Annotated in this window: 48 protein-coding genes (2 of these 48 running past the window's edge); 42 read left to right on the forward strand and 6 right to left on the reverse strand. The window is 68.1% G+C overall.

The window, feature by feature from the left end; translation table 11 throughout:
- The 15 genes from trpB to H582_RS26315 all read left to right on the forward strand — a co-directional run.
- Positions 1–756 carry the 3' portion of a tryptophan synthase subunit beta gene (gene trpB / locus H582_RS0106445; RefSeq protein WP_028597883.1) on the forward strand. 438 nt of this gene lie to the left of the window's left edge, so 756 of the gene's 1,194 nt are visible here — the last part of the coding sequence; its start codon lies off the left edge, out of view; it ends in the stop codon at positions 754–756.
- Positions 753–1,562: a tryptophan synthase subunit alpha gene (trpA, locus tag H582_RS0106450; RefSeq protein WP_028597884.1), complete on the forward strand. Its 810-nt coding sequence runs from the start codon at positions 753–755 to the stop codon at positions 1,560–1,562. The genes trpB and trpA overlap by 4 nt, the downstream gene beginning before the upstream one ends.
- A complete protein-coding gene (locus H582_RS0106455) occupies positions 1,555–2,595 on the forward strand; it encodes a Gfo/Idh/MocA family oxidoreductase (RefSeq protein WP_043111005.1) in 1,041 nt (346 codons plus the stop codon). The genes trpA and H582_RS0106455 overlap by 8 nt, the downstream gene beginning before the upstream one ends.
- A 42-nt stretch (positions 2,596–2,637) precedes the next feature.
- Positions 2,638–3,771, forward strand: coding sequence for a DegT/DnrJ/EryC1/StrS family aminotransferase (locus H582_RS26280; RefSeq protein ID WP_043111006.1), 1,134 nt, complete (start codon positions 2,638–2,640; stop codon positions 3,769–3,771).
- Positions 3,768–4,895, forward strand: a complete 1,128-nt coding sequence (locus tag H582_RS0106465; RefSeq protein WP_028597886.1) for a DegT/DnrJ/EryC1/StrS family aminotransferase — start codon at positions 3,768–3,770, stop codon at positions 4,893–4,895. The genes H582_RS26280 and H582_RS0106465 overlap by 4 nt, the downstream gene beginning before the upstream one ends.
- Entirely contained in the window at positions 4,888–5,781 is an 894-nt protein-coding gene (locus H582_RS32555) for a sugar phosphate isomerase/epimerase family protein (protein WP_043111007.1), read from the forward strand. The genes H582_RS0106465 and H582_RS32555 overlap by 8 nt, the downstream gene beginning before the upstream one ends.
- A complete protein-coding gene (locus tag H582_RS0106475; protein ID WP_028597887.1) occupies positions 5,778–7,106 on the forward strand; it encodes a M20/M25/M40 family metallo-hydrolase in 1,329 nt (442 codons plus the stop codon). The genes H582_RS32555 and H582_RS0106475 overlap by 4 nt, the downstream gene beginning before the upstream one ends.
- Positions 7,103–8,215, forward strand: coding sequence for an Ldh family oxidoreductase (locus H582_RS26290; protein WP_043111008.1), 1,113 nt, complete (start codon positions 7,103–7,105; stop codon positions 8,213–8,215). The genes H582_RS0106475 and H582_RS26290 overlap by 4 nt, the downstream gene beginning before the upstream one ends.
- 79 nt (positions 8,216–8,294) lie before the next feature.
- Positions 8,295–9,212 (forward strand): Gfo/Idh/MocA family protein, encoded by a 918-nt coding sequence (locus H582_RS0106485; RefSeq protein ID WP_028597888.1) that lies wholly within the window; start codon positions 8,295–8,297, stop codon positions 9,210–9,212.
- Positions 9,209–9,619: a DUF6917 domain-containing protein gene (locus H582_RS0106490; protein WP_028597889.1), complete on the forward strand. Its 411-nt coding sequence runs from the start codon at positions 9,209–9,211 to the stop codon at positions 9,617–9,619. Before H582_RS0106485 ends, H582_RS0106490 begins: the two co-directional genes overlap by 4 nt.
- A 16-nt stretch (positions 9,620–9,635) precedes the next feature.
- Positions 9,636–10,982 carry a nucleotide sugar dehydrogenase gene (locus H582_RS26295; RefSeq protein WP_052333019.1) on the forward strand — a complete coding sequence of 449 codons (1,347 nt, stop codon included), beginning with the start codon at positions 9,636–9,638 and terminating at the stop codon, positions 10,980–10,982.
- Positions 10,983–11,015: 33 nt separating this feature from the next.
- Complete coding sequence (locus H582_RS26300; RefSeq protein WP_052333020.1) at positions 11,016–11,687, forward strand: B3/B4 domain-containing protein; 672 nt, start codon at positions 11,016–11,018, stop codon at positions 11,685–11,687.
- Entirely contained in the window at positions 11,684–13,024 is a 1,341-nt protein-coding gene (locus H582_RS29855) for an MFS transporter (RefSeq protein ID WP_052333021.1), read from the forward strand. Before H582_RS26300 ends, H582_RS29855 begins: the two co-directional genes overlap by 4 nt.
- Before the next feature lie 68 nt (positions 13,025–13,092).
- Positions 13,093–14,352 carry an ATP-grasp domain-containing protein gene (locus tag H582_RS26310; RefSeq protein ID WP_052333022.1) on the forward strand — a complete coding sequence of 420 codons (1,260 nt, stop codon included), beginning with the start codon at positions 13,093–13,095 and terminating at the stop codon, positions 14,350–14,352.
- Positions 14,353–14,357: 5 nt separating this feature from the next.
- Positions 14,358–15,890 (forward strand): ATP-grasp domain-containing protein, encoded by a 1,533-nt coding sequence (locus H582_RS26315; RefSeq protein WP_052333023.1) that lies wholly within the window; start codon positions 14,358–14,360, stop codon positions 15,888–15,890.
- A 251-nt stretch (positions 15,891–16,141) separates the two neighbouring features.
- On the opposite strand, the gene H582_RS0106520 is transcribed toward H582_RS26315, so the two are convergent.
- Positions 16,142–16,486 (reverse strand): c-type cytochrome, encoded by a 345-nt coding sequence (locus H582_RS0106520; RefSeq protein ID WP_043111009.1) that lies wholly within the window; start codon positions 16,484–16,486, stop codon positions 16,142–16,144.
- Positions 16,487–16,601: 115 nt separating this feature from the next.
- Here H582_RS0106520 and H582_RS29860 point away from each other — a divergent pair, with 115 nt between their 5' ends.
- The 7 genes from H582_RS29860 (at position 16,602) to H582_RS0106555 (ending at position 25,041) form a co-directional block, all read left to right on the forward strand.
- On the forward strand, positions 16,602–17,570 hold the full coding sequence (locus H582_RS29860; protein ID WP_052333025.1) for a helix-turn-helix transcriptional regulator: 969 nt from the start codon (positions 16,602–16,604) through the stop codon (positions 17,568–17,570).
- Between the two features lie 12 nt (positions 17,571–17,582).
- Complete coding sequence (gene mutY / locus H582_RS0106530; protein ID WP_028597891.1) at positions 17,583–18,941, forward strand: A/G-specific adenine glycosylase; 1,359 nt, start codon at positions 17,583–17,585, stop codon at positions 18,939–18,941.
- Positions 18,938–19,582: a bifunctional 4-hydroxy-2-oxoglutarate aldolase/2-dehydro-3-deoxy-phosphogluconate aldolase gene (locus H582_RS0106535; protein WP_028597892.1), complete on the forward strand. Its 645-nt coding sequence runs from the start codon at positions 18,938–18,940 to the stop codon at positions 19,580–19,582. The genes mutY and H582_RS0106535 overlap by 4 nt, the downstream gene beginning before the upstream one ends.
- Positions 19,583–19,639: 57 nt before the next feature.
- Positions 19,640–20,209 carry a glycerol-3-phosphate responsive antiterminator gene (locus H582_RS0106540; RefSeq protein WP_028597893.1) on the forward strand — a complete coding sequence of 190 codons (570 nt, stop codon included), beginning with the start codon at positions 19,640–19,642 and terminating at the stop codon, positions 20,207–20,209.
- A gap of 15 nt (positions 20,210–20,224) precedes the next feature.
- On the forward strand, positions 20,225–21,721 hold the full coding sequence (gene glpK / locus H582_RS0106545; protein WP_028597894.1) for a glycerol kinase GlpK: 1,497 nt from the start codon (positions 20,225–20,227) through the stop codon (positions 21,719–21,721).
- A gap of 194 nt (positions 21,722–21,915) precedes the next feature.
- Positions 21,916–23,736, forward strand: a complete 1,821-nt coding sequence (locus tag H582_RS0106550) for a glycerol-3-phosphate dehydrogenase/oxidase (protein ID WP_084136748.1) — start codon at positions 21,916–21,918, stop codon at positions 23,734–23,736.
- A gap of 138 nt (positions 23,737–23,874) precedes the next feature.
- Positions 23,875–25,041, forward strand: a complete 1,167-nt coding sequence (locus H582_RS0106555; RefSeq protein WP_028597896.1) for a Gfo/Idh/MocA family protein — start codon at positions 23,875–23,877, stop codon at positions 25,039–25,041.
- Between the two features lie 208 nt (positions 25,042–25,249).
- On the opposite strand, the gene H582_RS0106560 is transcribed toward H582_RS0106555, so the two are convergent.
- Entirely contained in the window at positions 25,250–26,119 is an 870-nt protein-coding gene (locus H582_RS0106560; RefSeq protein WP_052333026.1) for an AraC family transcriptional regulator, read from the reverse strand.
- 93 nt (positions 26,120–26,212) lie between these two features.
- Complete coding sequence (locus H582_RS0106565) at positions 26,213–27,199, reverse strand: glycoside hydrolase family 5 protein (RefSeq protein ID WP_028597898.1); 987 nt, start codon at positions 27,197–27,199, stop codon at positions 26,213–26,215.
- 476 nt (positions 27,200–27,675) lie between these two features.
- Between H582_RS0106565 and H582_RS0106570 the strand changes: the two genes are divergently transcribed.
- The 7 genes from H582_RS0106570 (at position 27,676) to H582_RS0106600 (ending at position 37,707) form a co-directional block, all read left to right on the forward strand.
- The gene (locus H582_RS0106570; RefSeq protein WP_028597899.1) at positions 27,676–29,418 is read left to right on the forward strand and encodes a cache domain-containing sensor histidine kinase; all 1,743 of its coding nucleotides are present in this window, start codon (positions 27,676–27,678) and stop codon (positions 29,416–29,418) included.
- Positions 29,415–30,206 carry a response regulator transcription factor gene (locus tag H582_RS0106575; protein ID WP_028597900.1) on the forward strand — a complete coding sequence of 264 codons (792 nt, stop codon included), beginning with the start codon at positions 29,415–29,417 and terminating at the stop codon, positions 30,204–30,206. Before H582_RS0106570 ends, H582_RS0106575 begins: the two co-directional genes overlap by 4 nt.
- 109 nt (positions 30,207–30,315) lie before the next feature.
- On the forward strand, positions 30,316–31,662 hold the full coding sequence (locus H582_RS0106580) for an extracellular solute-binding protein (RefSeq protein WP_028597901.1): 1,347 nt from the start codon (positions 30,316–30,318) through the stop codon (positions 31,660–31,662).
- A gap of 110 nt (positions 31,663–31,772) precedes the next feature.
- The gene (locus tag H582_RS0106585) at positions 31,773–32,651 is read left to right on the forward strand and encodes a carbohydrate ABC transporter permease (RefSeq protein ID WP_028597902.1); all 879 of its coding nucleotides are present in this window, start codon (positions 31,773–31,775) and stop codon (positions 32,649–32,651) included.
- A 19-nt stretch (positions 32,652–32,670) separates the two neighbouring features.
- Positions 32,671–33,552, forward strand: a complete 882-nt coding sequence (locus H582_RS0106590) for a carbohydrate ABC transporter permease (protein ID WP_028597903.1) — start codon at positions 32,671–32,673, stop codon at positions 33,550–33,552.
- 67 nt (positions 33,553–33,619) lie between these two features.
- A complete protein-coding gene (locus H582_RS0106595) occupies positions 33,620–34,600 on the forward strand; it encodes a glycoside hydrolase family 43 protein (protein WP_028597904.1) in 981 nt (326 codons plus the stop codon).
- 194 nt (positions 34,601–34,794) lie between these two features.
- Entirely contained in the window at positions 34,795–37,707 is a 2,913-nt protein-coding gene (locus H582_RS0106600) for a glycoside hydrolase family 2 protein (RefSeq protein ID WP_028597905.1), read from the forward strand.
- Positions 37,708–38,330: 623 nt separating this feature from the next.
- On the opposite strand, the gene H582_RS0106610 is transcribed toward H582_RS0106600, so the two are convergent.
- The gene (locus H582_RS0106610) at positions 38,331–39,212 is read right to left on the reverse strand and encodes a WYL domain-containing protein (RefSeq protein ID WP_028597906.1); all 882 of its coding nucleotides are present in this window, start codon (positions 39,210–39,212) and stop codon (positions 38,331–38,333) included.
- Complete coding sequence (locus H582_RS0106615; RefSeq protein ID WP_028597907.1) at positions 39,178–40,506, reverse strand: helix-turn-helix transcriptional regulator; 1,329 nt, start codon at positions 40,504–40,506, stop codon at positions 39,178–39,180. The genes H582_RS0106610 and H582_RS0106615 overlap by 35 nt, the downstream gene beginning before the upstream one ends.
- Before the next feature lie 887 nt (positions 40,507–41,393).
- Between H582_RS0106615 and H582_RS0106625 the strand changes: the two genes are divergently transcribed.
- From H582_RS0106625 to H582_RS29870, 11 genes are all read left to right on the forward strand, one after another.
- On the forward strand, positions 41,394–42,503 hold the full coding sequence (locus H582_RS0106625) for a slipin family protein (RefSeq protein ID WP_028597909.1): 1,110 nt from the start codon (positions 41,394–41,396) through the stop codon (positions 42,501–42,503).
- Positions 42,504–42,714: 211 nt separating this feature from the next.
- Entirely contained in the window at positions 42,715–43,764 is a 1,050-nt protein-coding gene (locus tag H582_RS0106630) for a glycerophosphoryl diester phosphodiesterase membrane domain-containing protein (RefSeq protein ID WP_127464617.1), read from the forward strand.
- Positions 43,761–44,369 carry a DUF4129 domain-containing protein gene (locus H582_RS0106635; RefSeq protein WP_028597911.1) on the forward strand — a complete coding sequence of 203 codons (609 nt, stop codon included), beginning with the start codon at positions 43,761–43,763 and terminating at the stop codon, positions 44,367–44,369. Before H582_RS0106630 ends, H582_RS0106635 begins: the two co-directional genes overlap by 4 nt.
- Complete coding sequence (locus H582_RS29865; RefSeq protein WP_028597912.1) at positions 44,366–45,622, forward strand: DUF4350 domain-containing protein; 1,257 nt, start codon at positions 44,366–44,368, stop codon at positions 45,620–45,622. The genes H582_RS0106635 and H582_RS29865 overlap by 4 nt, the downstream gene beginning before the upstream one ends.
- On the forward strand, positions 45,619–46,539 hold the full coding sequence (locus tag H582_RS0106645; RefSeq protein ID WP_028597913.1) for an AAA family ATPase: 921 nt from the start codon (positions 45,619–45,621) through the stop codon (positions 46,537–46,539). The genes H582_RS29865 and H582_RS0106645 overlap by 4 nt, the downstream gene beginning before the upstream one ends.
- The gene (locus H582_RS0106650; protein ID WP_028597914.1) at positions 46,490–47,860 is read left to right on the forward strand and encodes a DUF58 domain-containing protein; all 1,371 of its coding nucleotides are present in this window, start codon (positions 46,490–46,492) and stop codon (positions 47,858–47,860) included. Before H582_RS0106645 ends, H582_RS0106650 begins: the two co-directional genes overlap by 50 nt.
- A 28-nt stretch (positions 47,861–47,888) precedes the next feature.
- Positions 47,889–48,926, forward strand: a complete 1,038-nt coding sequence (locus H582_RS26330) for a stage II sporulation protein M (protein ID WP_084136750.1) — start codon at positions 47,889–47,891, stop codon at positions 48,924–48,926.
- Positions 48,923–49,747, forward strand: coding sequence for an RDD family protein (locus H582_RS26335; RefSeq protein ID WP_052333028.1), 825 nt, complete (start codon positions 48,923–48,925; stop codon positions 49,745–49,747). Before H582_RS26330 ends, H582_RS26335 begins: the two co-directional genes overlap by 4 nt.
- A gap of 1,082 nt (positions 49,748–50,829) precedes the next feature.
- The gene (locus H582_RS0106665) at positions 50,830–51,414 is read left to right on the forward strand and encodes a TetR/AcrR family transcriptional regulator (RefSeq protein ID WP_127464574.1); all 585 of its coding nucleotides are present in this window, start codon (positions 50,830–50,832) and stop codon (positions 51,412–51,414) included.
- A 58-nt stretch (positions 51,415–51,472) separates the two neighbouring features.
- Entirely contained in the window at positions 51,473–52,966 is a 1,494-nt protein-coding gene (locus H582_RS0106670) for an MFS transporter (RefSeq protein WP_084136751.1), read from the forward strand.
- Positions 52,967–53,027: 61 nt separating this feature from the next.
- Complete coding sequence (locus tag H582_RS29870; protein ID WP_052333029.1) at positions 53,028–54,083, forward strand: transglutaminase domain-containing protein; 1,056 nt, start codon at positions 53,028–53,030, stop codon at positions 54,081–54,083.
- A gap of 170 nt (positions 54,084–54,253) precedes the next feature.
- On the opposite strand, the gene H582_RS0106680 is transcribed toward H582_RS29870, so the two are convergent.
- Positions 54,254–55,417 carry a virulence factor gene (locus H582_RS0106680; protein ID WP_028597917.1) on the reverse strand — a complete coding sequence of 388 codons (1,164 nt, stop codon included), beginning with the start codon at positions 55,415–55,417 and terminating at the stop codon, positions 54,254–54,256.
- Between the two features lie 256 nt (positions 55,418–55,673).
- Here H582_RS0106680 and H582_RS0106685 point away from each other — a divergent pair, with 256 nt between their 5' ends.
- Together H582_RS0106685 and H582_RS0106690 are read left to right on the forward strand one after the other, a co-directional pair.
- Complete coding sequence (locus H582_RS0106685) at positions 55,674–56,789, forward strand: MBL fold metallo-hydrolase (protein ID WP_028597918.1); 1,116 nt, start codon at positions 55,674–55,676, stop codon at positions 56,787–56,789.
- Positions 56,790–57,028: 239 nt separating this feature from the next.
- Positions 57,029–57,671 carry the 5' portion of a Gfo/Idh/MocA family protein gene (locus H582_RS0106690; RefSeq protein WP_028597919.1) on the forward strand. The gene runs 425 nt beyond the window's last position, so only the first 643 of its 1,068 coding nucleotides appear in the window; it begins with the start codon at positions 57,029–57,031; the stop codon falls past the right edge of the window.

The following is a 57,671-nucleotide window of genomic DNA, read 5'->3' on the forward strand; positions in this document are numbered from 1 at the left end:
AAGCTGCTCGGAGCCGACCTGAGGCTCGTCACGCTCGGACAGCAGACGCTCAAGGACGCGATCAGCGAAGCGATCCGCGACTGGATCGCGAACGTCGACACGACGCATTACCTGCTCGGCTCGGCGGTCGGACCGCAGCCGTTTCCCGAGATCGTGCGCGACTTCCAGTCCGTCATCGGCCGCGAAGCCCGCGAGCAGCTGCTGCAGGCGGAGGGCCGGCTGCCGGACGCGGTCGTCGCCTGCGTCGGCGGCGGCAGCAACGCGATCGGCATCTTCAGCGGCTTCCTGAGCGACCCCGCGGTGCGCCTGATCGGCGTGCAGGCGGCCGGCGAGGGGCTGGAGTCGGGCAAGCACGCGGCTCCGCTCGTGCAGGGCACGCTCGGCATCATCCAGGGCAGCCTGACCTACATGCTGCAGGACGAGCACGGCGGCATCCGCGAGACGCACAGCATCGCGCCGGGCCTCGATTATCCGGGCGCTGGCCCGCAGCACAGCTACCTCAAGGACAGCGGCCGCGTGGAGTACACGTCGGCGACCGACCGCGAGGCGCTGGAGGCGTTCCGCTGCCTGTGCCGGACGGAGGGCATCCTGCCGGCGCTGGAGTCGGCCCATGCGGTGGCGCACGCGCTGAAGCTGGCGCCGTCGATGGAGCCGGGACAGATCGTGCTGGTCAACCTGTCGGGGCGCGGAGACAAGGATCTGAGCCAGGCCATCGAGGCGCTGGACAAGCTGGAGCTGGAAGGAGCGAGGGCATGAGCCGGATCGAAACGATGTTCAGCAGGCTGAAGGAGCGCGGCGAGAAGGCGCTCATCCCTTATCTGCCATGCGGCTACCCCGAGCCGGGAAGCACGCCGGGACTGATCCGCGCGATCGCGGATGCGGGCGCGGACATGATCGAGCTCGGCGTGCCTTATGCCGATCCGCTCGCCGACGGCCCGGCCATCCAGGAGGCGAGCCTGCAGGCCGTGCTTGGCGGCACCCGGCTGCGCGATTGCCTGGAGACGGTCGCCGGAATGCGGCGCGAGGGGCTGGAGCTGCCGGTCGCGCTGATGGGCTATGCGAATTCCTTTCTCGCCTACGGCCTGGAGAAGCTGGCCCATGACGCGGCGCTGGCCGGCGTGGACGGCTTCATCATCCCCGATCTTCCGTCGACGATGGCCGCGCCTTGGGTCGACGTGTTCCGTCCGCAAGGGCTGGACCTGATCTTCTTCATCGCGCCGACGACGACGCCGGAGCGGGCGCAGGCGGTGGTCGAGCAGGGCAGCGGCTTCCTCTACTGCATCTCGGTCGCCGGGGTGACCGGCGAGCGGGAGCGGATGCCGGAGGAGCTGGAGCGCTTCCTGGACGAGGTCCGCCGCCGGACGGAGCTGCCGCTCGCGGTCGGCTTCGGCATCTCCCATGCCGGCCATGTGGAGGAGGTCAGCCGCTACGCCGATGGGGCGATCGTCGGCAGCGCGCTCGTCAACCTGATCCGCCGCACGCCGGCGGATCAGGTCGAGGCCGAGGTCGGCCGATTCATCGGCGAGCTCAAGCAGGCGACCGGCAAGGCCCAGCATGTCTGAGCCGCTGCGGTCGCTGCTCGTCGGCTTCGGCCGCGCGGGCCGCGAGCTGCATCTGCCCTGCCTGCGCAAGGCGGCGGCGCTGCCGTCGCTGCGGGGGCGCCTGCAAGGCCCGGTCGGCGTGCTCGATCCGGGGCTGACGGGGGAGGAGGCGGCTCCGCCGGACGCGGCGCTGCTGGCGGGCTGGCCGGAGGCGGCGCGCGACTACCCGCCGGAGCGGACGGTCGTGCATGTGTGCACGCCGCCGGGCCAGCATGCCGAGGCGGCGGAGCAGGCGGCGCGGCACGGCTACCGTCGGCTGATCGTCGAAAAGCCGCTGGCCGGCACGCTGGAGGAGGCGGATGCGATCCTGTCGCTGCAGCGGCGCTGCGGCCTGGATCTGCTCGTCGTGGCGAACTGGCTGTCCAGCGCGCTCTACAAGACGATCCGCCAGCGGATGGACAGCGGCCGCCTCGGAAGGCTGCGGAGCATCGACGCCTGCCAGAACAAGGCCCGCCTGTCCCGCAGCCTGCGGCAGCCGGGCCACGACAGCGCGTTCGACGTCGAGCTGCCGCATCTGGCCGCGCTGGCGCTCGCGCTCGGCGGCGAGGCGGCGCAGGTGACAGGCGCGGCGGCCGAGGACATGGTCGTCGGCGAGCGGCGGCTGCCGCTGCTCGGACGGGCCGAGCTGACGCTGCAGCATGCCGCAGGCGCCGTTTCCCGCATCCGCTCGGATCTCATGAGCCCGGTGCGGGAGCGCAGGCTCGAGCTGGAATTCGACGACGCGGCCGTGACCGGCTACTTCCCGGCCAGCGGCGACGACAGCTATTCCTGGCTCGAGGTGAGGAGCCGGGACGGACGGATCGTCGAGCAGCTATGGCTGGAGGACGATCCGCTGACGGCCGTGCTGGAGGAGTTCTATCTCTATTACGCCGGCATCGGATCGAGTCCGCTCAGCGGCGCCGCTTTCAACCGCGCGGTCATGAAGGTTCTGGAAGACGCCAAGGCGATTCCCGCCCGCGAGCGGCCGGCCCGTCCGGCAGCCGCCGGCGGCTGAGCAACGAAAAAGAGGCCAAGACGCCAGAGAGGGGCATCGATCATGAGCATTGCCTTTTATACGGGAGCGCGCTCCTTCGAGGAAGCGTGGCCCCGGCTGTCGGAGCGGCTGGACCGGGTCATCGACGGGGGCCAGTTCACGAACGGACCGGAGGTCGCGCGGCTCGAGCAGGCGCTGGAGCGCTATACGGGAGCTCGCCACGCGATTGCCGTCGGCAACGCGACCGACGCGCTCATCCTGCTGCTGCAGGCCGCGGGCATCGGTCCCGGCGATGAGGTGATCGTCCCGGGCTACTCCTTCTTCGCGACGGCATCCTGCGTCGCTCACGCCGGCGCGACCCCGGTGTTCTGCGACATCGATCCGGCCACCTACGCGATCGACCCGGCCGGGATCGAGGCCAGGATCACCGAGCGCACGCGGGCGATCATGCCGGTCCATCTGTTCACGCAGATGGCGGACATGCCGGCGATCCTCGACATCGCGCGGCGCCACGGACTGCAGGTGCTGGAGGACAGCGCCGAGGGGATCGGCATGTTCAGCGGCGGCGTGCATGCCGGGCTGCACGGACGCGGCGGCGTGCTGTCGTTCTTCCCGACGAAGACGCTGGGCGCGATCGGCGACGCCGGCATGATCCTGACGGACGACGCGGGACTGGCGGCCCGCGCCCGCCGGCTGCGCAGCCACGGACAGGAGGCCGGGCAGCCGTACATCCACCACGAGATCGGCTGGAACAGCCGCATGGACGACGTGCAGGCGGCGGTCATCGCCGTGCGCCTGGAGTCGCTGGCGGCGAACATCGCCCGCCGCGCCCATCTGGCCGCGCTGTACGACCGCGAGCTGGCGGCCGTGCCGCAGGTGTCGACGCCGGTCATCCAGGCCGGCTCGGAAGCGGCGAACGCCGTCTACTATGTGTATCTGATCGAAGCGGACGACCGCGACGGGCTCGTGGAGCATCTGACGGCGAGGGGCATCGGCACGGAGGTGTATTATCCGCTGCCGCTGCATCTGCAGCCGGCGTTCGCGGAGCTGGGCGGACGCCCGGGGCAGCTCCCGCATGCGGAGCGGGCTGCCGGACGCGCCGTCGGCCTGCCGATGTATCCCGATCTGACCGACGAGGAGGCGAGGCTCGTCTGCCGGGCCGTCCAGGAATTCTACGCGGAGGTGGCTGCACGATGAACGTGCCGTTCTTCAACTACAGCGCGCGGTTCGCGCCGGACAAGGACCTCATCAAGGAGCTGGTGTACCGCTCGGGGACGACCGACCAGTTCATCCTCAAGGAAGACGTGCGGCGGCTGGAGGAGGCGATCTGCGCCTATACCGGCGCGGCCCACGCGGTCGCGGCGGCGAACGGCACGTCGGCGCTCGTGCTGCTGCTGCGGACGATGGGCGCGGGTCCGGGCGTCGACGTGCTGACGCCGGCGTTCTCGTTCATCTCCACGGCGAGCGCGATCCGGCTGCTCGGGGCGAATCCGGTGTTCGTCGACGCCGATCCGCGCACCGGCATGATGGATCCGGCCGATCTCGAGCGGCGCGTCACGCCGCAGAGCCGGATCGTCATCCCGACGCATCTGTTCTCCGTCATGGCCGACATGGAGGCGATCCGCGCCGTCGCCCGAGAACGCGGGCTGCTCGTGCTGGAGGACAGCGCGGTCGCGCTCGGCGCCTCCCAGCGCGGCATTCCGGCCGGACGCCACGGCGACGCGGGGCTGTACTCCTTTTTCCCGGCCAAGCCGCTCGGCGGCATCGGCGACGGCGCGGTCATCGTGACCGACGACGAGGAGCTCGCCCGCGGCTGCCGCATGCTGCGCAACCACGGGCAGGACGGCGTCACCCGCTTCCTCCATCATCGGCTCGGCTACAACAGCCGGATGGACGAGGTGCTGGCCGGCTATCTGCTGCACAAGCTCGGCCGCATCGGGCAGCTGCTGGAGCGCCGCCGCGAGCTTGCGGCCCGCTATCACGAGGCGTTCGCAGGGCTGGACCCGAGGCTTCTCGTGACGGTGGACGATCACGAAAGCCGCATGTACTACACCTATGTCGTGCAGGCCGAGCGGCGCGACGAGCTGCGCGCGGAGCTGGAGCAGGCGGGCGTGGAGACGCAGGTGTACTATCCGGCGGCGCTGCCGCTGCAGCCGGCGTTCGCGGATCTCGGCGCCCGTCCGGGAGACTATCCCGGCGCCGAGCGGTTCGCGAGCCGCTCGCTGGCGCTGCCGCTCTATCCCGAGATGCCGGACGGCGACGTCGATGCCGTCATCCGGTCGGTCGTCTCGTTCCTGGCCCAGGAGCCGCAGCATGCTTGAGCGCGGCGGCATCGCCCTGTCGGGCATCGGCGACGAGGCGTCGTCCTCGCTGGAGGAGCAGGCGCGGGTCCATGCGGAGCTCGGCTGGACGGAGCTGGAGCTGCGCTCGGCGGACGGAGCCGCGTTCGCCGACTGGGACGACGCGCTGACCGGCAAGGCCCGGAGGCTGCTGTCGGGCGCGGGGCTGAAGGCCTCGATCGCCGACTCGCGCATCGGCAACTGGGAGCGGACGATCTCCACTCCGTACGAGCGGGAGCTGGAGGAGCTGGAGCGCTGCGCCGAGCGGCTGCTGCGGCTGGGCGGATGGGGCCTGAGGGTCATGTCCTGGCCGAACGACGGGCTGAGCGAGTCCGACTGGGAAAAAAGCGTGCTGGAGCGGATGGACCGGCTCGCCGAGCAGGCCGGCCGCTGCGGCGTCACGCTGCTGCATGAGAACTGCGCCGGATGGGCCGGCTGCGACCCCGAGCGGGCGCTGCGGCTCGTCGAGACGGTGGGCCGCCCGTCGCTGCGCCTGCTGGTGGATACCGGCAACGGCATCGCCTACCGCTACTCGGCGCCGGACTACCTGCGCCGGGCGCTGCCCTATGTCGAGCATGTGCATGTGAAGGACGGCCGGCTCGAGAACGGCAAGGCGATGTACACGCTGCCCGGACGCGGCGACGCCGGCGTAGCCGAATGCCTCGGCCTGCTGCTGGACGCCGGCTATACGGGACTGCTCGCGATCGAGCCGCATCTGCATGTCGTGCCGCATCTGGGCGAGCGCGGCGGCGGCGCGGGCCAGCTGGAGGCGTACGCGGCGTACGGCCGCGAGCTGGAGCGGCTGCTCGCCGCGGTCCGGGCGGACGCCCGCTCCGAAGCGGCGGCCGCCGGGGAGGAGCCGGCGTGAGCGCGGCGAGGCTGTTCACGGACGAGCATGCCGAGCTGCTGCTGGCGCTGCTGCGGCTCGACACCGTGTCGCCGCTCGAGTCGGACGCTCCCGGACGGCTGCCGGAGGCGCAGCAGGCGTACGCCGCGTTCGCGGCGCGGCGGACCGGAGCGGCGCAGCTGCTGCTCGCTCCGGCTCCGCCCGAGGCGCTGCGGCGGGACGGCGTGCCGCTGAGCGTGCTGCGGCAGGCGGAGCGGATGGGCGAGCAGGCGTTCCTCGCCGCCCAGCCGAACCTGCTGCTGCGCATCGGCCGGGAGCGGCCCCGGGAGGAGACGATCGCGTTCAACTTCCATATGGATACCGTCGCGGACGGCGGGCAGGAGATCGGCTTCGACGGCGTCCGCTTCTACGGCCGGGGCAGCGCCGACATGAAGGGCGCCGGCGTCGCGCTGCTCGCCGGCATCGAGGCGGCGCTGGCGGAGGACCCGGAGCTGGCGGAGCGCTGCTCGGTGCTCGTGCAGAGCGTCTGCGGCGAAGAGGGCGGCGCGATGGGCGTCTGCGGCACGCGGGAGCTGGCCGAGCTCGGGCATGTCGGCGCGCTGAACGTGTTCGCCGAGCCTTCGGGCGGCGTCTGGTTCGACCGTTCGACGACGTCGATGACGGCGCGGGTCGAGATGTTCGGAGAGGACGCGACCGACGACGCTCCGCAAGCGGGGCACAACGCGACGCTGCTGCTCGGGCAGGTCGGCGCGGCGCTGCTGCGCGGCCTGGCGGAGCCGGCGCGCGAGCTCGGCGGCAAGGTGTGCCTGGCCGGCCTCCATACGGGCGGGATGCACAACAAGGTGTACGGCACCGGCACGCTGCTGCTCAACATCGCTTATCCGTCGGCCTTTGCCGGTGAAAAGCTGCGCCTGCTGACGGAGCGGTGCGCGCGCGACGCGCTGCTGCGCTTCGCGGACGAATGGGCGGACGTGCCGGAGGCGCGCCGCACGGCCCGCGACGCGACGCGGCTCTGCCGGCTGAGCTGGGTGAAGAGCGGCCTGCCGGTGCTGGACAACCGCCATCCTGCATGGGAGCGGCTGCTGAGCGGCCTCGGCTGGGAGCGCAATCCGGACGACCGGCCGGAACGCGCCTTCACCTGCGACGCGATGTGGATGATGGCCAAAGGCTGCTACACGGTCGTATACGGACCGGGCAGCCTGGAGGGTAACGGCGCGCATACGGCCCGTGAGAGCATGGAGCTCGCGGAGCTGGAGCGGTACGCCGGACAGATCAAGGAGCTGCTGCTCGCTTTCGCCCGCACGGCGCGCAGAAAGCGGCAGCTGGAGAGGACGGGAAGCGCATGACAAGCGTCAAAATCGTGCCGGCGCAGGAGCTGCGGCGGTTCGCGGAGGAGGTGTTCCGGGCCTGCGGAGCGCCCGAGGCGACGGCCCGGACAGCCGCAGAGGTGCTCTGCTACGCCGACGAGAACGGCTTCGACACGCATGGCGTCGCCAATCTCGAGCGCATCTACGTCGCGCGGCTGCTGGACGGCCGCATCGACCCCCAGGCGGAGTTCGAGCTGACGGCGGAGACGGCCTCGATCGCGGCGCTGGACGCCCGCGGCGGGCTCGGCCTGGCCGCCGGAGCCCGGGCGATGGAGCTCGCGATCGCCAAGGCGGCCGAGACGGGCATCGGCTGCGTCGCGGTGCGGCGCTCGTCGCATTTCGGCAGCGCGGGCTACTACACGCAGCAGGCGGTGCGCCGGGGCATGATCGGCATCGCCATGACGAACCTCGGCTCGCAGGCGATCGCCCGCCCTCCGGGCGGCTCGGCGGCGATGCTCGGCACGAACCCGATCGCCATGGGCGCGCCGGGAGAAGGGCATCCGCCGTTCCAGCTCGACATGAGCACGACGGTCGTCGCCACCGGCAAGATCAAGGCGGCGCTGCGCCGGGGCGAGCCGATCCCGGAGGGCTGGCTGGTCGACGACGAGGGCCGGCCGGTGACCGACCCGGCCGCCTACGAGGAAGGGCGCGGCCATCTGCAGCTGCTCGGCGGCGACCTGGCGACCGGCGGCGCCAAAGGCTTCGGCCTCGCTCTTATGGTCGACATCCTCTGCGGGGCGCTGTCCGGGGCGGAGATGGGGCCGCATGAGCGGCTGCTTTCGCCCGAAGGCCGGGAAGCCGGCGCGGAGGACGCGAATGTCGGACATTTCTTCCTGGCGATCGACCCGGCGCGCTTCCGCCCGGACGGAGGCTTCGAGCGCGAGATGGGCGGCATGCTCGGCGCCTTGCTCGCCTGTCCGCCGGCGCGCGAGGGCGGCCGGGTCGTCTATCCGGGCTTTCTGGAGGCGGCTCGGGCGAGCCGGGAGCAGGTGGAGCTGGACGCTGCGCTCGCGCGGCAGCTGGACGGGCTGGCCGAGCGGCTCGGACTGGTCCCGCCGCGCGAGCCGGCGGCGGCAGAGCGCGGCTGACGGTCGGAGCGCGGCCTGCATGGCCGGCGGACGGCGATTACGAATCTAACGGCTCGGCAGAAGAAGGAGGCGATCGGCAATGGCAAGGAAAGTCGGTTTGATCGGAATGGGCGTCATCTCGAAATTTTATGTGCATGCGATGCGGAATGAGGCCGGACTGCCGCAGCTGGCGGCTGTCTGCGACCTCAACCTCGAGCGCATCGCGGCCTTTCAGGAAGAAGGCCTGCATGCCTATCGGGATTACCGCGAGCTGCTGCGCCAGCAAAATCTCGACGCGGTCATCGTGAACGTCCCGAACGACAAGCATTACGAAATCTGCCGCGAGGCGATGCTGGCGGGCAAGCATGTATGCTGCGAGAAGCCGATGGCGCTGACGCTGCAGGAGGCCGGGGAGCTCGCCGCCTGGTCGCGCAGCACGGGCAAGACGTTGTTCACCGCGTTTCACCGCCGCTACAACGTGCATTTCCAGCAGGCGCTGGAGCGCATCTCCACGCGCGACGAGATCGCCTCGGTCGAGGCGCGCTACCTGGAAAAGATCGAGGAGCATGCCGGGGAGGACCGCTGGTACCTCGATCCGGCGCGCTGCGGCGGCGGCTGCATCGCCGACAACGGCCCGAACGTGTACGACACGCTCGCCTTTTTCCTCGGCCGGCTGGATGTCGTCTCGGCGGATATTTCCTGGACCGGCCAGGCCGACACGGAGGCGCGCGTGGAGCTCGTGTCGGAGACGGGCGTGCCGGTGTCGGTGCATCTGGACTGGGCGTACCCGCACGGCGAGAAGAAGGAAGTGCTCATCCGGCTGAAGGACGGCACGGAGCTGAACGTCGACATGCTGGCGGGCTTCGAGGCGTTCAAGTCGTCGCTGTACCACGAATACGCGGAGATTCTGCGCGACTTCGACGCCAAGATTGAGGCGGGCGGCTGCCACGGCGAGGACGGGCTGGACGCGGTGCGGCTCGTGCGCGACACGTACTTGGCGGAGACGGTCCGCTCGTGAGGCTCGCCGACAAGCGGATCGTGCGCGGCCGCATGGTGAAGCTGCTGCATCACAAGCGCATGGACCGCGGCATGCGGCTGATGGAGGAGCGCGCCCGCTGCATCCGGCAGGGCGACATCCATGAGCTGGTCACGACGACGCAGGCTTCGGCCGCGGCCGGCGACGCGATCGACCGCGTCGGCTTCCTCGGCTTTGCCGAATTCGAGGCCGGCGGCGTCATTCAGCGCGGCGACCGCCTCGTCGCGGGCGGACGGCTGCTCGGCGAGGTGCTCGGCTTCGACGATTGCCATTTTCCGAACCACTACAACATCCTGATCGCGGCCGACGAGCTGCTGGCGTCCGGCGATGTCTTGCTGGAGGTCGAGCAGGCGATACGATTCGAGCCGGGAGAAGAGATCGGCGATTGAAGGAGGAGAACCCCATATGGAGCTGCTTTCGAAGCTGGAGAGCCGGCAGGCGAGGATCGGAGTCGTCGGCATGGGATATGTCGGACTGCCGCTGGCGCTTGAGTTCGCCGGGGCGGGCTTCGCGGTGACGGGCATCGACCTGTCGGAGGACAAGGTCGCCCGCCTGAGGAGGGGAGAGTGCTACATTCCCGACGTTCAGGAAAAAATGACGGCCGCGGCGCTGGCCCGCTTCGAGGCGACGACGGATTTTGCCGCGATCGCCGGCCTCGACGCGGTCTGCATCTGCGTGCCGACGCCGCTGACGCGCAATCAGGAGCCCGATCTGAGCTGCATCGCCTCGGCGGTCGAGCAGCTCGGCGCCTATCTGAAGCCGGGGGCGCTCGTCGTGCTGGAGAGCACGACGTATCCCGGCACGACGGACGAGCTTGTCGCCGCGGCGCTCGCGCCGGACGGGCGGCAGGCGGGACGGGACTTTTTCCTGTGCTACTCGCCCGAGCGGGTCGATCCCGGCAACAAGACCTTCCGCATCCGCAATACGCCCAAGGTGGTCGGCGGCAGCACGCCGCGCTGCCTGGAGCTCGGCGTCAAGCTGTACGAGACGATCGTCGAGCGCGTCGTGCCGGTCAGCTCGACGCGCGCGGCCGAGATGTCCAAGCTGCTGGAGAATACGTTCCGCAGCGTCAACATCGCGTTCATCAACGAAATCGCCCAGCTGTGCGACCGCATCGAGGTCAACGTCTGGGAGGTCATCCAGGCGGCGGCGACCAAGCCGTTCGGCTTCATGCCGTTCTACCCCGGTCCGGGCATCGGCGGCCACTGCATCCCGCTCGATCCGATGTACCTGTCGTGGAAGGCCAAGGGCGAGAATTTCTTCAGCCGGTTCATCGAGCTGTCGCAGGACCTCAACCGCAACATGCCGCGCTACGTCGTGCAGAAGACCGCCGATCTGCTGAACCGCTCGGGCAAGAGCGTCAAGAACTCCCGCATCCTGCTGCTCGGCATGGCCTACAAGCCGGATGTCGGCGACTGGCGCGAATCGCCGAGCCTGGAGATCTACGATCTGCTGCATGAAAAAGGAGCGCGCCTCGCCGTCCATGATCCGCACTGCGCCGGCGTGCGCACGGAGAAGGGGCATCGGCCGGAGCAGGCGGCGGAGCTCGATCCGCATCGTCTCGCCTCCTACGACTGCATCCTGCTGCTGACCGCGCATACGGCGTTCGATCTCGGCGAGATCGTCCGCTCCGGCGTGCCCGTGCTCGATACGCGCAACGCCTTTGCCGGCTACGACGCCGCCTCCATCGTGAGGATCGGCGACGCCATGCCGGGACCGGACGGCAGCGGGCGCGAGCTCGCGATCGTCTGACTTCACGCATCTACCGCAAAGGGGGAGATCCTCATGTTCACAGCCATCCATATCGCGCAAGCGGTCCGGCGCGAGCTGGGCGAGGTCGAGGTGTACGGGCGGGAGCTCGGCCTGGACGAAAGGGCGGCCTCCGCGCCGCCCGACACCGCCGCCTGGTACGAGATTCATGAACGCTGGCGCGGCCGCAGCAAGGCGGAGGTCGCGGACGACCCGCGCATCCGCGCGTACAGCGAATTTTATCGCCGCATCGGGCTCGATCCGAAAAAAACGCCGCCGTCGGTGCAGAACCTGCTGCAGCGGTTCTTCATCAAGGACGAGCTGGCGCGGCTGCCGCTCATCCATCCGGCCGTCGACGCGGTCAACCTCGCCGCCCTCGAGCATCGGATTCCGCTCGGCGCGTTCGACTCCGCCGCCGTCGCCGGCAGCCTGCGGCTCGACTTCACGCAAGGCGACGAGCCGTTCCAAGGGCTCGGCGAGCCGGAGGCGGCCGAGCTTCCCGCCGGCGTGCTCGTGCTGGCCGACGAGGAGAAGGTGCTCTCGCGCTTCTGCTACCGCGACGGCGAGGCGCAAAAGGTGACGGCGCAGACGCGCTCCGTCTGGCTGCTCGGCTGCCAGGTGCCCGGCATCTCGCGCGCCGAAACGGAAGCCGCGCTCGCCGCCGCCGCCGCCCGGCTGGAGCGTGCCGGCGTCCGGACGGCCGGATGAGCGGACGTTTCGGCTCGCCTCTCGCCCGCGCCGGCGGCTTGATCCGGCGCTATGACGCGGCGCTCTGGATCCGCATCTGCGGCAACGCCGTCACGGCGACAACGACGTTTCTGATCCGTCCGTTCCTGGCGCTCTACCTGTACGAGCAGTCGGGCGGCTCGCTGCTGCTCGCGATGCTCGTCATCGGCCTCCAGCCGTTCGCCTCGATGGCGACGAGCTTCCTCGCCGGCGGAGTGAGCGACCGGCTCGGCCGCCGCCCGGTCATGCTCGGCGCGCTGCTGCTGCAGGCGGCGTGCATGGGCGCGTACGCGTTCGCCGAGCAGGTGTGGGCGTTCGCGGCCATCACCGCCGTCATGGGCGTCGGCTCGGCGCTGTTCAACCCGGCGGCCAACGCGATGGTCGCCGATGTCGTTCCGTCGGAGCGGCAGCGGGAGGTGTTCGCGCTGCTGCACACCGCCTCCAACGTCGGCGCCGCCTTCGGCCCGGCGGCCGGCCTCCTGCTGCTGCGCGCCGGGGAGAACGTCGTGTTCGCGGCCGGCGCGCTCCTGCTGCTCGCGTATCTTTTTCTCGTGCTGTCCAAAGTGCCGGAGACGCGGCCGGGCACGTCCAGAAGGCCTGCCGCCGCCAGAGGAGCGGATGCAGAGGAGCCGGGAACTGCCGGCGGCGCTGCCGCCGAAGCGAGCCGGCCGGCCGCGCCGGATGCCGCTGCGCCGGATGCCGCCGCGCGCCGCCGCGCGCTGCTTGGCCTGACGTCGCTGGCGATGCCGATCGGCCTCATCTTCGCGCTCGTCATCTCGATCCTGCCGTTCCACTTCGGCGAGTCGTTCGCCCGTCCCGAGGACGTGCTCGCCTCGCTGATGACGTTCAACGGCATCCTCGTCATCGCGCTGCAGCTATGGATCATCGCCCGCACGAAGCGCCTGTCCGCCTCGCTCGCGGCGGCCGTCTCCTACGGCATGTTCGCCGCCGTGTCGGTCGGCTACGCGTTCTCGACCGTGCTGCTGCTGCTGTTCGTCGTCGAGCTCGTCTTCTCCGTGGCGGAGATGCTGATCGGGCCGCATCTGCAAAACACGGTCGCCGAGCTCGCGCCGGAGCAGGAGCGCGGCTGGTACTTCGCGATTTTCGGCCTGCACATGCATGTCCCGCTGGCGCTCGGCCCCGCGCTGGGCGGCCTGCTCTACGCCGCGACGGACGGAGCCGTGCTGTTCTCGGCGCTCGGCGCGCTGTTCGTCGCCTGCGGCATCCTGCAGTCGCTGCTCATCCGCCGCATCCGGCGCGGCTTTTTCAGCGCCGCCCGGCCTGCCGCCGGACCCGCCGCCCAAGGCGCCTCTGCCTGAAGCGGAGGCGGCTTTCCGTTTGACCGATCGAGCAGAACATCCCCCAAGAGGGCACAAGGAGGACCATTATGACCCCATCCCGGAAAATCGCCGTCATCCATCGCTTCGGCGACGTCGTGCTCGGCGGCTTCGTCGACTACTCCCGCGTCATCGACCACTCCCGCGACCAGGTCGCCTACTTCGTCAACGCGCGGGGGCGCAAGGACATCGCCGCCGTGGAGCCGCTGGCGGCGGAAGTGCATGAGCTGGCCGAGCTGGAAGCCTACGAGCCGCTGCGGGCCGCATTGTCGGACGCGTCCGCGCGCCTGGGCGGCTTCGACCTGCTGATCGCGCTGTCGGAGTTCGATCTGAGCCATGCGGCGCGGCTGCGCTCCGAGCTCGCCATTCCCGGCGTCGGACTGGACCGCATCTCCCTGTATCGGGACAAGATCGTCATGAAGGAGCGGCTGCGGCGGGACGGCATCCGCGTGCCGCGCTTCCTCGACGGAGCGGACGAGGAAGCGGCGCTCGCATTCGCCCGCGAGACCGGGTATCCGCTCATCGTCAAGCCGCGCCGCGGCGCGGCGAGCCAGGGCGTGAGGCGCGCCGAGGACGAGCGGCAGCTGCGCGAGGCGCTGCGCGCCGTGCATGAGGCAGGCATGGCCGGAGACTGCCAGGTGGAGGAGTTCGTCGCCGGCCCGATCTTCCATATCGACGGATTGGTCAAAGACGGCGAGCTGGCGTTCTATGCGCCGTCCCAGTATGTCGGGGGCTGCCTCGGCTTCGCCGAGGGACGGCCGAACGGCTCGTTCATCGTCACCGACCGGCAGGAGCTGCGGGACCGTCTGCAGCGCTTCACGGAGGAGACGCTGCGCTCGCTCGAGCTGACGGACGGCTGCTTCCATCTGGAGGTGATCGACCGGGACGGCCGCGAGGCGGTGTTCCTGGAGATCGGCGCGCGCATGGGCGGGGCGGAGACGCCGTTCCTGACCGTCGATCTGTACGGCGTCAACCTGTGCGAGGAGTGGATCCGCATCGAGCTCGGCACGTTCGAGCCGCTGCAGGCTCCCCGGGAGGGCGTGCACGGCGGGCTGATCCAGTTCCCCGAGCCTCCCGGCACGCCGGCTGAGGTCGTCTCGGTCTCCTCGCTGCTCGGCGTCGTGCCGGAAATCTATGACGAGTGGACGCCGCAGCCGGGCGAGATTCTCGACGGCAAAGGCTCCTACTACCATATCAGCGGCCGCTACCGCTTGCGCGGCGAGAGCGAGGCGGCGGTCGAGAAGGCGATCCTCAGAGCGATGGGGCTGTTCCGCATCGAGGCGCGTCCGCTGGCGCCCGTGGAGGGCTAGGCGGCATGGAGAGGACGAGGAAGAAGCTGCTCGTCGTCGCCGATCTCGGCGGCTCGCCGCCGGATCTGCGGACGCTCGCGGAGCTGGCGGACGTCTACGTGTACGTCCCGCGCCCGAGCGCCGTCACGGCCCGCTACATGGAGGACGTCGGGCGCTATGCGCATGGCGTGCTCAAGGAGCCGACCGCCTGCCCTCCCGGCGGCTACGAGCATCCGGCCAGCGTCACGTTCACCGGAGCGCGCCCGTATACGCTGACGGAGGAGCAGCTGGCGGACCGGATCGCCGAGGCTGCCGCCGGGTTCGGCGCGGACGGCATCCTGTTCGGCGGCGCAGAAAACATCGTGCTGTCCGTGGCCAAGGCGGCGGAGCAGCTCGGCCTCCGCTCCGCCGGCGTGCAGGGCGCCGTGAAGGCGCGCGGCAAGCTGGAGATGCGGCAGGCGTTCCGCGCAGGCGGAGCGCCCGGTCCCGACTTCCGCCCGATCTACGGCGCGGACGACCTGGCCGCGGCGGCGCGCGAGCTCGGCTATCCGCTCGTGCTCAAGCCGACCTACCTCGCCTGCTCGATCGGCGTCACGCTGCTGGACGGCAGCCGCGATCCGGCGGAGGTGTTCCGAGAGGTGCAGGCGAGCCTCGGCAGCTCGGAGGAGGATCGGCTGCTGTACGGCGGCGAGTGCCTGTTCCTGGCCGAGTCGTACATGGCAGGCTGCGCCGAGGACTGGTACGGCGAGCTGGCGCCGCTGTACGGCGACTACGTCTCCGTCGAGGGCATGATGGTGGACGGCGTCTACCATCCGGCGGCGATTACGGACAAGGCGCCGCAGCACGGCGAGTTCACGGAGACGGCGCATCTCGTGCCGTCCGCGCTCGACGCCGAGGCGCAGAGGGTCATCGTGGAGGCGTGCCGGGTCGCCAACGAGGCGCTCGGGCTGCGCACCTGCCCGACCCACACGGAGGTCAAGCTGCTGAAAGGACGCCGCGTCGGCATCATCGAGACGGCCGCCCGCTTCGGCGGCTGGAACATCGTGCCGCAGCTGCGCGACGTGTACGGCATCGACATGACGCGCGCCTGGGCGCTTGCCGTGCTGTACGGCTCGGCGGAAGGCCTGCCGTCGACGGCGCTGCGGGAAGCGGATGCCGCCCGCTGCAACATGCGCCTCTATCTGGAGGACGACGCGCGCACGCAGGTCGGCGGCGCGTACGTCTACGCCGGCTACGAGCGGGAGGGGCTGCTGCCGGACGGCGTCCGGCTCGCGGCGGAGCAGGAGCTGCCCGTCGGCAGCGTCGTGCGGCGCATCCCCGGGCAGAACGCGATGAGCTTCGTCTCGACGCTGCAGCTCGAAGCGGACCGGCCGCAGGAGCTCGCGGCCGCCGTGCGCCGCATCCGCTCCGCCGTGAGGCTGCGGCTGGCTGCTGTCGACGAGGCGGCCGGACTGGCCGCGCCGGAAGAGCCGGCCGACGCAAGGCCGGGGATGGCGGAGGCAGAGGCTGCCGGGCCGGAGCGCGACGGCCAGCCTCTGCAGGAGTCGTTTTCGTTTTAAGCCGCGTCTGCATTTGCATTTTGCGTCATCCATATATCCGCATAGAGTCGTCAGCTGCTCGCAGCTGACTTCCGTGGTCCTGACACTTTGCCGTCGGCATGAAAGCGTCAAGAGCCGGAGCTTGCTGCTCAAACGAGACGAAGCCGGAATGAACCGGCTTCGTCTCGTTTGCTTTTTGGGAAGGGAAGCGATTTCGCGAGTCCTGCCGCTGATAAAGGCGGATCGAGGGAGAGGCGGTTTCGTTCAAGGCCTTACTCGCTCTTGCCGAGGCCGGACAGCCAGCTTGACAGCGCGGCGATCTCTTCGGCCGTCAGCCGCTCGCCGAAGGCAGGCATCCGCGCACCGCCCTGCTCGATCTGACGCAGGATCTCCGGCTCGGACAGACGGGCTCCGACGTCGTGGAGATCGGTTTCCGGCCCCATGCGTCCTTTCAGATCGGTTCCGTGGCATCTGATGCAGCTCTGCTTGTAGAGGGCGACCGCCTGTTCCGGGCCGTCGATGGCGATCGCGCCCGGCTTTGCGGCGCTTCCGCAGCCCGCGAGCAGGACGAGGATCAGCGCGGCCGAGGCGAGGGTGGAGGCTGATTTCATGGACATGTTGTCTCCTTTCATCGTTTAGAATGATTTCAATTTTAGAGTATTTTTCGTATAATACCCGAAACGGGATGTTTGCATGGTCCCATTCCAACCTAACGGACAGGGAGCTGAGCGGATGGATCGGAATGAATCGGTTATCATCAGGCACCGACTGAGGCAGCTGCACGCCACGTTCTCGATGGCTGCGGCCAGCGAGCTGCAGCCGGGAAAGCAAGGGGAGCGGCTGATCCACGAGCAGCATTGCCTCATCCTGCCGATTACGGGACGCTGCGAGATCGTGCTTGACGGCAAAAGCGAGCATGTCGCCGAAGCGGGGGGCTTGTACTATTTTCACGAAGGCGTGCAGACGAGCTGCTTCGTGACGGAGGGAGAGCCGTTCCGCTTTTACTGGATGGCGTTCCACCTCGATGCGGGCAGCACGGAATTCATCCGCCTGATGAAGCTGCCGCTCCGCGCGCGGGTCGACGATCCGGAGCGGGTCAGGACGTTGTTTCGGCAGCTGATCGACAGCCGCATCCGCAGAACGCTGTCCGACGAGCTGAAGGCGCGGGCGGTCGTGATGGAGCTGGTCGCCTTTTTCCTGGAGGAGGGCCTGCGCTCCGGAAAGCTGCTGTCCGAGCATCCCGAGCTGCAGCTGCTGTCGGGGGTGCTGAGCTATATCGACGACCATCTGATGGATGCGCTGACGGTCGAGGAGCTGGCGAAGCTCGCCTATCTTCATCCCAACTACTTTATCACTTATTTCCGCAGCCTGACAGGGCTGACGCCGATTCAATACGTCAACCAGCGGAAGATCGAATACGCGAGGGAGCTGCTCGACAGCGGCGAGCTTCCGGTGCAGGAGGCGGCGCGCGCGATCGGCCTCAACAACCCTTATTTCTCACGCCTGTTCAAGCAGCAGATCGGCCTCTCGCCGAGGCGCTACCGCCAGCTGATGGCCGAGCGCAGAGAGCATATGGCGCTGCAGGAAAAGCTGCATTCGCCGCTGCCGGAAGTCTCGCCCTGGCTGGAGGAATTCGCCTGGCTGGACGAGCCCGAGGCGAAACCGGCGGCCAACGCGCGTCCGATCGTGAGCTTAGCCTAGAAGGAGAACGACATGAACCTGACAACCAAGACGGATACGCCGGAAACGTACTTCAGCCGCGAGCTGCTCGCCTGGTACCGGGCGAGCAAGCGGACGCTGCCCTGGAGGCGCGATCGCGACGCCTACCGGATCTGGGTATCCGAAATCATGCTGCAGCAGACGCGGGTCGATACCGTCATCCCTTATTACGAGCGCTTCATGGCCCGCTTTCCGACGCTGCAGGCGCTGGCGGAGGCGCCGGAAGCCGATGTGCTCAAGCACTGGGAGGGCCTCGGCTATTATTCGCGCGCCCGCAACCTGCAGGCCGGAGCGCGCGAGGTCGCGGAGCGTTACGGCGGACGGGTGCCGGACGACAAGGCGGCCGTGTCGGCGCTCAAAGGGGTCGGCCCGTACACGGCCGGCGCCATCATGAGCATCGCGTTCAATCGCCCGGAGCCGGCCGTCGACGGCAACGTGATGCGCGTCCTTTCGCGCTATTTCAACCGCGACGAGGACATCGCCAAGCCGTCGACCCGTATCGGCATGGAAAAGCTCGCCGCCTCGCTCATCCCGGATGGAGCGGCGGGCGACTTCAATCAGGCGCTCATGGAGCTTGGAGCGCTCGTCTGCACGCCGCGCACGCCGGGCTGCCTGACCTGCCCGGTCATGGCGCTCTGCGCGGGCCGGATCGCCGGGCGCGAGACGGAGCTGCCCGTCAAGGCCAAGGCGAAGCCGCCCAAGCCGCAGCTGCGCGTCGCCGCCGTCATCGAGGGCGTCGGAGAGCATGCCGGCAAGGTGCTCGTCCGGCAGCGGCCGGACAGCGGGCTGCTCGCCAGCCTGTGGGAGCTGCCGCATGTGCTGCTGGACGAGCCTGCGGCCAAGCCGCGCGGCCGCGCGGCGAAGCTGGCCGCCGCGGCGCAGCCGACGGTGGAGCGGCAGGCCGCGGATGCGGCCGAGCTGCTGCGCCGGCTGGAGGAGGAGACCGGGCTGCGCGCGGTCGCCCGCCGCTGGCTCGGGTCGGAGGAGCATACGTTCAGCCATCTGCACTGGATGATGCGCATCTACGCGGCGGAGCTGGACCTCGGCGCGGACTCCGCGCGCGAGGCGGCCGCACGCCTGAGGCTGCCGGCCGCGCGCGGCGGAGCGAGCGGAAGCCGAGTCCATGGCGGCGGCACGGAGGCTGCGCCGGCCCAAGGCGGTCCGGCGGGCGCGGAGCGGGCCGCCGAGGCGGCGGCGCTCTACGGGGCCGCTGCCGCCTCGTCTCCGGCGCTGCCGGAGGGCTACGCCTGGATCGGCAGGGAACGGATGCGGGAGCTCGCGTTCCCGAACCTGTTCGCCAAGATCCTTTACGACTACTGGGACGCGATCGGAGAAGAGGAGGAACAAGCATGAGCTTGCTGTTGGATGCGCTGACCCGGGAGAAGATCGTCGCGATCTTCCGCGGCATCGGACGGGAGGAGGCCGACGGAGCGGCCCGCGCGCTGGCGGCCGGCGGCATCCGCCTGATGGAGGTGACGCTCAATACGGACGGAGCGCTGCCGATTCTCGCGCGATGGCGGGAGCAGCTGGACGGGCAGGCGCATGTCGGAGCGGGGACCGTGCTGGACGAGCGGATGGCGCGCGAGGCGGTCGCGGCCGGCGCCGAGTTCCTCATCTCGCCGAACCTCGACGAGGCGGTCGTCGAGTACGGCGCGAGCCGTGGCGTCTCGGTCTGGCCGGGCGTCATGACGCCGACGGAGATCGTCCGCGCCTGGAAGGCGGGAGCCGAGGCGGTGAAGATCTTCCCGATGGCCTCGCTCGGACATCGCTACCTGCAGGAGCTGAAGGCGCCGCTGAACCATATTCCGATGCTGGCGACCGGCGGCGTCGACCTGGACAACATCGGCGATTATTTGCGGGCGGGGGCTGCTGCCGTCGGACTCGGCAGCAAGCTCGTCCAGCTCGAGCTCGCCCGCCAAGGGCGGTTCGAGGAGATGGAGCGGCGAGCCGCGGCGTTCGTCGCGGCCGTCCGCGCGGCCGAGGCGGGCGGTTGACACGGTTTCCGACAGCCCGCTACAATCGTGCAGAAGGCGAAGGAAGGAGAGGCGGACATGACATTCCCATCCCAGCCCGTGCTGCCGGCCGCACGGAGCATGAAGCAGCTGGAGCGGCTGCTTCGCTCGTCCTATACGCATCTCATCCTGCTCGACAGCCACATCAGCCGGCTGAGGCCCGCCGCTGAGCTCGCCGCCGCGCACGGCAAAAAGCTGTTCATCCATGCGGACCTGATCGAGGGGCTCAAAAACGACGAGGCGGCGGCCGAGTTCCTCTGCCAGACGATCCGACCCGCCGGGCTGCTGTCGACGCGGGCGAGCGTCATCGCCAAGACGAAGCAGAACGGCTTGCTGGCGATCCAGAGGATCTTCCTGCTGGACAGCGGGGCTTTGGAAAAAAGCTATGCGCTGCTGGCCCGCTCGCAGCCGGACTGCATCGAGGTGCTGCCGGGCATCCTGCCCGGCCTCATCGCCGAGGTGCGCGAGCGGACCGGACTGCCGGTGCTGGCCGGAGGGCTCGTCCGCACCGCGGACGAGGTCGAGGCGGCGCTGGCGGCCGGAGCGTCGGCGGTGACGACGTCGCGCGAGCCGCTCTGGAAGCATTTCGAGCCTACATCCAACCCTTAGGAGGCGATCCCCTTCATGAGCGATAGTTACATCCTGTCCATCGACCAGGGCACGACGAGCAGCCGCGCGGTCATCATCGGCCGCGGCGGCGAGTTCGTCGCGTCCGCGCAGGAGGAGGTCCGCCAGCATTATCCACAGCCGGGCTGGGTCGAGCATGACGCCAGCGAGATCTGGGTGTCGGTGCTCGGCGTCATCGCCGCGGCGCTGTCCAAGGCGCAGCTGCGTCCGGATCAGATCGCCGCGATCGGCATCACCAACCAGCGCGAGACGGCGGTCGTCTGGGATCGGAAGACCGGCTATCCGATCCACCGCGCGATCGTCTGGCAGTCGCGCCAGACGGCGGATATTTGCCAGGAGCTGCGCGAGGCGGGGCATGAAGATACGTTCCGCGGCAAGACCGGCCTGCTGCTCGATCCGTACTTTTCCGGCACGAAGATCAAGTGGATCCTCGATCATGTCGAGGGGGCGCGCGAGCGGGCGGAGCGCGGCGAGCTGCTGTTCGGCACGATCGACGCCTGGCTCGTCTGGAAGCTGACCGGCGGCGCGGTGCACGCGACCGATTATACGAACGCCTCGCGCACGCTGCTGTTCAACATCCACGAGCTTCGCTGGGACCCCGAGCTGCTCGGCATCCTCGGCGTGCCGGAGGCGATGCTGCCGGAGGCGCGGCCGTCCTCGGGCAGCTTCGGCGAGACGAACGAGGCGCATTTCTTCGGCTGCCGCATCCCGATCCGCGGCGTCGCCGGCGACCAGCAGGCGGCGCTGTTCGGGCAGGCCTGCTTCGAGCCGGGCATGGCCAAAAACACGTACGGCACCGGCTGCTTCATGCTGATGAATACCGGGACCCGGGCGATCGCCTCGGCGCACGGCCTGCTGACGACGATCGCCTGCAGCGCGGACGGCGGCCCGGCGCAGTACGCGCTCGAGGGCAGCGTGTTCGTCGCCGGCTCCGCCGTGCAGTGGCTGCGCGACGGCATGCGCATGCTCAAGGCCGCGAAGGACAGCGAGCTGTATGCGATGCGCGTCGACTCGACCAAGGGCGTCTACGTCGTGCCGGCGTTCGTCGGGCTCGGCACGCCTTACTGGGACAGCGAGGTGCGCGGAGCGGTGTTCGGACTGACGAGCGGCGCCGAAAAGGAGCATTTCGTCCGGGCGGTGCTGGAGTCGCTCGCCTACCAGACCCGCGACGTGCTCGCCGTCATGGAGGAGGACTCCGGCATGAAGCTGAGCTCGCTGCGCGTCGACGGAGGCGTCGTCAAGAACGGCTTCCTGATGCAGTTCCAGAGCGACATCCTCGGCGTGCCGGTCGAGCGGCCGGAGATCAACGAGACGACGGTGCTCGGAGCGGCCTATCTGGCCGGGCTCTCCGCAGGCTACTGGCAGGATCTCGAGGAGCTCAAGGCGATCTGGAGCATGGAGCGGCGCTTCAAGCCCGCGATGGAGCCGGATCGCCGCGAGGAGCTGTACGGCGGCTGGAAAAAAGCGGTCGCCGCCGCAAGGGCTTTTCATTAGCGCCGTCATCTGGTACGCTTATAGCAACAAGTTGATAAGCTCGGCGCTGAGAACGGGAGAACGCCGCAAGGACCGGACCGCCTGCAGGAATGCAGGCCGGCCGCGGTTCCTTGCGGCGTTTTTTCATGCCTTGGTCCGGGGAGCGGGGCTCTCGGGGGCAAAGCGGCGGCGGGCGGGAAAGCGAGGACGGACAGATGGAGAGAAACGGATCGGAAGGGCAAAGGGGAACGGCAAGGGAGCAAGGAACGGCGGCGGGAGGCCGCGCGCCGGCATTCTCCGCGCTGGAGCGGGAGCGGCTGCTGTCGCGGCTGCAGGACGAGACCTGGGACCTGCTCGTCATCGGCGGCGGCATCACGGGGGCCGGCATCGCGCTCGATGCCGCGTCGCGGGGGCTCAAGACGGCGCTCGTGGAGATGCAGGACTTCGCCGCCGGCACGTCGAGCCGCTCGACGAAGCTCGTGCACGGCGGGCTCCGCTATCTCAAGCAGCTGGAGGTGCGGATGGTCGCCGAGGTCGGGCGCGAGCGGGCGATCGTGTACGAGAACGGCCCGCATGTGACCGTGCCGGAGCGCATGCTGCTGCCGATCTACCGGGGCGGCACGTTCGGCCGCTGGTCGACCTCGCTCGGCCTCGCGCTGTACGACCGGCTCGCCGGCGTCAAGCTGCGGGAGCGGCGGCGTATGCTCGGCGCGGAGGCGACGGCGGAGCTGGAGCCGCTGCTGCGGCGGGACGGACTGCTCGGCGGAGGCAGCTATGTCGAGTACCGCACCGACGACGCACGGCTGACGATCGAGGTCGCCAAAAAGGCGGCGGAGCTCGGCGCCTGCGCCGTCAACTACGTCAAGGCCGAGGGGCTGCTGTACGACGGCGGCGTTGACGGCATCGGCGCTGAAGGCAGCGGAGCGCGGTCTGCCGGCGCCGCTGCGTCCAGAAGCGGCTCGGCATCCGCGGGCTCGGCGGCCCGGGGCCGGCTGAGCGGCATCCGCGCGGTCGACCGGCTCGGCGGCGGCGCCTTCGACGTGCGCGCACGCGTCATCGTGAACGCCGCCGGACCTTGGGTGGACGGCATCCGCGAGCTGGACGGCTCGCGGCAGGGCAAGACGCTGCGGCTGACCAAGGGCGTGCATCTCGTCTTCGACGGCGCGCGCTTCCCGCTGCGCCAGGCGGTCTATTTCGACACGCCGGACGGCCGCATGATGTTCGCGATTCCGCGCGACGGCAAGACGTACGTCGGCACGACCGACACGGACTACGAGGGCGATCCGATCCATCCCCGCATGACGGAGGAGGACCGGCGCTACATCGTCGACGCGGCGGCGGCGATGTTCCCGGAGCTGCGGCTGACGGCGGCCGACGTCGAGTCCAGCTGGGCGGGGCTGCGGCCGCTGATCTTCGAGGAAGGCAAAAATCCGTCCGAGATCTCGCGGCGCGACGAGATCTTCCGCTCCGACTCGGGACTGCTCACGATCGCGGGCGGCAAGCTGACCGGCTACCGCAAGATGGCGGAGACGGTGACGGACCTCGTCGTCCGCGAGCTGGAGCGCGCCGGGCGCGGCCCGTTCGGCCGCAGCCGCACGCGCACGCTGCCCGTCTCCGGCGGCGACGTCGGCGGCTCGGCCGGACTGCCGGCCGCGGTGGAGGCGGCCGCGGCGCGCGGCATGTCGCTCGGCCTCGCCGAGGAGGACGCGCGGCGCATCGCCGCCCGCTACGGCAGCAACGCCGCCGCGGTGCTGGCGGAGCTGCCGGACGAGGCGTCCGCGAGCGCAGCCGGGCTGCCGCGCGCGCTGATGGCCGAGCTGCGCTATGCGCTGCGCAGCGAGATGGCGGCGCGGCCGGCGGACTTCCTCGTCCGCCGCACCGGCCTCTCGCTGTTCGACCGGGCGGCGGCGCTCCGCTGGCGCGAGCCGGTACTGCGCTTCATGGCGCGCGAGCTTGGCTGGACGGACGAGCAGCTGCGCGCCGGCGCGGCCGACCTCGACCGGGAGCTGGAGAACGCGATCGAGCCCGGACGCTGACCGCCGCCGCTCCGAGGCGGCGCTCCGCAACAGAGCGTTATTTTTTCCGCAACCGCAGCCGACTGCCGCATGCTCGGCCCCGCTATGCTTGGGAGGAAAGCGATCAAGCGATTCGAACCATCCCAGGAGGGCTGACCTATGTTGAACGTTGCGATCATCGGCGCCGGCGCGATCTCCGCCGCGCATATCGAAGGCTATCTGCGCTTCCCGGAGCGCTGCCGCATCGTCGCGATCTGCGATCTCTATCCCGAGAAGGCGCAAGCCCGAGCCGACCGGTACGGCCTCGACGCAAAAGTCGTCTCCGACTGGCGCGAGCTGGGCGGCATGCACCTCGATCTCGTCTCCGTCTGCACGCCGCCGTACACGCATGCCGAGACTGCGATCCACTTCCTGCGCGCGGGCAGCGACGTCCTGATCGAGAAGCCGATGGCCGCTTCCCTCGAGGAATGCGACCGGATCGCGGACGCGGCGCGGCAAGCGGGACGCCTCGTTTCCGTCGTCGCGCAGAACCGGTTCCGCGATCCGATGATGAAGCTGAAGTCCGTTCTGGACAGCGGCCTCGCCGGCCGGATCCTGCACGCCCAGGCGGATTCCTATTGGTGGCGGGGGCATAGCTATTACGATCTGTGGTGGCGCGGGACATGGGAAAAGGAAGGCGGCGGGCCGACGCTCAACCATGCCGTCCACCATATCGACGCGCTGCTCTGGATGCGCGGCCGCCCGAGCGAGGTGATGGCGTTCATGGGCAACGTCGCCCATGACAATGCCGAGGTCGAGGATCTGTCGATCGCGATGCTCCGCTATCCCGACGGCACGCTCGGCCAGATCGCCAGCTCGGTCGTCCATCACGGGGAGGAGCAGCAGCTCGTGTTCCAGGGAACGAACGCCCGCGTCTCCGCGCCGTGGAAGGCCGTCGCCTCGACCTCTCGCGCGAATGGCTTTCCCGAGCCGAACCGCGAGCTCGAGGAGAAGCTGTGCCGCCATTACGAAAGCCTGCCGAGCCTCGCCCATGAAGGCCATGCGGGCCAGATCGACGACGTGCTGAGCGCGATCGAGGCCGGCGTGCAGCCGCTTGTCGGGGCGGAGGACGGCCGGGCGGCGCTGGAGCTGATTACGGCCATCTACAAGTCGGCCGCTACCGGCGAGGCCGCGCGGCTGCCGCTGCAGCCGGACGATCCGTTCTATACGCGGGAAGGCGTCTTGCGCCATGCGCCTCGTTTTCACAAGAAGAAAAGCTCCGTCGAGAACTTCGCGGACATCGGCATTACGACCGGCAGTCCGCTCGAGCCGAAGAACGGGCCGTAAGGCTGCCTTGCGCCCGCACAGACCGCAGGCCGCAGCCCCCAGGCCGCAGCCCCCAGGCCACAGCCCCCAGCTCTCAGATCGCCAAGCGCCCCCCTCTTCCCGGCAGGCGAGGACAGCATTCCTCCATGCCGCGCAGCAAGCCCGGCCTCCGCTTCATGCGGGGGCCAGGCTTGTTCGTCTTTTTTTGGGCCGGGCAAGGCGGCTGCGGCTAGCGGGAGGCGCGCAAGCGGTACTGATGCGGCGTCGCGCCCATGCGGGACTTGAACAGCTTGCAGAAATAGGAGGCGTTCGTAAACCCGACCTCCTCCGCGACGAGCGCGACCGGCTTGCCCGTCGACGTGAGCAGCTTGACCGCCTGGTGCATTCGCCTCGTCGTCATGTACTCGGTGATGCTGATGCCGACCGCCTCCTTGAACAGATGGGACAGATGATGGGGAGACAGATGAAGGTCGCGGGCCAGTTCCTCGAGCTGGAACCGCTCGGCATAACGCTGCTCGATCCAGTCGAGGACGCGCTCGGCATGGTGCTGGCTGCGGGAAGGCAGCGGAGCGGCCGGAGCGGCTTCTTGCCGCCAGGCCTCCTTCAGGCCGCGGAACAGCTGCACGAGAAAAAGCGAGATTTCCTCGAGCTGCTCGGCTTCCGTCAGGCGGTCGAGCCTTTGCCGCATGTCGCGGAACAGCTCCGCCAATCCCGCTTCCTCGGCTCCATAGAGGCAAGGCGACGGCAGCCGGCTGTTGGACAACGCGCCATAAAACGCATGCAGGGCGGGCCACGGCTCGAAATAAGCCTCGAACAGCGTCGGCTCGAATATCGCGAGCGAGCGCTCGAACCGTCCGCCGTCTCCGTGCTCCAGCTTCAGATGATGGAGCTGGTAGGGCTGGAACACGCACACCATGCCGGGACGGATCGCGTAGCTGACGTTGCCGACGATCAGCGTTCCCCGTCCCTCGTGGACGAGCAGCACCTCCATGCCCCGATGCGAGTGGAACGTCTCCGTATGCGGATAGCCGGAGCTGACGCGGCGATAGGCGAAGTAAAGCGGCGACTCGTTCAAGCCGGTGCCTTCCTCATAGGGCATGAAGCGTCCTCCCTTCGGGCGGCCGCTGCCGATGCGGCCTTGCTCTCCTCATGATAGCGAGCCGTCCGAAGGGAGGCAAGGGCGGGGCCGGCTTCAGTACACGCTTGCCTTCACGCTCGTCTGCTTGATGCCGTTCGCGTTGTTCAAGCCATACACGACCGTATTGCCCCAGTCGGTCAGGCCGCCGCCTGCGCTATGGGCGAGATCGAGGTAGGCGTAGCTCGAGCCGTTGCCGTGCCAGGACCAGGCCGTCCAGCCGACCTTCTTTTGCTGCGCGTAGCTGAGGATGGTCGGCTCGTCCACGTCGCCGTTCGTATGGTACTGGCCGAATTCGCCGATCGTCAGGCACAGCCCCTTGTTCAGCACGTTGTCGATGTTCGTCTTGATCGTCTGCGCGTTGCCGCCGGCATACTCGTACATATGGATGGAGAACATCGTGTTGCGCTGCGGATCGGCGGCGAGCACGCTTTGGCCGTAATCGCGGATGGAATCCGGATACTGGCCCCAGCCCGCGCTGTCGACCATGAGCGTATGGGTCAGTCCGGCGTTCCGCAGCTTGGGGATGGCCGCTTTGTAGCCGTTGGCCCAGCCGCTGCCGTTCCAGGTGCCGTACCACTCGTTGGCGATGTTGAGGATGACGTACTTCTCCTGCCCGATCAGCGCGTTCTTGATCTCGATCCAGTAATTCACCGCCTTGTCCAGCTCGGCGGCGCTGTCGCTGCCGGTCGCGTCATGCACCTCCAGGACGGCGACCATCTTATGCTGCTTGAGCAGCGATAGGATGGCGCTTACATTTTGGGCGGTGTCCTTGGTGTACTGGCTGCCGTTGGAAAGGACGACGCGCACCGTATTGGCTCCGGTCGCGGCGATCGCCGGGATGGCCGTGTTCAAGTCGTTCTTGAACCACGTATGGGCATAGTTCACGCCGCGCATGACGAACGGCTTGCCGTTCGCGTCGTACAGCGTCGTGCCGCTGACGTAAAATCCGGAGGCGGCATGGGCGGTCCGCTCCAAGCCCGGCATCGCGGCCAGGAGCGTCCAGGCGGTCATCAAGGCGAGCAGCATCTTAAGCGCTTTCATCTTGTTCATCTTCAATTCTCTCCTTTGCTGGGGGGATAGGTAGAGGATACCACGCCCAGAAAAAGATAAAGATGGAATCCGTTTGGATTTCTTGTCTTTGCTTATGGTGTTTGTTTGGCGGCGGTTTGCTTGGCAGACCAAGGCGTCCCCGCTCCAAAAAAAAAGCGGCCCGCGCGAGGCGCGGGCCTAGAGAGAATATATGAATAAGGGGGGTCTGCTTCTACTATAAAGCCGTTAAATGAAGGCTAGCTGAAGGAAAGATTACAAACAGATTACAAGATTGTAAAAAGCTTTCATAGCGAGCCGCCATGCCCGCTGGATGCCGGCAAAAGTCCGTCAGCTGCCGCGGCTTCATGCCGCAGGCGCCGAATGCGGCTCGCCTTTCCGCCCCCCTTGCGTCCCGCGAGCGCCTGCTCCTATAATGAGTCACGGCTTCACCCTCGAGCCCAAGCCACTTCACGAAAGGGAGATCCGCTATGAGAACGCGGCTGCGCAACGCCAATACGCTGCGGAACCAGATTCTCGCCGTCTGCGTGCTCGTCATGGCGCTCGTGCTGCTGTTCGTCGGCTTCTATACGTACAGACGGGTATCGACGGTCATCACAAGCAACGCGGAGCGCCAGCTGCAGCAGACGGCGATTGAGGCGATCGGCCGCTTGGAAACGCTTTACCGCCAGGTGGACATGCTGTCCAGCCAGGTGATGACCGCTTCCGAGGTGCAGCAGCTGCTGCTGCAGGAGTCCCGCGGCCGCCGGTCGACCCTCGGCCAGCGGCAGTCGCTGCTCCAGAGCGTGCGCACGCTGCAGGTATATTCCGACGGCATCGCTTCGTTCGACCTGTTCACCCGGGACTGCCGCAGCCTGTCTCCGCTCGACGAGAGCCGGCTGACCGACCGGCTGCAGCCCGAGCAGATCGGCCTCGCCGATCAGGGCAGAGGGCGGCTGGCGTGGATCGGCGAGGATCCGAGGGACCCGGCGTATTTCCTCGCCGTCCGCAGCGTGCGGCTGATGGATCATGACTTCGAGAGCGCGGGCTATCTGCTCGTGCGCATCGAGCGCAGCACCTTCGACCTCGGCGCGGACGAGACGCAGGAGCGCCGCGAATATATGACGCTGCTGGACGGCGAAGGACGCGTCATCAGGTCCGACTACGGCGGCTCGGCGGAAGCGCTGCCGGACTCGGCTGACCATAAGCTGGACATCGGCGGGGAACCCTATCTGCAGGTCCGCCAGACCTCCCAGCTGACCGGCTGGAAGCTCGTCATCCTGGCGCCGGTGAAAAGCTTGACGGAAGGCATCGGCGCGCTGCGCACCGCGATCGTCGTCGCGGGAGCGGCCGGCTTCCTGATCTGCCTCGTCTGCTCCTTCTTCCTGAGCGCGATGATTACGAGGCCGATCCTGCGGCTCATCAAGACGATGCGCGGAGCGCGCCTCGGAGAGCTGCGCCCGAGCCCGGAGATCCACTCGACGGTCGAGATCAACGAGCTGACCAAGACGTACAACCAGCTCGTCGGCCATATGAACGACCTGATCCAGGTCATCTACGAGAAGGAGCTCATCCGCAGCCGCACCGAGCTGAAGGCGCTCCAGGCGCAGATCGATCCCCATTTCCTGTACAACACGCTCGAAGCGCTGTTCTGGGCGCTGCAGGACAAGGAAGAGGAGGAGCTCGCCAATCTCGTCGTCGCCATGTCGGACCTGTTCCGCTATACGATCGGCAGCGAGCACGGCAGCGAGTGGGTGACGCTGCGCGAGGAGCTCGACCATGCCGAGCGCTACATGCAGCTCATGAAGCTTCGTTTCGGCGACCGCCTCGACTGGAGCCTCTCGGCGCCGCCGGACAGCCTCGAGCTGCGCATGCCGAAGCTGCTGCTGCAGCCGCTCGTCGAGAACGCGATCCTGCACGGCGTCGGCGCGAGGAAAGGACCCGGCTCCGTCGTGCTGCGGGTGGAGCCGGCGGGCGAGTCCGGGCTGTGGACGGTGTCCGTCGAGGACGACGGTCCGGGCATGGACGCGGCGCTCGTCCAGGAGCTGGCCGATTCGCTCGGCTCGGGCGGCTTGCCGGGCGGCAGGGGCAAGGGCAGCGGAATGGCGCTCGCCAACGTGAGCAAGCGGCTGCAGCTATACTACAAGGATCGGCCGACGGGCGGACTGCGCATCGAGAGCAGGCTCGGCGAAGGCACGACGGTCGGATTCGAGATACCGGGAGGGACAGCATGAAGAACCGGCTGGCGGTGCTCATCGTCGACGATGAGCCGAGAACGAGGCTAGGACTGGCCAAGACGCTGGAAGGCTGGGCGGAGGGACGCTTCGACATCCTCTCCGCCGAGAACGGGGACGAGGCGCTGGAGCTGGCCGCGCAGCGGCCGATCCATCTGCTGCTGACCGACATCCGGATGCCGGAGATGAACGGGCTGGAGCTGATCCGCGCCGTCAAGGAGCGGGGCAGCGATCCGGTGACGGTGCTGCTGTCGGGCTATTCCGAGTTCGACTACGCGCAGGAGGGCATCCGGCTCGGGGTCGTCAACTACCTGCTGAAGCCGGTTACGCGCGCGAAGCTGCTGGAGGCGGCCCAGCAGGCGCTGGAGATCGCGCTCGAGCGCCGCCGTCTCGGCGCGATGGAGCGGATCGTCGACCTCGGCCTCGCGGAGGTGAAGGAGGAGGACCGGCTCGTGCCGCAGCCGGTGCAGGACGCGATCCGTTTCATCGAAGAGAACGTGCGGGCGCCGCTGACGCTGCGCGAGGTCGCCGAGCACGTGCATCTGAATCCGAGCTATTTCAGCTCGCTGTTCAAGGAAAAGGCCGGCATGACGTTCAGCCAGTTCGTCGCCCGCAGCAAGCTCCAGGCCGCCAAGAAGCTGCTGTACTCGACCGGCCTGCCGGTCGGAGAGATCGCCGAGCAGGTCGGCTACCAGACGGCCAAATATTTCATCACCCTGTTCAAGGAATACGAGGGCATGACGCCGAGCCAGTACCGCCGCAGCCTTTCCGAAAACGGGGACACCTGAAAATAACGGACTTTTCCCTAATCGCCGTTACCTTATTTCAAGCCGGGTAAACCGCTATCATTGGAAATGTAACCGCTATCCAAGAGCGATGAAGGGGAGGACCACCACCATGGCAAAAAAATCGACCTCCGTGCTGGGCGCGGCCGCGCTGGCGTCCATGCTGGCGCTGACCGCCTGCGGCGGCGGCAACTCGGCCGGCAACGATGCGGGCGGCGAAGCCGCGAACGCGGGAGCGGGCTCGGGCTCGGCCGAAAAGATCACCCTCAAGATGATGCATCTGTGGCCGGCCGGCAGCTCCAAGCAGCAGAACATGATCGTCAACGACATCATTTCCCAATACCAGAGCGACAACCCGAACGTGACGATCAAGCAGGAGATCCTGGAGAACGAGCAGTACAAGAACAAGCTCAAGGTGCTGTCCGCTTCCAACGACCTGCCGGATGTCGGCATGACCTGGGCGGCGGGATTCCTGACTCCTTATGTCAAAGGCGATCTGTTCGCTCCGCTCGACGACGTGCTCGGCGGGGGCCTGAAGGACTCGTTCGTCTCCGGCACGACCGAGGCCTATGCGGTGGACGGCAAGACGTACGCGCTGCCGCTTGAGCTGAACATCACGCCGGTCTACTACAACAAGGCGATCTTCAGCAAGTACGGCCTGGAGGTGCCGCAGACGTACGCCGACTTCCAGAAGGCGGTCGACACGCTGCAGCAGAACGGCGTCGCGCCGATCGCGCTCGGCAACAAGGATCGCTGGACCGGCTCGCTCTGGTACATGTACCTGGCCGACCGGCTCGGGGGGCCGGAGACGCTCAAGAAGGCGATCGACCGCTCCGGCTCGTTCGAGGATCCGAGCCTCGTGCAGGCGGCGGACGAGGTGCGGAAGCTCGTCGACGGCAATGCCTTCAACAAGGGCTTCAACGGCCTGTCCAACGACGAGGGCAAGGCGGAGTTCCTGAGCGGCAAGGCGGCCATGTACCTGATGGGCACGTGGGAGCTGCCGAACTTCACGACGAACGAATCCATTCCGCAGGAGTTCCGCGACCAGGTCGGCTTCTTCAAGTTCCCGACGATCGAAGGCGGCAAGGGCGGCATCGACAGCTGGGTCGGCGGCCCGGGCGTAGGCCTGTTCGTCTCCGAGAACTCCAAGGTCAAGGAAGAGGCGAAGAAGTTCGTCAAGTTCTTCGTCGAGAAGTGGGGCGAGCAGTCGGTCACCAAGGCGGGCGTCATCCCGGCGACCAAGGTCGACACGTCCAAGGTCGACCTGCCGCAGATGTACATCGACATCCTGAACGAGCTCGGCAAGGCCAGCAACATCACGCTGTTCGCCGACGTGCAGATGAGCCCGGCCGTCGCGCAGGTCCATCTGAACATGATCCAGGCGCTGTTCGGCAAGGAAGTGGCGCCGGAGGCATTCGCCAAGCAGCATGAAGAGGCGCTGAAGCAGGACGCCGGCTGATTCCGAGGCTGCGCGGCTCCGAAGGAGGACCTGTCCCGCGAGGCGGGCGCAGGTCCTCTTCGCTTGCCGCCGCATCCGCCACCCGAACGTGCGAAGGAGCGTGAACAAGCATGGATAAAGTGATGTCCAACAAGAAGATGATTGCCCTCTACGTGCTGCCGGCGCTGCTGCTCGTGCTCGTCCTCATCTACGTGCCGATCGTGCTCACGGGCTATTACGGCCTGATGAAATGGGACGGCATCGGCGAGATGACGTTCACCGGCCTGGACCAGTACGCGAAGCTCGTCCGCGACGCGGCGTTCTGGGACAGCGCCGGCCACTCCCTGCTGCTGGCGGCGTTCTCCGCGCTCAGCCTGCTCGGCTACCTGGCGGCGGCGCTCGTGCTAGCCGGCGAGGTCAAGGGCGCGAACCTGCTGCGCAAGCTGTACCTGATCCCGATGCTGCTGAGCTCCGTGGCGATCGCCCAGCTGTGGGCCAAGATCTACCATCCGACGAACGGCATCCTCAACACGCTGCTCGGCGCGGTCGGCCTGCCCGATACGGTGGAGTGGCTGTCGGACACGAGCATCGTGCTGCTGTCGATCTTCATCCCGATCATCTGGCAGTACGCCGGCTTCTACATCCTGATCTACTACGCGGCGCTCAAGAACATCCCGACCTCGCTCGTCGAGGCGGCGCGGATCGACGGCGCGAGCCCGCTGCAGATCGCGCTGCGCGTCAAGCTGCCGCTCATCGCCGGCGTCGCCAAGATGACCGTCGTGCTGGCGGTCGTCGGCTCGCTCAAGTACTTCGACCTGATCTACGTCATGACCGGAGGCGGGCCGAACGGAGCGAGCGAGGTCATGGCTTCCTACATGTACAAGCAGGCGTTCAGCAGCTACGACTTCGGCTACGGCAGCGCGATCGGATTTTTCCTGCTGCTCATCTGCCTCGCCGTCACCTGGCTGATCCGCAAGCTCACCTCGTCCGAAGAGGTCCAATACTCGTAAGCGAAAGGAGCCAACCGACATGTCGCAACGACTCGCCGCGGCTCGCGCAGAAGCCGGCCCTGCCGGGCGCTCTGCCGCCAGCCCGGTCCTGAAGACGCTCCTGTACGCCGCATTGGCCCTCATCGCCGTCGCGCAGGTGTTCCCGCTGCTCTGGCTCGCCGTCTTTTCCCTCAAGGACACGCAGGAGATCTTCACGAAGTCTCCGCTCTCGCTGCCGGCCAGCCCCAAGTGGGAGAACTACGAGAAGGTATGGACCGAGGGCAACATCGGCCAGTACTTCTTCAACAGCGTCTGGTACACCGTCGCCGCCGTCGCCGCGACCGTGCTGCTCGCGAGCCTCGTCACATTCGCGCTGACGCGCATGAAGTGGGGCTGGAAAAAGCCCGTGCTCGGTCTGTTCATGGTCGGCATCATGATTCCGATCCACTCGACGCTCATCCCGCTGTTTCAGATGTTCATGAAGGCGGGCCTGACCGACCATCCGCTCTCGATCATCCTGGCGTACACCGCGTTCAACCTGCCGCTGACGATCATGATCCTGCTCGGCTTCTACGAGACGCTGCCGCGCGAGGTCGAGGAGGCGGCCGTCATGGACGGCTGCTCCGTCAACCGCATCTTCTTCCAGATCGTGCTGCCGATGACGGCATCCGTGCTGGCGACGACGGTCATCATCAACATGATCTACAACTGGAACGAGTTCGTCTTCGTCAACACGTTCATCAGCAGCGACACGCTCAAGACGCTGACCGTCGGCATCCAGAACTTCATCGGCCAGTACTCGGCCGACTGGGGCGCGATCGGCGCCACGCTCATGATCAGCATCCTGCCGATCCTGATCGCCTTCTTCGCGCTCAGCAACCAGATCGTCGAGGGCATGACGGCGGGCTCGGTGAAGGGTTGATCCGCCTGAGCCCGCACCTGAGCCTGCCCCTGCCCCTGCGACTTGCGACTCCAGAAAGGATGGTACGATGACCGCCAAACCGAGCTTCAACCAGCCGCTCGTCACCCATATCTACACCGCCGATCCGTCGGCCCATGTGTTCGAAGGCAAGCTGTACGTCTATCCGTCCCATGACCTCGACCACGAGCGCGTGTCCAACGACAACGGCGACCAGTACGACATGGAGGACTACCATGTGCTGTCGATGGACGCCGCGGACGCGCCTTGCGTCGACCACGGCCAAGCGCTGCATGTGCGCGACGTGCCGTGGGCGTCCCGCCAGATGTGGGCGCCGGACGCCGCCTGCAAGGACGGCAAGTATTATCTGTTCTTCCCGGCGCGGGACGAGGACGGCATCTTCCGCATCGGCGCCGCCGTCGGCGAGCGGCCGGAGGGTCCGTTCCGGGCCGAGCCGAGCTGGATCGACGGCACGTTCAGCATCGACCCGGCGGCGTTCGTCGACGACGACGGCCGCGCCTATTTGATCTTCGGCGGCCTGTGGGGCGGACAGCTGGAAAAATGGCAGGGCGGCTTCTTCGATCCGGACGCCGCAGGGCCTGCCTGGGACGAGCCGGCGCTCGGGCCCCGCGCCGCCGAGCTGGCGGACGACATGCTGTCGCTGAGGAGCGCTCCCGCAGAGCTCTCCATCGTCGACGCGGACGGCCGGCCGATCGCGGCCGGCGACGAGGAGCGCCGCTATTTCGAGGGACCGTGGATGCACAAGCATCAGGGGCGCTACTACCTGTCGTACTCGACCGGCACGACGCACAAGATCGTCTACGCGACGAGCGACCATCCGCTCGGCCCGTTCGTCTACCAGGGGACGATCCTGGAGCCGGTCGTCGGCTGGACGACCCATCACTCGATCGTGGAGTGGGACGGCAAGTGGTATCTGTTCTACCACGACAGCTCGCTCTCCGGCGGCGCCGACAACAAGCGCTGCGTCAAGTTCACGGAGCTGCATCACGAAGAGGACGGATCGATCCGCACCGTCCGGCCTTATGAATGACGGCACTCCTCTAAGGGCTGTCCCGCACGTCGAGCCATCGACGAGCGGGGCGGCCCTTTTCCTTTGCCATCGGATTTTGCGTCGATCCGAATTCGGATTTAACAAAACGAAACAGTTGAATTAATTTGAAGGCGTTGATACGATGGAGGAACAGGTTTGCTTTTGCTTTCGAATAAGGGAAGGTTGGGTGCGACATGGAGATGCGGAAGCTGGATGCGGCATGGGAAGTAAAGGGATTCTGGCCGTGGGTGCCGCTGAAGGGCACGAGCATGGAGATCGGCAATGAGCTGCTCGGCGTGACGGAGTGGATTCCGGCGACGGTGCCGGGCGGCGTGCATGAGGATCTGTACCGGGCGGGGCTCATCCCCGATCCGTATGTCGATACGAACAGCTTGGCAGTCGAATGGGTGGAGAACCGCTGGTGGGTGTATCGCGGCCGCTTCGCGCCGCCGGAGCTTGAGCCGGGCTGCCGGGCCGAGCTCGTGCTGGCCGGACTCGACTACGAGGCGATCGTCTCGCTGAACGGCCGCCGCCTCGGCGAGCATGAAGGCATGTACGAGCCGGCCGTCTACGACGTGACCGATCTGCTCGGCGAGCGCGAGACGGCGGAGCTGCAGATCATCCTCAAGCAGGCGCCGGACGAGATGGGCCAGATCGGCAAGACGAGCGAGACGTTCACGCAGAAGAGCCGCTTCAACTACAAGTGGGACTTCTCGACCCGGCTCGTCAACGTCGGCATCTGGGACACCGTCTCGCTGCGCGTCCGCCGCGCCGTCTCGCTGGACGAGCTGGCGCTGCATGCGGATGTGCGCGAGGACGGTACGGGAGTCGTGTCGGTGGCGGCCCTCGCGCGCGTGGAGAAAGGGACGGACGAGGCCGCGGCGGAGCTGGAGCTGCTCGATCCGGACGGCCGGACGGCCGCCCGCTGGAGCGGTCCGGTCGTGGACGGAGCGGTCCGGGCCGAGCTGGAGGTGCCGGAGCCGCGTCTGTGGCATCCGAACGGATACGGCGAGCAGCCGCTCTACGAGCTGAGGCTGCGCCTGTTCGCGGAAGGCCGGCTGACGGAGGAGACGACTCGGCGGACCGGCATCCGCCGCATCGAGTACCGGCGCAACCCGGGCGGACCGGACGACGCGCTGCCGTACACGTTTGTCGTCAACGGACAGCCGATCTACATTCAAGGCGCGAACCTGACGCCGCTCGACCATCTGTACGGCAACGTCGGAGCGGAGCGCTACGGCTGGCTCGCGCGTCTCGCCCGGCGGGCGAATCTCAACCTGCTGCGGGTGTGGGGCGGCGGCCTTATCGAAAAGGAAGAGCTGTACGACCTGTGCGACCGTCTCGGCATCCTCGTCTGGCAGGAGTTCATCCAGTCCAGCTCCGGCATCGACAACGAGCCGTCCCAAAAGCCGCGCTTCCTCGAGCTGCTCGGCCGCAGCGCCGTGCAGGCGCTCAAGACGCGGCGCAACCATGTGTCGCTGGCGGTGTGGAGCGGCGGCAACGAGCTGATGAGCGCGCCCGACCGGCCTTCGACGTATGAGGACGCCAACCTCGCCTATTTGCGGGCGCTCGTCGCCGAGCATGATCCGCAGCGGCTGTTCCTGCCGACGTCGGCGTCCGGTCCGAGGCAGTACATCACGAGCGAGAAGGGCGTCAGCCACGACGTCCACGGCCACTGGAAGTACATGGGCAATCCGGGCCATTACCCGCTGTACGCCGAGGCGGACCATCTGTTCCACAGTGAGTTCGGCGTCGACGGCGTCAGCAGCGTGAAAAGCCTGCGCAAGTTCCTGTCGGAGCCTCATCGGAAGCCGGTGTCGATGGAGGAGAGCTTCGTCTGGCGCCACCATGGCGAATGGTGGGACACGTTCGGCCGCGATACGGAGCTGTTCGGCGGCTTCGCCGACCTGCAGGCGTTCTCCGACGCGAGCCAGTGGATCCAGGCGGAAGGGCTGCGCTTCATCCTCGAGGCCAACCGGCGCCGCCAGGGCCGGCAGAGCGGCAGCATCATCTGGCAGCTCAACGAGCCGTGGCCGAACGCCAGCTGCACGAATCTCGTCGACTACTACATGGAGCCGAAGATGGCCTACTACTGGACCCGCTCCGCCTTTGAGGGCACGCATGCATCGCTCGACTACCGCTCGCTGGACGCGCCGGCGGGCAGCCGGCTGCAGGCGGCGGTGCATCTGCATCGCAGGCCGGGAGCGGCGGCGGGCGAAGGAGGCTTGCTGGCGGCGGGCCTGGCGGCGGGCGAGGCGCGCGGGTTGGATGCGGGCCTGGCGGGTACGGCGATGATGGAGAGAGGCGCGAGCCAGGCGACGGGCGAAGGAGGCGGGTTGGCATCGGGCCAGTCGAGCCAGTCGAATCCGCAGATGGACGAGAGAGAGGCGAGCCAGGCGGGAAGGGCGAGCGGCGAGGGGCGCGAGCTGGATGCGGGCCAGTCGAACCAGGCGATGGATGAGGGACTCGAGGCGAATGTGACGCCGCTTCTCCGCGTACGCGCCGAAGTGAGGGACTTGCGCGGAGCGCTGCTGCATGAGCAGACGTTCGATGCGCCGGCCGGCGGGGAAACGGGCGCGGGAAGCGGCTCGCTCCGACTCGGAACGCTGGACTGGGTCGTGCAGGACACCTACAACGGCCTGCTGCTCGTCCGTCTCCGCATCGAGGGGATGGATGCGCCTCCTCCCGTCGACTACTTCTTCTCTACGCGGTCGCCGGAGGTATATGCCGCCGCGCTGGAGCCGATGGCCGCCGCGCTGCGGGCCGAGCCGCTGGGCGGTTGGGAGCAGGCGCCGCCCGAAGCGGGCGGACCGGCAGCCAGTCCGCGCCTATGTCATCGCCAACGACGGCACGGAAGCCGCGCTGCATGTGCGGCCGGAGGAGACGACCGACGGCTGGTGGATGGAGGCGAGCGAGGCGTACTTCACGCTGCTGCCGGGAGAGTCGCGCCGGGTGGAGCTCTTCTGCGCGCCTCGCCGCGGCGAGCTGTTCGGCGCCGGAGCGGCGATCCGCGCCTCGGACGCGGGAAGAGTCGGCACGGATGCGGCGATTCGCGGCGCGGATGCGGAGAGTGTCGGCACGGATGCGAGGAGAGTTGGCACGGCTGAGGCGGGACGTGCCGCGGATGTGGAGAGTGTCGGCACGGATGCGGCGACTCGTGCCGGCGACGTGCCGACGGAGCCGACGGTCGTCTTCCGTGCGTTCAACCAGCCGCTGCCGGTGTGAGGGCAGCAATAGATAGGGGCAGATCAAGGCCGAGCGGATCGGCCTTGATCTGCCCCTTCTTTATATGCTGTAGTATCGCGCGAGCCCGCCGAACCTGCCCAACCAAGGCATAGAAGTGCCTTGGTTGCGTTCAAAACCCGCCGAACCTGCCCAACCAAGGCATAGAAGTGCCTTGGTTGCATTCAAAACCCGCCGAACCGGCCCAACCAAGGCATAAAAGTGCCTTGGTTGCGTTCAAACCCGCCGAACCGATTCAACCAAGGCATAAAAGTGCCTTGGATGCGTTCAAAACCCGCCGAACCGGCCCAACCAAGGCATAGAAGTGCCTTGGATGCGTTCAAAACCCGCCGAACCGGCCCAACCAAGGCATAAAAGTGCCTTGGATGCGTTCCAAAACCCGCCGAACCGGCCCAACCAAGGCATAAAAGTGCCTTGGATGCATTCAAAACCCGCCGAACCAGCCCGACCAAGGCATAAAAGTGCCTTGGATGCGTTGGGCTGCCGTCTAAGCCTCCGCGTCAGCCCCAGCCTCCGCCTCGCCCGCCTCAACCTCCGCCTTCGCCTCGGCAACGGCCTCCAGCCGAATCCCGTACCGGGCCAGCGCCTTCACCGCGCTGGCTCTCATCTGCTCCTGCAGAGCAGCGCTAGCAGCGCCATCGGCGACGCGCACCCGCTTGCCGAGGAAGCGCAGCTTCTGCAGCAGGAAGCCGCGCTCGTCCCGCGGATAGCGGAGCGCGATGCGGTAGACGCCCTCGGCGGCGTCGAAGCGCACCTCCTGGCGGAAGCAGGAGAGCGCGTACAGGATGCGCGACAGCTCGCGGTTGTAGCGGGGGAGGAGCTCCAGCTCGACCTCCTCCTGCGAGCGCGCCGTCAGCCGCGCGATCGCCGCGTCCAGCCGATCCGCCTCGCCCGGCGGCAGCGGCCGCTCCTCCACGCCATGCGCGTGGGTGAGCCGCGTGCGCATGAGCGGCCGTCCCTGGCTCCGGTGCCAGAGCAGGTACCACTGCTTGGTCGACATCGCGTAGTCGAGCCGGTACGGGTAGCCCTCGGCATGGCGCAGCTCGCCGCCGCCCTTGGCGCTGTAGGCGAGCCGCATGCCGCTGCGGCCCGCAATGATCGCCGCCAGCTCTGGCAGCAGCGGCGAATACAGCCGCCGCTCCCGGCTGCGCGCCTTCTCGTCCAGATGTCCCAGCGGCAGCGGCGGCTCCTCGGCCAGCAGCTCCGCGAGCTTGGCGCGCGCCGCCGCGCCGAGGAAGCCTTCTGCGGCGGGATGCTCCAGCATGAGCTTCAGCCAGGCGCGCTCGCGCCCGGTCACGGCGACGGCGCCCGCCTCCGCCATGCGGCGGCTCAGCTCATGATTGTGCGCCTTGTCGAACAGCAGCTCCATACGTCTCCGCCAGCTCCTTCCACTCCTCGATCATGTCCTGCCGCAGCTCCTCCGGCTCCAGCACCTCGCAGCTGGAGCCGAAGCTGCGCAGCCACGGGCGGATCTCCCTCGTACCGTTCACCTCGATGTCGTACCGGAACGAATCCGGTCCTTCCTCCGTCGTCTCGCCCCATTGCCCTTGCAGCAGCACCCGTTCGCGGACGAAGTCGTACTCCGCCCCCTCGGGACGGAAAAACCGCACGGAAACGCGCGTCGTCTCGCCCAGATCGACGAGCCAGCTCGTGCGCAGCCGCGCGTCCAGCTGCTCCCGCTTGCGGGCGAACAGCTCGGGATCGGCGGCCCCGCCGATCGCCAGGCCGCTCATTCCTTCCATCCGCCAGGCGCTCAGCCCGTGGGCGCGCGTGAAGCCGAGCGCGTACCAGCGGCCGTACTGGTGGTCGTAGACCGCCTTGAGCGGAAGCATCGCGATCTGCCGCGCCGGGCTGGTTCGCGCATGCAGCGGATTGGTGCCGCGCGCGGCGTAGCGATGCTCCGACTTCGGCGTCAAATACTCGAAGCTCGCCGTCCGCCGCTCCTCGATCGCCGCCAGCAGCGGATGCAGGTACGCCTCGTCGAGGATGCGGCAGTCGTAGCGGTAGGCGAAGCCGACGCCGGCGCTGAGCGCGCCGTCCCGACCGAGCAGGCGGCGCAGGCTGTCCTGCAGCAGGAACCCGTGCACCGACGGCACCCGCGTGTGGGCCATCGCATGCACGAACAGCTCGAGCCGCCGCAGCTCCTCGGGCTCCAGCGCCGTCCACAGCTCGTCGCGCAGCCGGTAGCGCACCGGACGGCCGCCTTCGCGCGCGACGATGCCGGCTTTTTCGAGGTAGGCGAGGTCGGAGCGGATCGTCTTCTCGTCCGGCCACGGCGACGCCTCCGGCCAGCCGCCGCAGCAGGCGTCGAGCAGCTCCGCGGCCGTGCGGCCGCCTTTCCCAAGCTCACCCTGCAGCAGCGCAAGCCTTGCGGTTTCCGATTCTTTGAGCGAGCGGGAGCGGAAAAGGAACAGCAGCAGCGGATCGCCGCCCCGCTCGCGCCTCGCCTGCAGCAGCCGGCCGAGCCCAAGCTCGCCGTCCTCTCCGGGCGAGCCATCCGCGCCAGCGGCCGAAGCGGCCTCGCGCAGCCTTCGCAGCGCCTTGTCGAGCGTATGCACCGAGATGCCGAGCCGCTCCGCCGACTCCTTGCGGCTGAACACGCCGCCCGTCAGCACGAGCAGCCGCAGCAGCTCGATCTCCTTGTCGAAGCTTTCTCTCGCCATCTCCGATTCCTCCTCCCGCTCGTTCCAGCCTCTTTTTGTCGAACCTGCTTTATTCGGGACGGGCCGCCTAATTTCCTGCCTGGGCGGCCGGGCGCCGGATGCCGCTTTTTTCCGCCAAGCGGACGCCTTCGCCATACTTCCGCCCTGTTCCGTCCGTCCGCAGGGGGCTATGATGAAGCGGAAAGGTCAGGCGACAGGCGGGAACTTCGGCCGCAGGCCCTGTTCCGCAGTGCCGGGACGCTGATCCGACAGGCATGCTACGGCCGTCCTTTCTCCTCGTTCATTCACCGGGTTCGAATCCCGGACGCTCCGTCAGGGGCGTTCATGGTCGATGAATTCAAAAAGGCGAAGAGCCTACGAACGCAGTACCCGAGGGACCGGCATCCGACCCCGCCGATCCGCGCCGGCCGCGCCTCCAAGGGCGGCGCCGGAAGCAGGCCATGCAGCGCCATGCGCCGGCGGCGGCAAGAAGGACGATTCCCCCCGCAGCGATCGCCCGCTCGCGACTCTCCTTGCGCCATGGCGCAAGGAGGGAAGCGCGAAGGGACGGCGGCGGGAGATCGTCCGGAGGCCGCCTGCCCGCAGGCGCTCCGCCGACGCTTCCGGGGCGCGGACGAGCGGACGGATGCCTCCCGACCCGGCCATTCCGAGCCGAAGCAGCCTGCCGAGCGGCGCGACGCCGCAGGCGGCTCGCGGCTTACTTAGGGCGTGTTTGCAACCCCGCTCAGGAGCGTCTATCACCGCCTTTTTGCCCCCTGCTTCGTCACGCAGGCTCGACGTACCCCCGGTACGCTTTCGCCTACGTTCCTCGCAGGAATCAAAAATTCGGCCATATTCGGCTTCCTTCGAAGGATGCAAACACGCCCTCATACAAGGAGATGATCGATATGTTCGAAATCGTCACGATCAAGCCGACCGAGCGCGGTTTGCTGTACCGGAGAGGAAGCTATGCAGGACTGCTCCTGCCTGGAACGAAGCGGCTGATCCGGCTGCGCCGCGAGACCGCGGTCGCCTGCCGCGTCGACGAGCCGTTCCTGCCGCCGGACGGTCCGCTGGCCGTCTACCTGCAGGATGCCAGGCTTGCCGCGGAGCTGGACGTCGTGGAGGTCGGCGACGGCGAATACGCCGCTCACCGCATCGACGGACGCTTCGAGCGGCTGCTGCCCCCGGGCCTGCATGCTTTTTGGAAAGCGGGCGGCCGCCACGAGTTCCAGCGCATCGATATGCGCGAGCCGGACGTTTCGGCGGCGCTCGAGCCGGAGCTCGCGGAGCGGATCGGGCCATATGCGCAGACGCTGGAGGTGGAGAGCTGGGAGCGCGGCTTCCTTTTCTACGACCATGAGCTGCAGCGCGAGCTCGGTCCCGGCCGCTACCGGTTCTGGCGCGGTCCGGTCAAGGCGTCGGTCCAGAAGGTCGATCTGCGCCGCCAGCAGCTTGAGCTGCACGGCCAGGAGATGATGACCGCCGACAAGGTGACGCTGCGGCTCAACTTCGTCAGCGCATACCGCGTCAGCGACCCGCGCCGCACGCTCGAGATCCGCTCGCTGTCCGAGCATCTGCACGCCTCGCTGCAGCTGATCCTGCGCGACATCGTCGCCGGCAGGACGCTCGACCGCCTGCTCGCCGCGCGCGACGAGGCGGCGTCCGAGGCGCTGGAGCGGCTGCGGACGGTCGGGGCCGCGAGCGGCGTCGAATTCCTTGGCGCGGGCATCAAGGACGTCATTCTGCCGGGCGAGATGCGCGACATTCTCAATACCGTGCTGCTGGCGGAAAAGAAGGCGCAGGCGAACCTCATCACCCGTCGCGAGGAGACGGCTTCGACGCGCAGCCTGCTGAACACGGCCAAGCTGATGGAGGAGAACGAGACGCTTTACCGGCTCAAGGAGCTGGAGATGCTGGAGCGGCTCGCCGAGCGCATGGACCGCATCACGCTCGACTCCGGCAGCCCGGTGCTGGAGCAGCTCGCCCGGCTTGCCGGCGGCACGGGCCGGCGCTGAAGCCATTCGACGGGCTTGCCGGCGGCACGGGCCGGCGCGCGAAAGCCCCTCTGGCGGGCGGTTCCTTGCGGACCGCCCGAATTTTTAATCTTTTGGGAGCATAAGGAAAAAGGAACCGTCTCGGGCCTGCGATCCGTAGTATAATAATCGTGGTGCGCCTGCAGGCGGGCAGCACTTGGCATGGCTTCATACATAGGGAGGGTGGACATTCATGCAGCAACCGCAACAACTGAGGCCGATGGGGATCGGCCGCATTCTCGACCGCAGCTTCCAGCTGAACCGCACCCACTTCACGACGCTGGCGATCATCATGCTGGCGCTGTACGGCCCGATGGCGATCGTCTCGATGGCGCTCGCCACCGATTCGTCCAACACGACCTCCGGACTCATGGATACCATCCGGAATGGCGGCATCGACGGCTACCTGCAGTCGATCGAATCAGGCGAAGGAGCCGGACTGAGCGGAGGCGCCGTGCTGGCGGTGCTGCTCGGCTTCGTGCTCATGCTGCTGCTCGGACCGGTCTCGGTCGCCGCGATCGTGCATCTCGTGCAGGCGCATCTGCGCGGCGAGGAAATTCCGAGCGCGGGCGAGCTGCTCAAAAAAGGCTTCCGCCGCCTCTGGCCGCTGACCGGCAGCACGCTGCTGTACGGCATCATCATGCTCGGGCTGTATCTGCTCGTTGTCGTCGCGTTCGCTTTCGCGGTTGGAATCTTGTTCGCCGCGGCGCTGTCCGGCACGGACGCGGGGGCAGGGCCGGCCATGCTGCTGCTTGTTCCCGCAGTCATCGGCGTCCTGCTGCTGATCACGTTCTTCGCGGTCCGCTGGGCGTTCTATCTGCCGTTCGTCGCGCTGAACGAGAGCGGCACGGGCGTCGGCGCGAGCTGGCGCCTGACCAAAGGCAGCTTCTGGCGGCTGCTGCTGCTCTACCTCGTGCTCTGGATCCTGCTCGCCATCTTCACCGGCGTGCTGAGCCTCGGCTCGGCCGCGATCTTCGGCGGAGGCGTGCTGAACTCGCTCGTCGACTCGCTCGTCTCGATCCTGATCGGATCGCTGTGGGTGCTGCCGTATGCGATCGCGTTCTTCGACCTGCGCGTGCGCCGCGAGGGCTGGGGACTGGAGACGCTGCTCGACGGAGCGCAGCCGTACGGCGGACAGACGCCGCCTCCTCCTCCGGCGGGCTGGGGCGGCGGATACGGCGCGCCGGACCGTACAGACCGCTCCGATGAGGGCGGCAGCTCCGGGGACGGCCCTCGTCCATGACGGAAAGGGGGCAGCTGGAGGAGATCCTCTCCCGCGAGGAATATACCGCCTACCGCAAGGAGCCGGGCTTTTCCTTGTGGGACTGGATCGTGGAGCAGCTCGGACGGCTGCTCGCCGCGATCTTCCCCGACCTGAAGCCCGGACCGGGCACGATCAGCCTGCTGTCCATCCTGATCGTCGTCGCGCTCGCCGCCTTCCTCGGCTGGATGGGCTGGCTGCTGCTGCGCCGCTTCGGGCCGGCGGGCCGGCTGCGCTCCGGCGTCTGGATGGAGGCGGGCGACGACAGCCGCTCCTGGCGGCATTACGCCCGGCTCGGCGAAGGCTTCGCCGAGCGCGGACAGTGGAGGGACGGCGTGCGCGCCGTCTTTCTCGCTTTCCTGTTCCGGCTGGAGGAGCGCGGAGAGCTGAGGGTCGAGGCGTGGAAGACGAACCGCGAGTACCTGGAGGAGCTGGCTGCGGCCGGCTCTGCGCATGCGCCCGCCCTGCGCGGAGCGATGGTGCTGTTCGAGCGCGTCTGGTACGGCCGGCTGGAAGCGTCGCAGGCTCAGTACGACGAGCTGAAGGCGCTGCTGGCTGAGGCCGAAGGCAAGGAGGTGCCGCAATGAGGATGGGGAGCAAGCGCAGCGTCTGGCTGCTGGCTCTTTTTGCGGCGCTGTTCCTGCTGCTCGGCCTGCTGCTGGGCCGGCCGCAGCTGCGGGACGAGCCGCCGAACCTGAGCTTCTCGTCGGATACGGACGGGCTCAAGGCATGGCGCGAGCTGCTGCAGGAGCGGCATCCGCTCGTCGGCGAGTGGCGGCAGCGCTGGGACGAGCTGCCGGCCGGCTCGGGCCGGCTGCTGATCGCCGCGGAGCCGGCCGGCGTCAGCGGGGTCGAATGGCAGGCGCTGCACGAGTGGCTGAAGACGGGGAATTCCGTGCTGCTGCTCGGCGATCTGCCGGATCAGCCGTTCTGGGAGCTGACGGAAGGCTGGAGCCCAGCGCCGGATGAAGGCGAGCCGTCCGAGGCAACCGGATCCGATGAACAGGCTGAGTCGGACGAAAAGGCAAGCGGCGACCAGAAGGCCGGGACGGACGAAGAGGCTCCCCTCTCCGCCGTGGACGCGTCGGCGCTGCTCGGCCCGGGCGCCTATGAGGCGCAGGCCGAGGCGTCGCCGCGGATCGCCGTTCTGGACGGCGAGGGCGAAGCGCTCGTGACCGACGAGCGCGGCACGCTGGCGGCGCGCCAGAGCGTCGGCTCCGGCTCCGCGACGCTCGCCGTCGAGCCGCGCTGGATGCAGAACGGCACGGCGCTCAGCGGCTCGCATGCCGAGCTGATGGCCGCGCTGCTCGCGGGAAGCTGGACGGAGATCCTGTTCGACGAGCAGCATCACGGCTATACGTCCGCGCCGGGGGCGTTCGCCGTCCTGCCGCGTCCGCTGCTGCTGGCGAGCGCGCTGCTGCTGCTGGCGCTGCTGCTCGCGCTCTGGAGCGCCGGCAAGCGCTTCGGTCCGACGCGCGTGCCGCGGGAGTGGACGGTGCGGCGCGGCGACGAGACGGTGCGGGCGCTGGCCGCCTGGTACGAGCGCTTCGGCCTCATGGACGAGGCGCTGGAGCGGCAGCGGCGGCGGCTGCGGCAGCAGCTGGCGCAGCGCTGGGGGCTGCCTGCGGCGGCGTCGCCGGAGCAGGCGGCCGCGGCCGCCCGCAGCCGCTGGAGCGAGGAGGACGCGCTGCGCCTGCGGCGGGCGCTCGAGGAGCGGCCGCTGCAGGCCGCCGGCCGCAAGGCGGCGCGGCGCGAGTTTACGGCAAGATCCAAGGAAGCAAGCGAGCTGGCGGCGCTGCTGCGAGGCGGCGCCGAGCCGGGAAGGGGACATAGAAGATGAATCACTTGGTCGAATCGCTGGAGCGGCGGATCCATGGTCAGAGCCGCAACGTCCGTCTGCTCGTCACCGCGCTCGTCGCGGGCGGGCATGTGCTGCTGGAGGGAGTGCCGGGACTCGGCAAGACGAGCCTGGCGCGCGAGCTGGCGGCGCTGTCGGGCTGCGGCTGGCGGCGCATCCAGTTCACGCCGGACCTGCTGCCGGGCGACATTACGGGCAGCGTGACCTACAGCATGCAGGAGCAGAGCTTCTCCGTCGTCAAAGGGCCGGTGTTCACGAACGTGCTGCTCGCCGACGAGATCAACCGCTCCGGGCCGAAGACGCAAGCCGCCCTGCTGGAGGCGATGGAGGAGCGGCAGACGACGATCCAGGGCACGACCTACGCGCTGCCGGAGCCGTTCTTCGTCGTCGCGACGCAAAATCCGGTCGAGTACGACGGCACGTATCCGCTGCCGGAGGCGCAGCTCGACCGGTTCCTGTTCAAGCTCGTGCTGGACTATCCGGGCGAGCAGGCGGAGATCGGCATCCTGCGCTCGCATCGGCGGGCCGGCAGCATCCGCGAAGCGGCGCCGGAGCCGGCCGTCTCGCCGGAGGAGCTGCTGGAGCTGCAGCGCCGGGTCGAGGACGTCGTCGTCGAGGACGCCATCTACGGCTACGTCGCCGCGCTCGTGCGCGCCACGCGCGACGCCGACGGCGTGCAGCTCGGCGCGAGTCCGCGCGCGGGCATCGCGCTGCTGCGGGCGGCGTCCGCCTGGGCGCTGCTCGAAGGACGCGACTACATGACGCCGGACGACATCAAGGAAATGGCGCTTCCGGTGCTTCGCCACCGGCTGCTGCTGACGCCGCAGGCGGAACTGGAGGGGATGACCGGTGAAAGCATCATCCGGCAAACGCTGGCATCGGTTCCGGTCCCTCGCTGACCGGCTGCTGCGGCGCGCGCCGCTGCCGACGCCGCGGCTAGCCTGGTGGACGGCCGGCGGCGGGGCTGCGGCCGCGCTTGCCGGAGCGGCCGGCCGCGAGCTGGAGGCCGCCGCGCTTTGGCTGGCCGCGCTCGCCGCGCTGTCGGCCGCCGATCTGGCGCGGCTGCCGCGTGCGTCCGCCTGGTCGGCGCGCCGCGAGCTGCCGGAGAGCGCCGAGATCGGCCGCGAGTTCGCGGTCCGGCTGGAGCTGACCTGCCGCACGGCGCTGCCGCTGCGCGTGGAGCTTGCCGACGACATCCCGGACCGCTTCGACCGTCCGGACGGGCGGAGCGCGGCCGGCATGCTGGAGCGCGGCCGGCTGCAGGCGTCGTACCGCCTCCGCGCGCTGGAGCGCGGGCGGTTTCGTTTCCGCGAGGTGGACATGCGCTGGAGCGGCGGCCTCGGCCTGTGGCGCAAGCAGGCGCAGCTCGCCGTCGAGGACGGCATCCGCATCGATCCCGACCTGTCGGGCGTGCGCGGCGTGCTCGCCTCGGCGCAGGACTCGCTGCTCGTCGACGGCAAGCGGATCCACCGCCGCCAGCGCGGCGGCACGGAGTTCGACGCGATCCGCGAGTATGCGGCCGGCGACGACATCCGCGAGGTCAACTGGCGGGCGACGGCGCGCTCCGGACGGCTGCTGACGAACCTGTACCGGCCCGAAAAGGGCAAGACGCTCGTGCTGCTGCTCGACTGCGGCCGCCAGATGGGCGTCGAGATGGACGGCCGGGTCAAGCTCGACCGGACGCTGGAGGCGGCGCTGACGCTGGCCGCCGCCGCGCTCCGGCAGGGCGATCTCGTCGCGCTGATCGCTTATTCGAGCCGCGTCAAGCTGTTCATCCCGCCCGGCCGCGGCCTCGAGCAGCTGCAGACGCTGACCCGCGCGGCGAGCGACATCGCGCCGGACTACGCCGAGGCGGGGGCCGCCGTAGGGCTCGGCTTCCTGCTGCAGCGCGTGCGGCGGCGCTCGTTCGCGGTGCTTTTTTCCGACATGGACCATTACCTGCATGACGCCGAGCTGCTGCCGTACGCGGCCAAGCTGCGCAAGCAGCATCATCTCGTGCTGATGTCGCTGCAAAATCCGGCGCTGCGCGAGCTCGAGGAGCGGCCTCCCGAGACGGCCGGCGACGCCTACGTGCGGAGCATGGCGGCGTCTTACGCGCTGGAGCGGCAGCTGCTCGTGCGGCGGCTCGGCAGCGGCGGCGTGCCGATGCTCGACGCTTCTCCGGACCAGCTGGCGACCAGCGCGGTGAGCGCCTATCTCGACATCCGCGACAAGATCTGATCCGGCAAAGGTCAGGAGAGGAGCCAACATGGACACGACGACATTCATCCGGCGGCACAAGCCGGCCTGGGCGGAGCTCGAGGGCCTGCTCGCCCAGCTCGGGCGGCGCAAGGCGCGGCCGGACGCCGCTCAGCTCGACCGGTTCGCGGAGCTGTACCGGAGCGCCTCGGCGAATCTGGCCTACCTGCAGACGCATGCGCCCGCGAGCGAGGCGGCGCTGCTGCTCGGCGACCTCGTGTCGCGGGCGCACAACCAGCTGTATGCGGGCGGCGCGGCCGGACGCAGCAAGCCGCTCGAATTCCTGCTCTGGGGCTTCCCGCTGCTGCTGAAGCGGCGGCTGCCTTTCATCGCGCTGGCGGGGGCGCTGCTGCTGCTCGGCGAGCTGCTCGGCTACATGGCCGTGCGCGACAATCCGGCGGCAATTCATTCGCTGCTGCCTGCCGGCATGGCCGACCGCATCGATCCGGCGCGCACAGCCGACGACCGCGGCGACATCAACAGCGCGATCGTCTCGGCCGAGATCATGACCAACAACATCCGCGTGGCCGTGCTGGCGTTTTTGAGCGGAGTCACGCTCGGCTTGTTCACGATCTACCTGATGGCCTTCAACGGGATGCTCGTCGGCGGACTCGCCGCCGTGTTCGCGCAGGCCGGGTACAGCTACACGTTCTGGGCGTACATCCTGCCGCACGGCGTCATCGAGCTGGCGGCGATCTTCATCGCGGGCGGCTCGGGCTTCTACATGGGCTACAAGTTCTTCGTGCCCGGCGAGCTGCCGCGCGGCATCGTGTTCGTGCAGGCCGCCAAGGAATCCGCGCTGCTGCTGCTCGGCACGATCCCGCTGTTCGTCATCGCCGGCCTCATCGAAGGCTACATTACGCCCGCTTCGCTGCCGCTTGAGCTCAAGTACGGCGTCGCCGGCCTGACGCTGGCCGCCTTCGCGGCCTACTGCGTCTACGGCGCGAAGCGCGGCGAGCGCGAGCAGGGCGGGGGGAGCGGAGGCGGGGACGCGCGCGGATCGCTGAGCCTGCCTGCCTCCCGATTTCGAAAGGAAGGCCGATCATGACGATGAGAGATCCTTATTCTGAAAGACAGACGACATTCGTCACGCCGGAGCAGGTGCGGCTGCAGCTGCGGACCGCCGGCCTCGGCAGCCGGGCGATCGCCCATCTGATCGACGCGCTGCTGCTGCTCGCAGCGTCGGCGCTGGTCGTGTTCGGGACTGCCGGCTCGATCTACCTGCTGTCCTCGTCCTGGTTCCCGAACGACGGCTACGACTACCTGTTCGCCGGCATGTTCCTGCTGCTGATCGTCATGAACGTCGGCTACTTCATCGTGATGGAGGCGTACCGCGGCGGGCAGACGTTCGGCAAAAAAGCGATGGGCCTCCGCGTGCTCCAGGCGAGCGGCCAGTCGGCGACGATCCTGCCGGTCGTCATCCGCAACCTGTTCCGGCTGCTCGATTTCCTGCCGATGGGCTACTTCGCCGGCAGCACGGCGATCTTCTTCAGCCGCGCCGACAAGCGCTTCGGCGACATGGTCGCCGGCACGATCGTCGTCGCGGAGGCGACGGCGGAGCAGCGGAAGCGCCGCGCGCGCATCGACAAGCGGATCGCCCGCCTGCAGGCCAAGGGGCTGCTGCTGCCGGACCTGGCCGGCGAGCTCGGCGAGCCGGAGCGCGCGCTGCTCGACGAGCGCGACTGGCAGCTGCTGTCCGGCTGGGCGGAGCGGCTCGATCCCAAGCCGCCGGTCGGCGCGCAGGGGCTGGAGCAGCGCATCTGGCTGCATTTCACCGAGAAGCTCGGCCATAGCCGGGCGGCCTACCCCGACTCGCGGCCCTATCTGGCCGCGCTCTACCTCGCCGTTCGCGAGGATTGGGAGCTGTAGGCCAGTTCTCCTGTTGCTCAAAGAAGCGTCCGCCCGGCATCAGGCCGTGCGGGCGCTTCTTTGCGTTGCGGGCTTGCGGCCGGGGCCGGCCTGGGACGGCGCATCGCCCGGCGCCAAGCCCGGATGGGCGGGGGGAGCGGAGTGGAGGCTGTTAAGTCGAATTTTTCGACTTAATGCCGACCGGAGGCCCCCGCCGGAGCACATTAACTCGATTTTATCGAGTTAAAGCCATCTGTCCACGCGCTTCGAACTCTGCTAACTCGAATTTTCGACTTACCGCCGAGCAGAAGCCCCCGCCGGAGCACATTAACTCGATTTTCTCGAGTTAAAGCCGTCTGCCCACGCGCTTGGAACCGTGCTAACCCGATTTTATCGACTTAATGCCGACCGGGATATGGCAGGTAGATCAGCGTTACTCGGTTTTTCCGAGCAACGCCCCCGCTGGACCCGCCATTCGAGCAGAGTTACTCGGTTTTTCCGAGCAATGCTCCTGCTGGACCCGCCGTTCGAGCCCAGTTACTCGGTTTATCCGAGCAATGCTCCTGCTGGACCCGCCGTTCGAGCAGAGTTACTCGGTTTTTCCGCGCAACTCCCCTGCTGGACCCGCCGTTCGAGCAGAGTTACTCGGTTTATCCGAGCAACGCCCCTGCTGGAGCCGCCATTCGAGCAGAGTTGCTCGGTTTATCCGAGCAACGCCCCCGCTGGAGCCGCTGTTCGAGCAGAGTTGCTCGGTTTTTCCGCGTAGCGCCGCCACAGGGGAGGTCAGTTGGGGGAGAGCGGATCGGTTTTGCAGGCGAGCAGCGTGAAAACGAGGGAAGGCTCTCCCTCGGCCACACGAAGCAACAGCCTGCTATTCAATCGTTGACTGGACGAATGGGGAAGGCATATACTAGCTCCAATAGATGCAAGTGAACACTTGCATCAGGCGCGCAGCATCGAAATAAATGATCGTGAACGCCACACGAGCATCGAGAGTAAAACGAGCGTTCACATGAGCATAGTCACACCCAATCACGATGCAATCGACGAGTGCTAGCCAGCATCATTTACAGCGACCACAAGGGAAGGGAGGCATGCGGGAAGTGGAGACGAACAGATCGACGGCGGAGAAGCTGCTGCTGGCGGCGATCGAGGTGATGGCGGAAAAAGGCTATCTCGGCGCCTCGACGAAGGAAATCGCCGCAGCCGCAGGCGTCAACGAGGTGACGCTGTTCCGGCATTTCGGCTGCAAGTCGAACCTGCTGGAGGCGGCGCTCGACCGCTATCATTATGCGGACATCATGACGGAGCTGTTCGCGACGCGGCTGACGGGAGAGCTGGAGCGCGACCTGCACCTCATCGCCCAGACGTATCAGCAAGCGATGTTCCGCAACAAGAAGCTGATTCGGATCGTGCACAAGGAAGGTGCATCGCTTCCGATCGGCGAGCATGCCCACACGCGCCATCGGGAAAAGCTGCGCGAGCTGCTGCGGGACTATTTCACCGACCAGCAGCGTCGCGGCCTCATTCGCGCCGAGCCGCCCGATACGCTCGCGCTGTCGTTCATGTACGTCAATTACGGCTGCTTCATCAGCCGCCTTCACTCCGACCTGGCCGAGCCGGACGCGGAATCCCGCGAGGTGATCCGCCATTCGGTCGAGCTGTATGCTAGAGCGCTCAAGCTCTAGCCTTTTATTCGCCCTTAATGCAAGCGTGCGCTTGCTTACAACGAAAGGATGATGGATTATGTCCGATAAACGTCCGGCTGACGAGCGCTCCGCCGACGAACGTGCCGCCGCCGCTGCGTCTAACTCAGCCGCCACCGAACGGCCCGCCGCTCCGTCCGTCCCGCCAACGTCTGCCGAAACCGAGCCCCGGCCAGGCGCCGAGCGGCTGATCGGCGTGCTCGCGTTCACGATGGCGATCTCGTCGATGAGCGCGATGATGTTCACGATCGTGCTGCCCGAGATGAAGGCCGAATTCGGCCTGTCGCTGTCCCAGGTCAGCTGGATGATGACCGGCTACATGCTGATCTACGCGATCGGATCAGCCATCTACGGCAAGCTGGCGGATCTGTTCCGCCTCAAGAACCTGCTCACGTTCGGCCTCTCGCTGTTCATCATCGGCTCCTTCATCGGCCTCGTCTCCAGCTCTTACGGGGCGGTGCTGGCCGGCCGCCTCATCCAGTCGGCGGGCGCGGCCGTCGTGCCCGCCGCCGCGATGATCATCCCGATCCGCTACTTCCCGCCGGCCGTCCGCGGCCGCGCGCTCGGGATGACCGCCTCCGCGCTCGCGCTCGGCAACGCGATCGGACCGATTTTCGCCGCGCTCGTCGTCAGCACGCTGCACTGGCGCTGGCTGTTCTGCGCGCCGCTGCTCGTGCTGCTCACGCTTCCGCTGTTCCGCCGCTATCTCGTCGACGAGCCGGCCAAAGGCGGCTCGCTCGATCTCGCCGGCGGCCTGCTGCTGGCCGGCTCGAGCGCCTCGCTGCTGCTCGCGCTGACGGAATGGAGCCTCTGGTACGCCGCGGCCGGCCTCGTCCTCGCCCTGCTGCTGGCGCTGCGGCTGCGCACGGCGCGGGAGCCGTTCCTGCGGCCGGCGCTGTTCCGCATCCCTGCCTATCGCCAAGGGCTGCTGCTGATGATGCTGGCGATGGTCTCGGGCTACGCGCTGCCTTTCCTGACGCCGCAGCTGCTCTCCTCCGTGCATGAGCTCAGTCCCGGCGTCATCGGCTTCGCGATGGTGCCGGCGGCCGGACTCGCGGCGCTGCTCGGCCGCGCCGCCGGGCGGCTCGCGGACCGCAAAGGCAACGCGTACGTCTTCTACGTCGCCGCCAGCCTGCTGCTGACCTTCTTCGGCCTGATGGCGCTGCTCGCCGGAGCATCGCCTTGGATCGCCGGAGGGGCGCTCGTGCTTGGCCAGCTCGGCCAGACGATGCTGCAGATCTCCCTCATGAACTCCGTCTCCCGCACGCTGCCGTCCGATCAGGCGGGCGCCGGGATGGGGCTCGTCTCGCTGCTCAACTTCCTGACCGGAGCCGCGGCGGGAGCGGCGTTCAGCCGTCTGCTGGACAGCTTCGGCGGCGGAACGGGCGTTGGGGCTTTTCCGGTGTTCGGCCTCATTTATGCGGGGCTGTTCGTCGTTGTCGGCTTGCTTGCGCTGACGTTTCGCTACCGCTTCAGCCGAAGCGGCCAGAGCGGCAGGGAGACGATGCCGCTTCGCGAGTCCATTGATTCATGAATCGCCGGTTCGTCCACATATAGTTACATGATGCGGACGTACAACCGGGAGGCGATGGACGATGAGGCACCGGATCGCGAACCTGCTGCTGGCGCTGTCGCTGGCAGTATCGATCTACGTGGTGGAGGCGAGAGTCGGCAGTCCGGCGCAGGCGGACGGCCTGGCGGGTACGGATGCGGCGACGGTCGCGGCGGTAGAGCCGGGGAGCGGCGCGGTTGGATTCGGGAAAAGTCAGGCGGATGCAGCCGAGCCTAGCGGCGGTCCGGCCGGCGCTGGAGCTGAATCCGTCTCCGAAAGCGGCCCGGGCCAAGGCGCCAAGCCGAGTGCCGGCTCGGCGGCGGCGGGAACCCCCGGCCAGCCCGGCGAAGCCTCCGCCCAGCCGCGATCGGATATCTCGGCCGCGGCGGATGAAGCCCGCGCCAGGCTGGTGGACGGCTTGGCCGAAGGCTTTCGCAGCCGCAGCCCCGAGTTCAGGCTGACCTTCAAGGGCGGCCACGAGCAGCTCGTCGAGCTGATGCCGGAGTTGGTGCAGCAGGGCCTTTACCAGGACGACTACACGGCCTATGTGCTCCAATCGTACGCCTACAAGATCCGCTCGGCGGCCGGCACGTCGACGATCACGATGACGGCCAAGTACCGCGAGACGCCGGAGCAGACCGCCGAGGTCGCCCGCCGCTCCAAGGAGATCGTCGCCTCGCTGGTCCGCCCGGGCATGAGCGAGGAGCAGAAGGCGGGCGCGATCCACGACTGGATCGTGCGCCATGTGCGGTATGATGAGTCGCTCACGCGGTATACCGCCTACGAGGCGCTCGAGCTGCGCTCGGCGGTATGCCAGGGCTACGCGCTGCTTGCCTACCGCATGCTCACCGACGCAGGGCTCGATGCCCGCATCGCCGAAGGCACGGTCGACACCGGCGACCACGCCTGGAACCTGGTGCGCATCGACGGCAGCTGGCATCATATGGACGTGACCTGGGACGATCCGCTGCCGGACCGCGGCGACGAGGTCAGCCGCCGGTACTATCTGCTGTCGGACGAGGAGATGCGCCAGGACCACGAGTGGACGAAGCCTTACCCGGAAGCGCCGGAGAGCCTTCCGGCAGTGCGGAAGCGCTAGAGGCTATCCGCCGGCTGCCGTCCAGGGGAGCATCGTCTGAAATGCGGTAGCTGCCCGGCTCCGCAAGCGGCAGCGCAAAAAGGGGAGGAAGCCGAGCAGCTGCTCGCTTCCTCCCCTTTTTTGCCGTTGCTTCGGCGTTGCGGCAATCGCGCTCCGGATCAAAGGCGTTTTCAGCCCGGCTCGGCCTCGCCGGTCTCCCGGCGGCGCGCCGCCGTCATCTGCTGCCAGACGGAGCCGGCGGCTTCCTCGCCGCGCTGGATGCGCTCGAGCGCCATCTGCGCCTGCAGCCGGATCTCGAACTCGCTGTCCTCGGCCGCCTGCTGCAGCGCCTCCAGCGCGCTGTCGTCGCCGACCTCGTACAGGAAGCGCGCCGCCCGCCAGCGGACGAGCTTGTTGCGGTCGCCGAGCGCGGCGACCATCGCGCCGGTCGCGGCGGGATCGCCGAGATCGGACAGCGTGTCGCCGGCCGTGCGGCGCACCGAGGCCGACTTGTCGGCGAGCGCCTGGATGAGCAGCGGCAGCGCCTGCGGATGCTCCCGCAGGTCGCCGAGATAAACGACGGCGAGCCTGCGGATGCTGGCGTTGTCGTCGGCGAGCGCCCGCTCCAGCAGCGGCAGCGCGGCTTCGTCGACCGCCAGCCGGTCGAGCGCGGCGTAGCGGCTCTGCCAGTCCTCCGCGGCCAGCAGCGGCTCGGCCTCCGCGGCCGTCAGCGGCGCGGGCCTGACGGTCGGAGCCGCAGCGGCCTGCTCGCCGGGACCGGCCGCCAGCGACGCCTCGATGAGCGCTTCGAGCCGCTCCGGCGTGTAAGAGGCCTCGAGCTCGCGCACGATTTCGGCGGCAATCTCCTCGGGATCGCCGTAGCGGACGCCGAACTCCTCCAGCCTCCGCTCGCGGATCATCGTCGAGCCGGCGGCGCGGCTGACCGCGTCCGTGAACGCCGCCGGCATCGCGGCGCGCGTCTCGCCGTCGCCCAGGCGCACCCGCACCTGGATCGGGATGCCGCGGAACATCTGGAGGAGCACATGCGCCTCGCCGAAGCCGCTGGCCGGATCCGACGCCGCGGCCGCGCCGCCGTCCTCCGCCTGCAGGATGCGGCGGGCCTCCGCGAGAATCGCGGCCCAGTCGGCGCTCGGCTTGCGGTCGAGCGCGATGAAGTCCGCCGTGCGGAACAGGCTGCGCACGCCCGGTATGGCGAGCAGGCTGCGCAGCGGCTCCGGCGCGGCGTCCGGCTCGGCCGGCACATACGTATGGCGATGCCCGCGGGGCAGCGTCTCGTCGACGTTCAGCTTCATCGAGTTCGGACTCGGAGTCGGTTCGATGGAGATCAAGTTCATTTTTCGTTCCTCCCGCCTCAGGGTAAGTATTCAGCAAGCTCTGTCCTTCTAGTGTAGCGCATTCGCCTGGGCGATGCGAACCGGCGCAAAGCTCCTGAGCGCTGGGGGCGCAAAGCTCCCGAGCGTTGCCTTACATCGCTCCCGAGCGTTGCTTCGCATCGCTCCTGAGCATTGCATTCACCAGGCTCGAATTGTATCGTTAGGGAACAGAAGCTCGACCGACCGATTTTCCGCAGCCGGCGAAAGGGTGACCAACATGGCCAAGTCCAAATTCGGCAACATGGATCCTGTCTCGACGCAAAAGACGTCCAAGCACTTCAAGCGCTGGAGGCAGGAAAAGATCTGGAACCGTCAAGGCAAGGACTACTCGTTCTGCGTCCCGAACAGCCCGCCGGATCTGGAGTTCCTTCATCATAACCGGAGCAAGCCGTCCATGACGTGGATCGGCCACTCGACGTTCCTGCTGCAGCTGGCCGGCGTCAACATCGTCACCGACCCCGTCTGGGCGGGCAAGATGGCGTTCCAGCGCAGGCTGACGCCGCCGGGCGTGCCGCTCGAGTCGATGCCGCCGGTCGATCTGGTGCTCGTCTCGCATTCGCATTACGACCATCTGCATATGGCGTCGCTGCGCCGTCTCGGCGGCTCCAAGACGATCCTCGTGCCGGCCGGCCTCGGGGCGAAGCTCAAGGCGAAGGGCTTCCCGCGCGTGCATGAGCTGCATTGGTGGGAAAGCTATCACTTCCGCGGCCTCAAGCTGACGTTCGTGCCGAGCCAGCACTGGACGCGCCGCAATCCGTGGGACATGAACGCCTCTCACTGGGGCGGCTGGGTCATCCAGCCCGAGCACGGGCTGGACCACGAGCCGGGCGAGGGCACGCTGGGCGGCGTCCGCTCCCATCCGCCGCGTCCGGATGAGGCAGGCGGGCCCGGCGGCTTGGAGGAAGGAGCAGCAGCGGAAAATGGCGCTTCCGCCGCGGACGCCGGGCCGTTCGATCCGTTCCATCCGGACGCCGAACGGCCTCGCGCCGGACTGTATCCGACGGTCTATTTCGCCGGAGACAGCGGCTATTTCCGCGGCTTCGCGGACATCGGCCGCAAGTTCCGCATCGACGTGGCGATGCTGCCGATCGGAGCGTACGATCCGGAGGAGTTCATGGGACCGCAGCATACGACGCCGGAGCAGGCGCTGCAGGCGTTCCTCGACACGCGGGCGCGGCTGTTCGTGCCGATGCACTACGGCGCGTTCAAGCTCGCCGACGACACGCCGCAGGAGGCGCTGGACCGGCTGGAGAACGCGCGCCGGCAGGCGGGGCTCGAGGCCGGCCGGCTCGTGCTGCTGCCGCATGGGGAGACGTGGCGCATGAACGGCTGAGCGGACTCGCGACCGAGCGCGGAGATCTCGACCGAGGCGCGCATGGCGAAGCGTGAACGATCCGTTCCCGGCGAAGTATGGCCGCTGCGCCTGCGAAAAGCCGAGCCCGAAGCGCGGCGGCCGCCCGCCCTGCGACGCCAAGATCGCACAAAGACGCGCCACAACTCGTCCTCGATTGCTTTCGTGCCCAGTGGTATACTGAAGTCGACTTGTTCAATTGACAGGAGGACTCAGCTACTATGACCCATTCCCCGCTCCGTATCGGCATCATCGGCGCTGGCGCGATCGGCAACGTGCATATGGATACGATCAAAAAAATCCCGGAAGCGGAAATCGCGGCCGTAACCGACGCTTTCCTGCCGCTGGCGCAGCAGCGCGCCCAAGAGCACGGCATCGCCACCGTGCATGAGAGCCCGCAGCATCTGCTCGAGGACGCCAGCATCGACGCCGTCGTCGTCTGCGTGCCGAACCAGTTCCACGCTTCGCTGGCGATCGAGGCGCTCAAGCAGGGCAAGCATGTGCTGCTCGAAAAGCCGATGGCGATCAGCCTCTCGGACGCGCGCGCGATTCTCGATGCGAAGCTCGCATCGGGCAAGACGCTCATGGTCGCGCATCAGATGCGCTTCCTCGGCCTTAGCCGCGCGATCAAGGACATGATCGACGACGGCAAGCTCGGCCGCATCTACAACGCCAAGGCCGGCTGGTGGCGCAAGAAGGGCATCCCCGGCTGGGGCTCCTGGTTCACGCGCAAGGACATGGCCGGCGGCGGTCCGCTCATCGACATCGGCGTGCATATGCTCGATCTGTCGCTGTACATGATGGGCAACCCGCGCCCGGTCAGCGTCTTCGGCACGACCTACGCCGAGTTCGGCCCGCAGCGCA

The organism is Paenibacillus pasadenensis DSM 19293, assembly GCF_000422485.1.
GTDB classification, from domain to species: domain Bacteria; phylum Bacillota; class Bacilli; order Paenibacillales; family Paenibacillaceae; genus Paenibacillus_O; species Paenibacillus_O pasadenensis.

Excerpts from the sequence above, each read along its gene's own strand:
- mutY (WP_028597891.1), top strand. The coding sequence starts at position 17,583 with ATGAACCTGACAACCAAGACGGATACGCCGGAAACGTACTTCAGCCGC.
- trpA (WP_028597884.1), top strand. The coding sequence starts at position 753 with ATGAGCCGGATCGAAACGATGTTCAGCAGGCTGAAGGAGCGCGGCGAG.
- glpK (WP_028597894.1), top strand. The coding sequence starts at position 20,225 with ATGAGCGATAGTTACATCCTGTCCATCGACCAGGGCACGACGAGCAGC.
- H582_RS0106575 (WP_028597900.1), top strand. The coding sequence starts at position 29,415 with ATGAAGAACCGGCTGGCGGTGCTCATCGTCGACGATGAGCCGAGAACG.
- H582_RS0106535 (WP_028597892.1), top strand. The coding sequence starts at position 18,938 with ATGAGCTTGCTGTTGGATGCGCTGACCCGGGAGAAGATCGTCGCGATC.
- H582_RS0106580 (WP_028597901.1), top strand. The coding sequence starts at position 30,316 with ATGGCAAAAAAATCGACCTCCGTGCTGGGCGCGGCCGCGCTGGCGTCC.
- H582_RS0106560 (WP_052333026.1), bottom strand. The coding sequence starts at position 26,119 with ATGCCCTATGAGGAAGGCACCGGCTTGAACGAGTCGCCGCTTTACTTC.
- H582_RS0106465 (WP_028597886.1), top strand. The coding sequence starts at position 3,768 with ATGAACGTGCCGTTCTTCAACTACAGCGCGCGGTTCGCGCCGGACAAG.
- H582_RS29865 (WP_028597912.1), top strand. The coding sequence starts at position 44,366 with ATGAGGATGGGGAGCAAGCGCAGCGTCTGGCTGCTGGCTCTTTTTGCG.
- H582_RS26300 (WP_052333020.1), top strand. The coding sequence starts at position 11,016 with ATGTTCACAGCCATCCATATCGCGCAAGCGGTCCGGCGCGAGCTGGGC.
- H582_RS26335 (WP_052333028.1), top strand. The coding sequence starts at position 48,923 with ATGACGATGAGAGATCCTTATTCTGAAAGACAGACGACATTCGTCACG.
- H582_RS0106645 (WP_028597913.1), top strand. The coding sequence starts at position 45,619 with ATGAATCACTTGGTCGAATCGCTGGAGCGGCGGATCCATGGTCAGAGC.
- H582_RS0106570 (WP_028597899.1), top strand. The coding sequence starts at position 27,676 with ATGAGAACGCGGCTGCGCAACGCCAATACGCTGCGGAACCAGATTCTC.
- H582_RS0106540 (WP_028597893.1), top strand. The coding sequence starts at position 19,640 with ATGACATTCCCATCCCAGCCCGTGCTGCCGGCCGCACGGAGCATGAAG.
- H582_RS0106670 (WP_084136751.1), top strand. The coding sequence starts at position 51,473 with ATGTCCGATAAACGTCCGGCTGACGAGCGCTCCGCCGACGAACGTGCC.
- H582_RS0106685 (WP_028597918.1), top strand. The coding sequence starts at position 55,674 with ATGGCCAAGTCCAAATTCGGCAACATGGATCCTGTCTCGACGCAAAAG.
- H582_RS0106585 (WP_028597902.1), top strand. The coding sequence starts at position 31,773 with ATGGATAAAGTGATGTCCAACAAGAAGATGATTGCCCTCTACGTGCTG.
- H582_RS29860 (WP_052333025.1), top strand. The coding sequence starts at position 16,602 with ATGGATCGGAATGAATCGGTTATCATCAGGCACCGACTGAGGCAGCTG.
- H582_RS26330 (WP_084136750.1), top strand. The coding sequence starts at position 47,889 with ATGGACACGACGACATTCATCCGGCGGCACAAGCCGGCCTGGGCGGAG.
- H582_RS0106590 (WP_028597903.1), top strand. The coding sequence starts at position 32,671 with ATGTCGCAACGACTCGCCGCGGCTCGCGCAGAAGCCGGCCCTGCCGGG.
- H582_RS32555 (WP_043111007.1), top strand. The coding sequence starts at position 4,888 with ATGCTTGAGCGCGGCGGCATCGCCCTGTCGGGCATCGGCGACGAGGCG.
- H582_RS0106565 (WP_028597898.1), bottom strand. The coding sequence starts at position 27,199 with ATGAAAGCGCTTAAGATGCTGCTCGCCTTGATGACCGCCTGGACGCTC.
- H582_RS26295 (WP_052333019.1), top strand. The coding sequence starts at position 9,636 with ATGGAGCTGCTTTCGAAGCTGGAGAGCCGGCAGGCGAGGATCGGAGTC.
- H582_RS26280 (WP_043111006.1), top strand. The coding sequence starts at position 2,638 with ATGAGCATTGCCTTTTATACGGGAGCGCGCTCCTTCGAGGAAGCGTGG.
- H582_RS26315 (WP_052333023.1), top strand. The coding sequence starts at position 14,358 with ATGGAGAGGACGAGGAAGAAGCTGCTCGTCGTCGCCGATCTCGGCGGC.
- H582_RS0106630 (WP_127464617.1), top strand. The coding sequence starts at position 42,715 with ATGCAGCAACCGCAACAACTGAGGCCGATGGGGATCGGCCGCATTCTC.
- H582_RS0106610 (WP_028597906.1), bottom strand. The coding sequence starts at position 39,212 with ATGGAGCTGCTGTTCGACAAGGCGCACAATCATGAGCTGAGCCGCCGC.
- H582_RS29855 (WP_052333021.1), top strand. The coding sequence starts at position 11,684 with ATGAGCGGACGTTTCGGCTCGCCTCTCGCCCGCGCCGGCGGCTTGATC.
- H582_RS0106455 (WP_043111005.1), top strand. The coding sequence starts at position 1,555 with ATGTCTGAGCCGCTGCGGTCGCTGCTCGTCGGCTTCGGCCGCGCGGGC.
- H582_RS0106625 (WP_028597909.1), top strand. The coding sequence starts at position 41,394 with ATGTTCGAAATCGTCACGATCAAGCCGACCGAGCGCGGTTTGCTGTAC.
- H582_RS0106680 (WP_028597917.1), bottom strand. The coding sequence starts at position 55,417 with ATGAACTTGATCTCCATCGAACCGACTCCGAGTCCGAACTCGATGAAG.
- H582_RS0106615 (WP_028597907.1), bottom strand. The coding sequence starts at position 40,506 with ATGGCGAGAGAAAGCTTCGACAAGGAGATCGAGCTGCTGCGGCTGCTC.
- H582_RS26310 (WP_052333022.1), top strand. The coding sequence starts at position 13,093 with ATGACCCCATCCCGGAAAATCGCCGTCATCCATCGCTTCGGCGACGTC.
- H582_RS0106555 (WP_028597896.1), top strand. The coding sequence starts at position 23,875 with ATGTTGAACGTTGCGATCATCGGCGCCGGCGCGATCTCCGCCGCGCAT.
- H582_RS0106595 (WP_028597904.1), top strand. The coding sequence starts at position 33,620 with ATGACCGCCAAACCGAGCTTCAACCAGCCGCTCGTCACCCATATCTAC.
- H582_RS0106600 (WP_028597905.1), top strand. The coding sequence starts at position 34,795 with ATGGAGATGCGGAAGCTGGATGCGGCATGGGAAGTAAAGGGATTCTGG.
- H582_RS0106550 (WP_084136748.1), top strand. The coding sequence starts at position 21,916 with ATGGAGAGAAACGGATCGGAAGGGCAAAGGGGAACGGCAAGGGAGCAA.
- H582_RS26290 (WP_043111008.1), top strand. The coding sequence starts at position 7,103 with ATGACAAGCGTCAAAATCGTGCCGGCGCAGGAGCTGCGGCGGTTCGCG.
- H582_RS0106520 (WP_043111009.1), bottom strand. The coding sequence starts at position 16,486 with ATGTCCATGAAATCAGCCTCCACCCTCGCCTCGGCCGCGCTGATCCTC.
- H582_RS0106635 (WP_028597911.1), top strand. The coding sequence starts at position 43,761 with ATGACGGAAAGGGGGCAGCTGGAGGAGATCCTCTCCCGCGAGGAATAT.
- H582_RS29870 (WP_052333029.1), top strand. The coding sequence starts at position 53,028 with ATGAGGCACCGGATCGCGAACCTGCTGCTGGCGCTGTCGCTGGCAGTA.
- H582_RS0106485 (WP_028597888.1), top strand. The coding sequence starts at position 8,295 with ATGGCAAGGAAAGTCGGTTTGATCGGAATGGGCGTCATCTCGAAATTT.